The following is a 57671-nucleotide window of genomic DNA, read 5'->3' on the forward strand; positions in this document are numbered from 1 at the left end:
TTTTGCTTTCTCTAATTTTGCTTCACGGTTCGATTTCTCGATTTCCCATTCTGCGTCCTGTTGCTCTATTTTTTCAAAAAATGCTAATCTTAATTCCTCTTTTTCTTCAGCAATTTTAACTCCTAATTTTTTAAGATCTGCAAAGCGGGAAGTATGGCTTCTTATTTTTTTATCTGCAAAGTAGCCATTATTCACTCTTTTGATAATTGACGACCCTCTTGAATCCTGTTTATCATTTTCAACAAGTAGATTGGCATACATTAATGCTTTTTCTTTGTTTTCCAGCATGAAATAGGTTTCTGCCAAATTGTTTGTAACGATAAATCGGATATTTTCATTTACAGGAGAAGGCGGATATTTAACCAATAGACTTTCCAGATATTGCAAATGTGGGGCTAAAAGCTTTTCATCCAGACCTTTTTCAAGTGTTACTTTCTCCATTTGAGCCGTAATTTCGTTCTCAAACGCTAACAGCTGATTGTATTCAGAATGTCCTTTTGAGGTAACAAACTCAAATCTTTCTTTTGATTGATCGACATTATAGCCTAATCTATAATTTAGATAATTCTGAATTCTATTGACAGAGCTATAAATTACATGATCTATACCTAAGTCTTCTGCAGAATAATCATTATTTTTTTCGGCTTGCGCGCTTCTTTTATTACTTAATTCTATAGCAAGCTTCACATTACCTTTCTCGTATGAACCTCCCACTATATTTGATTCTATACTATTAAAATCCTGAGTAAATAAAATTTTATCACCACATTTAGCATCCACTTTTATTCTTACATCATAATTAGAATAAACCTGAAATTGCCAGCTATTTCTTTTTTTATCAAACGTACTATCTACTTTTGTTGCATTAAATTTAGGCAATGCAATAGTTAAGTAAATCTTTAGTTTTCCGTTTGCAGGATCTTTTATAAAACCATCTATATTAAAATAATTTTTCTTTAAAATAATTTCCTCCTGTATCAGCTCTTTATCCATTTGATAAAAAGTAGTTTGCGTTAAGACATTATCCAGAACAGGAAATTCAGAATATCTAATTGTGGAGATATAAAATTTCTTTTTTTTCGAGCTAATTTTTTCTTGTGCCTGAACTGAAGCAATTACAAGCAAAGCAACTAATAGTAGTGTTTTTTTCATAAGCAAAAAAAAAGCCATCAGAAAAAATCCTGATGGCTTTGGGTTTTTAATTTTCTTATTTTTTATTAAAAATTTGAATAGATTTATCAGACATATAAAAAATGTTTTGTGTTGCCGGATCAATTTCATAAACTGGTTTATTGTTATTGAAAATAATTTTATCAACTTCAACTCCGTCAAGTTTATTCACTTTAACTAATATTTTTTCTCCAGTATCTGCTTTAGCAAAAATATAAGAGTAATCTCTGTTTTGTTTCATTGCATTGAAACGAGAATTAAATTTAGCTGCTACAATTCCTAATGCCGCTGAAGCTCCTGCCATATTCTTAGCCTGATTCATTTTTGATTTATCTTCTTCTTTTATAACAGTAGATCTCATGTTTCCATTAGAATCACGATACGTCATTGTTAACTCAGAAGCCTGAAAAGCACTTACTCCTGCTCCAACTCCTAAACCAATACTTCCTGCAATTGCAGCACTTTTAAGTAAACGTCTTGTTCCTTCACCAGGTTGTGTATAAGTAAGGTGATATTTTACAGTTCCATCCATGTTTACTCCCATTACCTCAACAGGTCCTGAAAGAACAACTCCCCAAGGAAACAATTCGATACTGTTTAATTCCTTTTCTTTTTTGATGTTTACTTTAGCAAAAGGTTCTGGTTTGTCACTAATGCTTGGATCAAATTTGTATAATTTCTCATCATTATATACTAAGTAAGAATTTGTAGCTTCATCATAAGTAGGTAAAACCGGACGATCTTTATCAAATTGAATATTACGTTTCCAAAGTTTTACTCCTGTTTTATAATCTACCATGTTTCCGTAAGTTCCGGTTAGGTACATTACTTTTTCACCTACTTTCCCTAAATAGTAAATTGGATCTTCTTTATCATCAGAAATTTCAATGAATTTTTTCCAGATTTTTTCTCCGTCTTTGTTGATTAACATCATTTCGTTCTCGGCAACGTATAAGAAATCCTGTTCAATTGGGATTACTCTTTTCAATCCGTCTCCACGAGCATCTTTTTTCCATACTTTTTCTCCTGTATTTAAGTCGAAAAAGTTAAAACCACTATAATGGGCAATTAATAATTTTGTACCCCAATCTTCAAGATAAACAACACGTTTTGTTTTAATTGACTCTTTCCAAATACTTTTTCCTGTTTCTGTATTCAAAACGTTTAAATATTCTTTGGCAGCAAACAAACCTTTACTGTTTACTACAACAATGTTTTTATCGTTTTGAGTCAAAAAGAATCTTGAATATTCCTCTTCCGCTTTCCAGTTTAATTTTCCTGAGTTTCTGTCAAATGAATATAGTTTCCCGTACAATAAATAATAAATTACTGATCCGTGTACAGTCGCTTTATTTGTGTTTGCAGATTCTTTTAATGAAAAACTAAACAATGATTTTGCTTTATCTACAGTAGTATTCCATTTTAATTCTCCTGTTTTCATGTCTAATAAAGCGATTGCCATATCTCCATCTTTTTTCAAAGTAAGTAAATACTCATCTGTTTCAGGAATAAAATCAGATTGCATTACCCAGAAAGATTCTTTAGACGAATTATAAACTACTTTACCTGTATCAGTATTAATAATAATATATTTACTGTTGATATAAGCCTCTACATAAGGACTTCCGGCAACACTTGATAAATCTCTTTTATCCTTAAAAACTTTTCCAAAATCAGGATCACTTAATATATCTCCTGCTGAAGTAGCTCCAAAATCATCTTTAGTTAATGTCCAGACAACTTTTTTAGTTTCAGGATCTAAACCTTTTACAGTTCCACCTTCTTTAAAAACAACAATTCCTGTAATTTCGTTTTGTACTAAATCTTGTACGGTATTCTCTGTGTTAACTATCTCGTCATACTTCCTTTGGGAAATAGCCGAAACGCTAACTAATAAAAGTAAAATAATCGAAAATGTAATTTTCTTCATAGTCGTTTTCTTTAAAAAAATTAATAATTAAGCTGGGGATTTTTGTTATTGAATTAACTTATTAAAATAATATTATGAAAATTTTAATAAAATTCACTGCGCAAATATATAAAAATAGCATTCAGTTTATAGAAATATTTACTACTGAAATCTGATCTGAATCGCTTTGCTAAATACCTTTAAATGAAATATATAACCACCATTAAAAACATAAATAAAAACTTACTTTTAGTATTTAAAAAACTGGAAAAATCTTTAACTTAAAAATCAAATTAGTATTCTAAATCGTCAATACTATTATCTGAATCATGAATTTACTGCAAAAACTAATAGCTTTTTTGCGAAAAACTTAATGATACTTAAATTCACCAACAATCTTATTAAAAATTAAGACTACACGGACTTTTCTTATTAATTGTAAATTTTATTATTGTAGTTTTAGCCAAACTTTTAAAAGAAATTTATGAAAACAAAATTACTTATTGTAGCCTTATTTAGCATAGGCTTAGCTCAAAGTCAAAACCTTCTTCAAAACGGTAGTTTTGAACAGTTTACTTCAGATGTTCCTAATTCTTGGACTATTATTACAGGAACAACATTACAAGAAAGCACTACGTTTAATCACGGTGCTTCAAGTTTAGATGTTACTCCGGTAGGTATTTTTCCTTTTCAACTTCCTAACGCCATGTTTTCACAAGATTTCACGGTAACCGATTTAGATACCTACACTTTAAAATTTGATTATTTTATTCCGGGAACCAGCGCAACTAATTACATAAGCAATCTTACATTTGAACTTACAAAAAATAATTCAGCAGAAGCTGTTTTTGCACCGGCTCCTTATCCTACAACAGCAATTACTTATGGTGTTTGGAAAACAGTTGCTTATGATTTTAAAATATCAATATTCAATACACCTGCTAATAGTGCTAGTCTTAAGCTTTATTACACAGTTAGTATTGACCAGAATTTTTCTGATCATCATGTGTTTTTTGACAATGTCGTTATTGCTAAAAAAAGCACATTATCAACAGTTGATTTCACTAAAAAAAGTGCACCAATTGTATCGATATCTAAAAACGAAATAGTATTAAACAGCGAATACAAAAATTCATCTTACGTAATTTATTCTGTAGATGGTAAATCAGTAAAAAGAGGAAAAAACTCTTCTGAAAGTGTTGAAATCTCAGGATTAGCTACGGGAGTTTACTTTTTAAAATTAGAAGATGTAAGTACATCAGTTAAATTTGTAAAACAATAGTTTACAATTTTGCATTATAATATAAGCGGGGCCGAATATAATTCAGCCCCGCTTTTTAATTTAAGAATATCTCTTACGAAAATATTTCCTTTAAAACATCTAAAGATTTTGGCCTTTTAAATCCATCTAAATGAAAGCTGTAATAATCAATCAGGATTTTTAACAGAATTTGTCTTTCGGTCACATTAAAAACTTTATGAGCATTGTCAAATTTCAAATCAATCAGTTTTTTGAACAAATTTGTTTCATGTTCTGTAAGAGCGCTTAAGCCATGAAAAAGTGTAAAAACACCATCATTCATTTCAAAATAAGGCAAATCAATTTCTGAAACATCCGGATAAAAACCCAGATATTTTGTAATTTCTAAAAGTAAAATCAGATGAAAATTAGAAATTTCGTCATGATGATCGAGCCATGTTAAAGCAGTTTCTAAAAAAACAAAAAGAGATTCGTTCTTTTCTTCTTCCTGAATTGAATAATGAAGCATTTCTGATAAAAACATTACCATTGTGCTTTTTATAATATCAGTATGAATACTTTGAAACGGAACTGCAATTTTTATTTCTTTAAAATTCTCTAAAGTGCCTTTGTTTTTATGAACCGCTTCAATTTCAAGAATTGATAAGGGCTGAAAATATGCAATTTTCTGACTTGCTTTCCTGCTCGAAAAAGCATCTCGCACAAAATAAGATTTCAAGCCGTTTGAAAGTGTAAAACATTTCACAATCAAACTTTTTTCCTGAAATTTTAAGGATGATATTACTATTGCTTTGGTTTTGACTAACAATTTTAGATTTTAGATTTTAGATTTTAGATTTTTCGCAAACTAAAATCTGATTGTTATATATTTAGTTTAAAGTACTGAAAACTGAAACTGAGATCGTGACTAAAAACTAACGAATAATCATCACTTTTTTAACCTTGGTTTCACTTCCGTCCTGAGCTGAGATAAAAACCATATAAACTCCTGACGCAACTTTATATCGACCAAAAGCGGTGGTATCCCATTCTATTGTTCCGCCTTCTGAAGTTGTTTCATAAACTAAATTACCTTCTATATCTGTAATTTTAATATTAGCCTTATCAATCAATCCGGCAACTTTTACAGTTCCTGAATAATTGGGACGAACAGGATTTGGATAGATATAAGCGTTATTTAAATTTTCATTAGCATCGGTTGCAATTCCGTTAAACGAAACCATTCCTTTATTTGTTGCGATAAAAACCTGCCCCGTTGTACTATTGATTTTGATATCGTTGATAACATTACTGGGCAAAGGCGAATTATTGATCGTAAAATGATATTTAGTTTCCTGGCCATTTGGTGACACCATAAAAACTCCCGCATCAACAGTACCAATCCATTTATTATTAGCTCCGTCTACTACAATTGTAGTTATAAATTGCTCGTATAACAATTCCTGAGCTAAATTATCCTCCAATATTATAATTGGATTTGCTTTTAGCTGTGTTTCACTTTGAAAACTTCCCACATTCGACAAAACTCTTAAACCTTTCATTGTCCCAATCCATAATTGGTTTTTATTATCAACCGCAACGGATCTCACATTGCCAACGGGTAAATTTCCCGTGTCAGCACCAACAGTTATTTTTTTATAGGTATTTGTACTTTCATTAAAACCAATCACTCCATTTCTATCCGTTGCCATCCATTTTGTGTTGTTTTTATCAATCGCAATATCCGCATAACTAACAGCTTCGGCGTCATCAAGAATTGTTGTCATAGAATAACTTTGCCATTGTCCGTTTGATTTCAAAACCTTCAAACCTTTTTTTACCCTGCTGTTGGTTACCCAAAGACTTCCAGATTTATCAAAAGCAGTTCCGTTAACACGAACGTCAATATAATCCGGACCAACAAAAGATATCGATTCTAAACCACTATTTTTTTCATTATACAAAGTTGTTGGTACATCTTGTTCGAACTTTAATAAACCTGAAAAAAAAGAACTCGCATAAACTAATTTTTCATTATTAGGATTCACAATAATGTTAGTAATTGATTTTGCTCCCAAAACATTTTCATACGGAATATTGAGCCAACCTGAAGTACTGTATTTACTAATGCCAAAACTATCCAGTGGATATGGATTATAAAAAATATCATAATCTCCATAAACTGCCCATAGGGAATTGGGAGTAACATCTATAGAAAAAATATTATTACCTATTGGTCCTCCAGGAGTATTGTTCTCAAAAGCTGAAGGGTTTGACAAACCAGATGAAAACAATCCCTTATCTTTTGTACCTATATATATGACATCACCAATGGCAGTTGCACAGGTGAAAGTTATCGTATTATTTAAAACCTGGGTGTTTGTTATCTGACGACTTAAAACCATTTGATTATTATACACAAATACGGCGGTTGGCGTTGTGACAAACAATTTACCATTTGCGGCACGCATATCTATGGATGCTTGCGGAAGCTGTAAAAAACCAAAAAATGTATTTGAATTATAACGGTGAATATTTCCTCCGGTATTTATTGCAATAAGCTCCGTATCTAGAGTTTCTATACTGGACCAAGCTCCTGAATTCACTAAAACCCATTGGTTAAAATCAATTAAATTTGCATTTGTGCTGTTTGCTTTTCTGATTCCGCTTGAAGTGGCGGCGAAAATAAATCCGTTAAAATAGGCAGTTTGTTTTACACTAATTTCTGATCCGTTATCGCCAATAAAATAAGTGTCTCCAAATTGAGATGTCGCTAAATTGAATTGCACAATTCCGAAATCACATGAAACATAAACCAGACCGTTATGTTCCATAAAGTGATTGATTCTTTTAAGATTCGCAGGCAATTGTTTATTGATAATATCCACCACTTTCAAAATACTGCCATCCGTTTCGTTGACTACGGTCATTAAACCGTTTTCATAACCAATTATAGTTTTCTTAAATCCTTCGCTATGATATACAGCCGAAATAGTCTGTCCGGAAAGTCCGTCAACGGTAGTGGTAGTTTTAAGAATATTTGTGGCTGCATTTTTTGAGAACAAAGCATTCTCTGAAGCTGTAAAAACTGTGGTCGAAGATTGAGAAATATCTTTTATTTCGTTAAACGAAAAATAACCCTGCCAGGACAATTTATTCTGAGCGAAACTAAATTGAACTAACATTAAAAATAAAATATACAGAAAACTTCTCTTCATTATTTGATATATTCAGATAGACAAATATACTACAAACGAGGTTATTTGAATTTTGTTCTTAGAAATAAAAAAATGCCTTCAATCATCTTAAAAAAAGACAAATGAAGGCATCCTAAAATTGTAATTAAATTTAAACTACACCCTGAGCAAGCATAGCATCGGCAACTTTAACAAATCCGGCAATGTTAGCTCCTTTTACGTAGTTTACATAACCATCTTCTCCGGCACCGTATTTTTTACATTGGTTGTGAATTCCAACCATAATATCTTTCAGTCTTAAATCAACTTCTTCGCTTGTCCAGTTTAAACGAATTGAGTTTTGTGTCATCTCTAAACCAGATGCAGCAACTCCACCTGCATTTGCAGCTTTTCCTGGGGCAAAAAGTACTTTATTATCTAAAAACAATTTAATGGCATCAAGGGTTGAAGGCATATTTGCAGCTTCAGTAACACATAAAACGCCATTATTAATTAGTTTTTGAGCATCTTCTCCGGTCAATTCGTTTTGAGTTGCACATGGAATAGCGATATCAACTTTTACTTCCCAAGGGCTTTTTCCTTTATGGAAAATAGCATTTGGATATTTTTTAGTATAAAGTTCCGCTCTGTTATCTCCGGTTGCTCTCATTTCAACCATATGTTCAATTTTTTCGCCAGATATACCTTCTTCATCATAAATATAACCATCAGGACCAGAAATAGTAACTACTTTTCCGCCTAATTCATTTATTTTAAGAGCTACTCCCCAAGCTACATTTCCAAATCCTGAAATAGCAACTCTTTTACCTTTTATTTCATGTCCTATAGTACGAAGCATTTGATCTGTAAAGTATACAACACCATAACCTGTAGCTTCCGGTCTTATTAATGAACCTCCATAAGCAAGACCTTTTCCTGTCAATACTCCTGTAAATTCATTTCTGATTCTTTTATACTGACCAAATAAATAACCAATTTCTCTTGCACCCACACCAATATCTCCTGCAGGAACATCAAGGTCAGGACCAATATGACGGCATAATTCTGTCATAAAGGATTGGCAGAAACGCATGATTTCTCCATCAGATTTACCTTCAGGATCAAAATCAGAACCTCCTTTTCCACCACCCATTGGCAATGTTGTTAAACTGTTTTTGAAAACCTGCTCGAAAGCCAAAAATTTTAGAACAGATAAATTTACGGTATGATGAAATCTGATTCCACCTTTGTATGGTCCAATTGCCGAATTCATTTGAATTCTAAAACCTCTGTTAACGATTATCTCTCCTTCATCATTCACCCACGGAACTCTAAAAATTATAGATCTTTCCGGTTCAGCTATTCTTAGAAGTAGATTTTTTCCATCGTATTTTTTTCTTTCAGCGATAAATGGAATTACCGTTTCTGCAAATTCTCTAACGGCTTGAAGAAATTCTGGCTCGTTTGGATTTTTTGACTCCACAAGAGCCATAAATTCATTTATTTTTTGTTCCATTTTTAAATAAATTATTCAATAATAGGTTATAAACTCTGATCATTTAAACAAGAAAATGCGTTTTAAGAAAACGTTTTCGTAATGACACGCAAAGGTAAAACAAAACTATCATGGTTTGTGATTTTTTTTCGTTTTTGAGACAAAATTGTGTAATTTTCAAACAATCTTAAAAATACAATTTAACACTTCTTCTTTTGTATCAAACATCTTACTTAAAGTTAAGAAATTAAGTGTTTTGTTACTAATTTTTTAATAGATGTATTTAATATTTTGATTAAACCATGTTTTTTATATATTTGCCTAGATTTGTAAGCCCAAAAACATGTTTAAACCTATAATACTCACGTTATTTGCCTTTTTTGGCATCTCTAATATTGCTATAGCCCAAAGTGATTTGGCGCAAGAAGTAGGAATAATATTCGGTCCCACAACTTTTCAATCTGATTATGGCGAAAGAAATAACTTTGACACCAATGTTGGAAACAATGGATTTGGTATTGGAATTGTTCATTTTATAAACTTTTCTGCCAATAATAACAGAGAAAGTTTTTTTACAGAACATTTTAAAGTCAGATCTGAATTGTCTTTCAATCACACCAAATTAGAACATTTTGGCGAATGGGTTGAAAACGAAAAAAGAAAAAATCTGGTACAACATCTTAGAGCCATGCACGGCACTTCGACTTTAGTAAACCTTGGGGCGCAATTAGAATTTTCTCCTTTCATGAAGATTCATGATTTCGAAAACACTATAGGAGGTTTTAGCCCCTATTTAAGTTTAGGTTTTCAGGTAAGTTATTACAATACTAAAGTTAGTTCAAGATTAGGTCAATTAGGATTACCTTTAACTACTTATCCAAAATACCTAACTCCTTCAGACGGCCGCCAATTTGGTTTTTCAAGCGAAAACGGAGTAGTTTTATCAGCAACATTAGGCGTTGGAGTACATTACAAATTAACTACAATGAGCGATTTAATGTTTGAAGTACGTTACCAGGGATATAATTCTGACTGGGTTGACGGTTTAAATCCAAACAAAGATATTTATAAAGAAAACAAATCAAACGATTCACAAGTTTGGTTTAACGCAGGATACATTTATTATTTAGAATTCTAAATTTAATAAATAAAATAAAAAAATCCCAAATTCCACAATAATTGGAATTTGGGATTTTTTTATTTTTAGGATTAATCTAAGCTAAAGCTTGTTCGATATCCGCGATTAAATCTTCGGCATCTTCGATACCAACACTTAATCGAACTAAATCATCTGTAATACCCACTTCTGCCCTTTTATCTGCCGGAATAGAAGCGTGCGTCATCAAAGCAGGGTGATTGGCTAATGATTCAACGCCTCCCAAAGATTCTGCAAGTGTAAAAACTTTAAGTTTCTCTAAAAATGCGATAGAATCCTCTTTTTTACCTGATTTAAAAGTAAAAGAAACCATTCCGCCAAAAGCTTTCATTTGTTTTTTAGCAATTTCATGAAACGGATGACTTTTTAAACCAGGGTAATAAACCGTATTTATTTTAGGATGATTACTCAAATATTCGACCACTTTTTCTCCATTTTCACAATGTCTCTGAACTCTTAACGATAGTGTTTTTATTCCTCTTAAAACCAAGAAACTATCCATTGGTCCAAGTGTAGCTCCGGTTGCGAATTGTTGAAAGTGCAATTGCTCACCTAAAGCTTCATCTTTTACAATTAAAGCTCCGGCAATAACATCCGAATGTCCGCCTAAATATTTTGTAGCAGAATGCATTACAATATCAGCTCCTAAATCAAGAGGTTTTTGTAAATATGGAGTCGCAAAAGTATTATCTACAGCAAATAGAATTTTATGCTCTTTCGTGATCTTTGCAACTTCCTGGATATCTGCTAATTTCATTAACGGATTTGTTGGCGTTTCAACCCAAATTAGCTTTGTGTTTTCATTGATTAATGATTTCAATTTCCCGATATCAGTCATATCAACAAAATGAAATTTAATGCCTGAATCTTTATAAATTCTGGAGAACATTCTATAAGTTCCACCGTATAAATCATCCATTGCAATTATTTCATCTCCCGCTTTAAATGATCTTAAAACACAATCTGTAGCCGCTAAACCAGATGAAAAAGCTAATCCGCGAGTACCATTTTCAATACTTGCCAAAGCATTTTCTAAAGCCGTACGAGTTGGGTTCGATGCTCTGCTATATTCATAATCCGCCAAAGGTTTTCCCGGACTTGTTTGTATAAAAGTTGAAGTTTGATATACCGGAGGCATAACAGCTCCTGTACTTGGATCATGATGCTGACCTCCATGTATTACTTTAGTATTGAATTTCATATAATTACAAATTTTAAATGCTTAAATGTGCTGCAAATTTACCGTTTAATTTATTTTAATCCCGAAACAAGTTCTTACCTTTATAATAAATTAACACTTTTTGACATGAAACATTCTATTTTTTTAGCCTTTTTAGTTCTAACTTTTGCAAGTTGCAGCAAAGAGCTTTCATTTGACAATGAGACATTTGAAAAAGAATCTTCTATTCCCTGCGAAAAAGATTGCCCTAAAATCACTATCGCTATTCCTATCGCAAAAAATATTGATATCGTAAAAGACAGCATCAACAAAAAAGTATTTTCTGTTATAAAAGAGATTGTTTACTTTGAAGAAAATCCATCAAAAGCAAAAGATTATAAAACTTTAGCCGAATCTTTTATAGCATCTTATGAAGAAATGCACAAAAAATTTCCCACTGAAACTTTTGGCTGGGAAGCTAAAGTAAAAGGAAACGTTGAGTATGAATCTGATCAGATTATCAATATAAAAATCGATCATTATACTTTTACAGGTGGCGCTCACGGATATCAGGGTTTCCGTTCTTTATTGTTTCATCCAAAAACCGGCAAAACAATTTTCACAGATGACATCTTCAAAAACGAAAAAGAGTTTAAAGCTTTCGCCGAAAAAGAATTCAGAAAAAAATATAAAATTCCTGAAAAATCAAATATCAATGCAACAGGTTTAATGTTTGAAAACGACAAATTTCAATTGCCACAAAATATTTTTTATACAACCGAAGGGTTGCTGTTATATTATAACTCATACGAAGCTGCTTCGTATGCTGATGGATCTAAAGAAATTTTGTTTCCGTATTCTAAAATCAAAAAATATTTAAAATATCAATAGACAATTCTCCTTAAATTAACCTCCTAATGACACGAGTTTTTTCTTACATTTGTGCTTAAATATAATTATTTAATGTATGTTAACCTTTAACCATTCAGGACTATTAGTTCCTGATAACAAAATCAATTCAACAATTCAACAGTTAGAAAATGAGTTCGTACTAAAAATTCCTTCTATAAAAAGAAAGGAAATTTTTGAAGCTTATGTTAAATATAATGAGGATTTCAAAAAAGTATGTAATTTAGACAAACTACATCAATGGATTAACGGATCATATGTAACGAAAAAGAACAATCCGGGAGATATTGATTTAGTTACGTTTTTAGATTACAACATTGTTTCTCGATTAGGCTCAAAATTAGACGATTTTAAATATCCTAATTCAGAAATCATTTATGGCGTTGATGCTTACATTATTGAAGTTTATCCTGAAAATCACATTAATAATTTTAGATATGTAAGTGATAAGGCATACTGGCTGGATCGATTTACAAAAACAAGGAGAATTAGAGGAAATAGGTTATCAAAAGGCTTTCTGGAAATACAATTTTAATTTACAACAAATGAAAGATAACAAGTTATATCATATTTTAGACTTAATAGAAGAAATAGATAAAGTTGACAAAATGCTTGTCTTACATAAAAACTCGGATTCTAATTTAATGTCAAGCCAGTATAAAAATCAAAAATTAAAACTAAGTAATTATTTGGTTAAGGAACTTTTGACCAATAGCGATAACAGAACGGAAGTCATGTACATCATTAAACTTTTTATAGAAAAATTCTACAATAACGAAATGAGCCATTTGCAATTTGAGGAAAATGATAACTTAAAAAAAATTGAAGACGTATTTATTGAAAATTACGCTTAGTAAATATACCATCAAAACTGGAGGCAATTCAAAAAATTAAATTCAAAAAAACCTTTGTGTTAAACGCACTGCTGTGAGCCAATACAGAAACCTTTGTCCCTTTGTTACTCTGAGTCTTTGAACCTTATTTAGCCCCTTCCTGAAAATCATACTTCATCTTTCTCAAAATCCGCAACGCTTCCTTAAACGATAAATAGATATTTCCAAAAGGTTTCAAAAGTAATTTAGCGTCAATTAGTTTCTGTTTGGCATCATCAAAACCATTGAGATAACAAATCATAAAAGTCGAAGGAAGATTTTCCAGATCTTTTAATTCACGATCTGATAAAGCAATTCCTTTTTGCAGTTTTTGAAGCAATGCAGTATTTGCATTATAAATATGGTATAACATTTTTCTATTGAATTCCGGAGGCTGAAAAAGCATTTGACGTTCAATTTTGTAATAGCCATTATCAAAAAAACGGATCGTTTGTTGCTCTAAAGGATAATAACTTGTTTTATCGTTTAAACCAAGCGGAACATATTCGGTTATAGTAAAACTATCATCATCAAAAACAATAGTTACCACATCCTGAGCCGAATAAAAAAGCTTGATTTGTTCATTGATCAACTCAATATCTACACGTGATAAAAAGGTTTTATCACGCGATTTATGCGGAACTCCCGCCCAGCAAATCACGAACAATTCTTTAAAAACATGATATTTAGGCGACATATCTTTGTGCCTGAAATTCATAAAATCGATTACGCCATCAAGCGTATACTGAATACTGTTTCGGGAACTATTTTCAATACCTATTACGGTTTCAGTATTTTGGTAGTTTTTTTCAATTTCCCCTTCAACAGGAACCGAATTACTTCCACGCCGAATAAAGACACTATTGGCAGGAGTGGTGTGAATTCCTTTTTTGAAATACGATATTTTGCTTTTGGGTTTGATCGTAACCAATCCTACAACTTTATCTTTTGGAAGATTTGGAAACGGTACATTTTCATATTGAATCTTAGGCGGATTTTCCAAAAAAGCATTGACAAGATTTTGAATTCTACTATCATCAAAAAAATCATCGCCTACAATTTCATTATCCTGATCTTCAACTCCCACCACGATATACGAATTATTGGTTGGGTTTGAATTTGATAAGGCACAAATGTGTTTTAAAAACTTTCCTTTGCCTTCACGTGAATGGAGGTTCAACTGCCTTTTTTTATCATAAAAACTGCTCTCATCATTATGAGCGAGTAAATTTTTTATTAAAAGGCGCTTGTTAATCATTCTTTTTAGATTGTTAGACTGGCTTAGATTTTTAAACTTCTTAGATTTTCGGATAATAAACTTCAAATTCTAAGAAGTCTAAGTTAGTCTAAAAATCTAAATTAATCTCTTTTTACGATCGTCGATGACGCCTGCGCCGTGCTCATCACCATTAAATCGGCAATGTTGACGTGATAGGGTCTTGAAACCACAAAATGAATAATATCTGCAATGTCTTCTGCCTGCAACGGATCAAATCCTTTGTAAACATTTGAAGCTCTGTCGGCATCACCTTTAAAACGAACTTCGCTAAATTCTGTAGCCACCATTCCGGGATGAATTGCTCCCACTCGAATTCCGAATGGATTCAAATCAATTCGCATTCCGGCTGTAATTGCATCAACAGCATGTTTTGTTCCGCAGTAAACATTTCCGTTCGGATAAACTTCTTTAGCTGCTGTTGAACCAATATTGATAATATGTCCTGATTTTCTTTCCGTCATTTTTGGAATTATCGCTTTCGAAACATACAAAAGTCCTTTTACGTTAATATCAATCATTGCATCCCAATCGTCTAAATCTCCGGTTTGAATTGGATCTAAACCATGAGCATTTCCGGCATTATTGATTAAAACATCAATTGTAGAAAATTCGGCAGGAAGAGAATCAATACTTTGGATAACATCATTTTTATCTCGAACATCAAAAGACAGCGAATACACTTCGGTAAAAGCCGAAAGCTCTTTTTCAATTTCTTCTAAACGGTCTTTTCGTCTTCCGCAAAGGATAACTTTATAGTTGTTTTTAGCCATTAATTGCGCGGTTGCTTTTCCAATTCCGCTTGTGGCTCCAGTAATTAAAACTGTTTTTTTCATTTTTATTTTTTGTTTTTTTGCCAAAAATTAAAGGATTAAAATGACTTTTTCAATCTGTGCGAATCCTTTAATCTCTGGCAACTATTTTTTTATCTGAATACTAAAAACTGAAAGCTGCGACTTTTCTAAGCCACATCGTCGCCCATACTTTCTGTCCAGATGGCAAACCAGTCTTCTTTATCCATTTCTAGTTCAACCGCTTTCATTAAAGATTGAATTCTGGCAACGTTCACCGTTCCTGCGATTGGAATTACTCCGGATGGGTGTTTTAAAATCCAGGCAAGCAAAATTGTATCAGATCCGAAACCGTATTTTTTAACCAAATGCGAAAGCAGTTTTTTCAAACGGCGTGTCTGTTTTGTGTCTTCTCTAAAAACAGTCCCAAGCGGATTCCATGACAACGGACAAATACCGTGTGTTTGCATGTAATCAAAACTTCCGTCAACCATGGGTTCAAAATTTGTTGCCGAAAACTGTACCTGATTGTAACTCACTTCTGTTTTCTGACGAATTAACTCCGTTTGAGAACTGGTGAAATTCGAAAGTCCGAAGTCAATAATTTTACCTTCTGTTTTTAATTTCTGAACGGCTTCTGCAATTTCATCGGCTTGCATTAAAGGACTTGGTCTGTGCAATAAAAAAACATCGACATAGTCAGTTTTCAGTTTTTTTAATGATTCTTCAACTGACCAAATTATATAATCTTTAGAATAATCGTAATGTTTAATTGTGTTTTTACGACCTTCAGCAATTAACTGAATTCCGCATTTTGTGATTAATTGTAATTTTTCGCGTGAAATTTTGCTGGCATGAAATGCTTTTCCAAAATCAGCTTCTGTGGTATAAGATCCGTAAATATCTGCGTGATCAAAAGTGGTAATTTTGTTTTCGATACAAATTTGTATCATGTTTTCCATTTCTTTTGGCGTAAGGTTTTTATCCCAGACACCCCAATTCATAGTACCCGAAATTATGGGCGATAATGTTGTTTTACTCATGGTTGTATTGCGTTATTTTTGGTAATAAATATGCTTTTCTGAAGCATAATCACCAAAGTTCTTAAAAATATAAAAATAGATTCACAATTAGTCCTTAAAATTAGGTCATTGGTCGAAGTTTTAACCATTCTTTAACATCTTACTTATCAAAAAATATTCAATTTGCACTCTCAAAAGTAAGGCATAAAAATCAACGTTTTAAAAAGGTTTTAAAAATATTTATATGGAAGAAAATACAACGACTTTAGACATTAGAGCGATAAATGAAAAAATTGAAAGAGAAAGTGCTTTTATAGACCTTCTTACAATGGAAATGAACAAAGTTATTGTGGGCCAGAAACATATGGTCGAGCGTTTACTAATTGGACTTTTAGGACAAGGGCATATTTTGCTTGAAGGTGTTCCCGGATTAGCCAAAACTTTAGCGATAAATACGTTGTCGCAAGCGGTTCAGGGTTCATTCAGCCGTATCCAGTTTACTCCAGACTTATTACCTGCCGATGTTGTTGGAACGATGATTTACAATATCAAAGCAAACGAATTCTCGATCAAAAAAGGCCCCATCTTCGCTAATTTCGTCCTTGCGGATGAGATTAACCGTGCTCCGGCAAAAGTACAGTCAGCACTTTTGGAGGCGATGCAGGAAAAACAAGTAACAATTGGCGACACTACTTTTAAACTTGATCGTCCGTTTTTAGTATTGGCAACTCAAAATCCTGTTGAGCAAGAAGGAACTTACCAACTTCCTGAAGCGCAAGTCGATCGTTTTATGCTTAAAACCGTAATTGATTATCCAAAAATTGATGAAGAGCGTTTTGTAATTCGTCAAAACTTAAAAGGATCTTACGAAAAAGTAAATGCCGTAGTTTCTGTAGAGCAAATTTTACGCGCTCAGGAAGCTGTTCGTGAAGTTTACATGGACGAAAAAATCGAAAAATATATCTTAGATATCATATTTGCTACTCGTTATCCGGAGAAGTACAAACTTGCCGACTTAAAACCTCTTATTAGTTTTGGCGCATCACCACGTGGAAGTATTAATTTAGCTGTTGCAGCAAAATGTTACGCTTTTATCAAACGTCGTGGATATGTAATTCCTGAAGATGTTCGTGCCGTTGTACATGATGTTTTACGTCACAGAGTTGGGATAACATATGAGGCTGAAGCCGAAAACATTACTTCTGTAGACATTATCAACAAAATCGTAAACGAGATTGAAGTACCTTAAAAATTTGTTTAATGTTTCAAGTTTCAGGTTGTTGTAAAGCAGACTTGAAACTTGAAACTTTTAAACTTTAAACAAATCAAATGGATACAAAAGAGCTTTTAAAAAAAGTACGGAAAATAGAAATCAAAACCAAAAGACTGAGCAATCATATCTTTTCAGGTGAATACCATTCTTCATTTAAAGGGCGCGGGATGACTTTTAGTGAAGTACGTCAATACCAATATGGCGATGATATTCGTAACATTGACTGGAATGTAACGGCACGCTACAATGAAGCCCACGTAAAAGTTTTTGAAGAAGAGCGCGAATTGACCATGATGTTAATGGTTGATATTTCGGGTTCAGAAGGTTTTGGTTCAAAAAGTCAATTCAAAAAAGACATCGTCACCGAAATTGCGGCAACGATGGCTTTTTCGGCTACACAAAATAATGATAAAATTGGTTTAATATTATTCTCTGACAATGTAGAGTTGTATATTCCACCAAAAAAAGGGCGTTCACACGTTTTAAGAATCATTCGTGAATTAATCGAATTTCAACCAAAAAGCCAGAAAACAGATGTTGGAGCTGCTTTAAAGTTTCTTTCAGGAACACAAAAGAAGAAAGCAATTGTTTTTGTAATTTCCGATTTCATGTCTGAAAATTATGAGCAAACGTTAAAAATTGCTTCTAAAAAACATGATATTACAGGCGTTAGAGTTTATGATATTCGTGAAGAAAAAATCCCTAATTTAGGAATGGTAACCATGCTTGACGCCGAAACCGGAAAAATCCAATTGGTTGATACGGGTTCAAAAGCGGTCCGCATGAATTACGAAAAACATTATAATGAAAGAGTCAGTTATTTCAAGGAAATTTTTAGTAAATCCGGAGCAGGCGTTGTAAACACAAGAGTTGACGAAAATTACGTAACCAAATTATTGGGCTATTTCAAGTCAAGATAATTTTTAGATCGTTAGACTTCTTAGATTGTTAGAATATTAGATTTTAAAAATAAATATATCAAATAATAAAATCCGTTTAAATCAGCGTCATCTGCGTGCCATAACTAAGCATTCATTTTAGAATAAAATCTGAAATTAAAAAAATCAAATGAAATTAAAGTTTTACATCTTTTTATTTTTACTTTCCTCTGCTGTTTTCGCACAACAAAAACAGGTAGAGACGAGCATTGATACTACAAAAAATAAAATTGGAGCCGAATTTAAGCTTACACTTAAAACGGTTGTCAGCTCAAAATCGAAAGTTGTTTTTCCTAAACTGAAAACTATTGGACCTTTAGAAGTAATTCAGTCTTATCCAATTGATACGGTCAAAAAAAATGACACATACGAACTGATCAAAAAATATGGTTTAACACAATTTGATTCCGGAAAATACGTAATTCCAAGTGTTCAGATTCTGATTGACAAAAAACCTTATTTCTCAGATTCTATTCGTGTTGAAGTTGCAAGTGTAAAAGTCGATACTTTACAACAAAAAATGTACGATATCAAAGACATTACGGCTGCTGATAACGGCATTGGTGATTGGTGGAAATACATTTTGGCTTTAGTACTTATAGTTGGAATTGGTGCTTTTGTATATTGGTTCATTAAAAAACGTCAGCAGAAGAAAATTGAAGAAGAAGTTTATAAAACTCCTATCGAAAAAGCCACGAGTTTATTAAATAATCTGGAGCAAAAAGAACTTTGGCAAAAAGGTGAAATCAAAGAATATTACAGTGAGCTGACAGACATTGCCCGTAATTATATTGAAGAAGCAATTCATATTCCAGCGATGGAAAGCACAACATCTGAATTAATTCTGGCGATTAGAGATGCTTCCACTAAGAAAAAAATGGCATTAACTCCTGAAACAGTTGAAAATTTAGAACGCGTTTTACGTCAGGCCGATTTAGTGAAATTTGCAAAATCTAAACCTTTAGAATTTGAAATTACCGAGGATCGAAATAAAATTCAAAAAGTAATTTTAACATTAGATAACGCAATTCCAACTGAAGTTCCGGATGAAGAAGATCAGTTATTGAACGAAGCGCAAAAACAAAAACAGATAAAACTGCAACTATTAAAAAAACGAAACAAACGTATTGCTACAGCCATAGGAACCGTTTTGTTTTTAATAATCGCTACAACCGGATTTTTTATCGCTACTAAAGGTTTCAAATATGTTAAGGATAACGTATTAGGAAATGCTTCAAAAGAATTATTAGAAGGCGAATGGGTAAAAAGTGAATACGGAAATCCCGGCGTTGTAATTGAAACTCCACAGGTTTTAAAACGTATGGATACTCAAAAAGTACTTCCTAAAGAAACAATGGCTTTAATCAAAGAAATGCAGCTTTTCACATACGGAAGTATGGTAGATAATTTCTTTGTAACCGTTTCGACTAGTAAATTCAAAAACCCTACAGATATTGATTTAGCAAAAGCTTTAGAAGGTTCTTTAAAAGTTATTGAATCTCAGGGCGGACAAAATATCATTGTAAAACAAGAAGATTTCCAAACGAATCAAGGTATTCAGGGAGTCAAAGGATATGGAACAATGACCATTTTAAACCCAATTAATAAAACAAGTACAAAGGCGTATTATGAACTTTTACTGTTTAAACAAGATCAGGGATTACAACAAATTTTGATTGTACACGAAGAAGGCGACACATACGCCAACGATATTACGACTAGAATTTTAAATTCTGTTGAACTTAGAAAAGCGAGCAACTAATGAATAAAATAACTTTTTTAAATCCGGAATTTTTTTGGTTGTTTCTGTTAATTCCAATTGCAATAGCTTGGTTTTTCTGGAAACGCAACCAGCAATCGGCTACTTTAAAAATGAGTTCGACTCAGGGTTTTAAAAACAGCGAATCGTTGTTAACGAAATTAAAACCTGCTTTATACGTTTTTAGAATTTTAGGATTAAGTTCTTTAATTATAGCTTTAGCAAGACCAAGAACGGTTGATATTAGCAGTCAGACTAAAACAACTAAAGGAATTGATATTGTTTTAGCAATTGACGTTTCCGGAAGTATGCTGGCAAAAGATTTAAAGCCAAACCGTATGGAAGCTTTAAAAAGAGTAGCTGCAGATTTTGTTGGAGAAAGACCTAATGACAGAGTTGGACTGGTTTTATACGCTTCTGAAGCTTATACAAAAACACCGGTTACAAGTGATAAAGCCATTATTCTTGAAGCGATAAAAGGAATTAAATACGATACCACTTTGCAAGACGGAACCGGAATAGGAATGGGACTTGCAACCGCCGTAAATCGTTTAAAAGACAGTAAAGCAAAAAGCAGGGTTATTATTTTAATGACAGATGGTGTTAATAATGCGGGATTTATTGAACCGGAAACAGCATCAGACATTGCAAAACAATACGGAATAAAAGTTTATACAATTGGTATTGGAACAAACGGAATGGCTGCATCGCCATATGCATATGCACCAAACGGGGGATTTTTATTCAAAATGCAAAAAGTTGAAATCGACGAAAGATTAATGAAAAGTATTGCCCGTAAAACCGACGGAACTTATTTTAGAGCAACCAGTAACGATAAACTAGCCGAAATATACAAATCGATCAATAAATTAGAAACTACTGAAATCCAGGAATTAAAATTCTATGATTACGACGAAAAATACAGAGGTTTTGTTTTACTCGCAGCCTTTTTATTATTGCTGGAGATTGGTTTAAGAAATACAGTTTACAGAAGCTTTATATAATATTTTAGTCGCAGTCACGGTTTACAGTTTACAGCTGAAAACTACGACTGAAAACTGCGACTGAAAACTAGAACTAAAAATGGAATTAGACGAAAAAAAATATTTATACCTTTTATTATTACTCCCAATTGTGGTGTGTATTTTCCTTTTCAATATGTATTGGAAAAGAAAAAAACAACGTGAATTTGGTGACTTGGAAATGGTAAAAAGACTGAGCCCGGAAAGATCTGTTTTTAAACCGGTATTAAAATTATGCGTAATCCTTTTAGCACTTGCCTGCTTGATTATCGGATTAGTAAATCCGAAAATGGGGACAAAAATGGAAACGGTGAAACGCGAAGGAATCGACATTGTTTTTGCGGTCGACGTTTCTAAAAGTATGCTTGCCGAAGATGTCGCACCAAGTCGTTTAGAGAAAAGCAAACAATTGGTTTCACAAATCATCAACAATTTAGGAAGTGACAGAATAGGAATTGTGGCATATGCCGGAAGTGCTTTCCCGGTTTTACCCATTACATCAGATTATAGTGTTGCCAAAATGTTCCTGCAAAGCATGACTCCGGATATGGTTTCATCACAAGGAACATCACTTGATGAAGCGATCAAATTATCCTCGACTTATTTCGATGAAAAAAGCAAAACCAGCAAGTTATTGATTTTAATTTCTGATGGAGAAGATCATTCTGAAGGAGCTTCGGCAGCAGCGGAAGAAGCCAATAAATTAGGAATGAAAATCATCACTATTGGTGTTGGAACAGAAAAAGGAGGTACAATTCCGTTAAAAGAAAATGGCGTAGTCAAAAACTACCAGAAAGATCAAAACGGGCAAACTGTTATTACAAAACTAAATCAGGAAGGATTAAAAGCAATTGCAAAAGCAACGAAAGGCGGCTATGTATATGGCGGAAATACTAAGGAAGTTTTAGAATATGTAAAAAATGCTTTAAACAACATTCAAAAAACAGAATTTGAAGCGACTCAAATGGCGGATTTTCAATCGCAATATCAATGGTTCATCGGCTTTGCCTTCTTATTATTGTTTATTGACATTTTCCTTTTAGAAAGAAAAACAAACTGGATAAAAGAGTTGAATTTATTTAACGAAAAGAAATAATAAAGTTAGCCAGTAATTACTCGAATTTACACGAATAAAACTATTTAAACTTTATTCGTAAAACTAACGCAAAGAATTAATTAGTGATAATTGGTGAAATTCGTGGCAAACTAAAAACCATAAAAAATTAGAATGAAAAATTTACTTCTTTATATTTTACTAACATTTTCTTTAGCGGTTACAGCTCAGGAGAAAGACAAGACATTGCCTGATGCCAATGAGGAATATAAGCAGAATAAATTTGTTGACGCTGAAGCCAATTACAGAATTTCAGAGTCAAAATTTTCAAAACGTGCAACGGCTCCATATAATTTAGGAAATACAATTTACAGACAAAATCAGGTTTCTGAAGCTAAATTCGCCTACGCGAAAGCTATAAAAAATGCTAAAACCCGACCTGAAAAACACAAAGCTTTCCATAATTTAGGAAATGTCTTAATGAAAGAGAAAGATTATACACAAGCGGTTGAAGCATATAAAGAGGCATTACGCAACGATCCTACTGATGATGAAACACGTTATAATTATGCTTATGCAAAACAAAAGCTAAAAGAAAATCCTCCTAAAAACGATAAAAACAAAGACAAGAATAAGGATAAGGACAAAGACAAGGATAAAAACAAAGATAAGGACAAGGACAAGGATAAAAATAAAGACAAGGATAAGGACAAAGACAAAAAGGACGACAAAGGCGATAAAGACAAGGATAAAAAAGATGGTAAAGATGATCCTAAAAAAGATGATAAGTCTGATAACAAAGGAGAACCAAAACCACAGCCCGGCGGAATTTCTAAAGAACGAGTTCAGAATTTATTAGATGCTGTAAACAACGAGGAAAAGAAAGTTCAGGATAAAGTGAACGCTCAAAAAGTAAAAGGCAATCCTAGAAAAACAGAAAAAGACTGGTAGGATTTTGGGTTAATCGTTTATTTGTTAATTTGCTTATTCGATCATACTGTAACGCTAAACAGTTAAACAAATAAACGATTAAACAATAAAGAATCGATTAAACAGTTAAAACAAACAACGATTAAACATTTAAATGAGAAGATATTTAATTCTATTACTATTCACTTTTCAAGGGCTTATGGCTCAAGTTCAATTTGAAGCCAGAGTAAGCAAAAATACGCTTGGACTAAACGAAAGATTTCGTATTGACTTCATTATGAATGTTGATGGAGACAATTTTGACCAACCTTCATTTGACGGATTTAGAATTGTAGGCGGACCAAGTCAGCAAGTAAGTCAGTCGTGGGTAAACGGAAGAAGCTCTTTTCAAAAAATATATTCTTATATTTTACAACCCAACCAAAAAGGAACCGCTTACATCAAGCAAGCTGCTATTGAGTATAATGGGCAAATCTACAAAACACAACCTATAAAAATTACAGTTACAAATGCTGTGGCGCAGGAAAGAGATCCTAATGCGCAACAAGGTCAGGGTCAACAAAGCGGTGGAAATGAAACATTGCATCTAATTGCAGAAATTTCCAAAACAAATCCGTACTTGAATGAACCAATTACTGTGGTTTACAAATTATATTTCAACAATATAAACGTTACCGGTTTTAAGGAATTGGCTAAACCAAAATACAATGATTTCTGGAATCAGAATATTGACATCAAACAATTATCAATTGCAGAAGGAACTTTTCAAGGACAAAGATGTTATTTTGTTGTTCTGAAAAAAACCATCTTATATCCTCAAAAATCAGGAAGACTAACAATTGAACCTCTTTCATTAGATATTGGCGTACAATTGCCTTCAAATCGTCGTGATATGTACGGTCAAATGATTTTAACAGATGATAACAGAGTTGTTTCGGCCGGAGCTAAAACGATTAACGTACGACCTCTTCCGGAAGCATCCAAACCAGAAGGTTTTGGCGGCGCTGTGGGTAAATTTAATTTTACTGTTACGCCATCAAAAACAACATTGAAGAGCGGAGAAAGTCTTGACTTAATTGTAAGTACTTCAGGAAACGGAAACATGAAATTGTTTACTTTACCAAAACCTGTTGTGCCTAATGCCTTAGAAATGTACGATCCTGTTCATGACGAACAAGTGACAACATCGCTTTCAGGAATGTCCGGAAAAATTACTGATAAGTATTCTATCGTACCTCAATACAAAGGAAAATATACCATAAAAGCAATGCAGTTTTCTTATTTTGATTTGAATTCCGGTTCTTACAAAACGATTACTTCGCCAGAAATTATGGTCGATGTTTTAGACGGTCCTGTTCAGGCTGAAGCTAACACAGCAGCAAACGCTTCCAAAAATGTAATTGCAAAAACAGAACAATTCAAATATATTAAACTAAAAACAACTTTAGTTTCAACAGCCAAAGATGATTTTTACGGTTCTAATTTGTATTATATTTTATTATTTGCGCCTTTCATAATTTTACCAATTATTGTTTTGGGTAAGAAAAGAAAAGAAGCAATTGACGGTGACGTTACCGGAAACCGAATTAAAATGAATAATAAATTAGCTAAGAAATATTTATCTGAAGCTAAAAAACAACTGAATAACAAAGAAGCTTTTTATATTGCGCTGGAAAAAGCGATGCACAATTTCCTAAAAGCAAAATTGCATATCGAAACCTCAGAAATGAGCAAAGACAATATTCGTGAATTGCTGTTGTCAAGAAATGCAAATCCGGAATCTGTTCAGAATTTTATTAATCTTACTGAAAACTGTGAGTTTGCCCGTTATGCCCCGGCATCAAGCGCTTCGATTCAGCAGGATTTCGATAAAGCTGTTTTGATTATTTCAGAACTTGAAAAGCAAATTGTTTAAATTTAATTTACCGCAAAGTTCGCTAAGAGATATTGATTTAAATTGTGATAAGTTTAAGGTCGCAAAGTTAAATTACTAAGTTTAAAATCAAACCCGACAGGTTTTTAAAACCTGTTGGGTTTAACAAAAATAAAATGAAAAATATAGTATATCTTTTTTTATTAATCACACAGGTTTTCTTTGCTCAAAACGGCTTTGAAAAAGGAAATTCATTGTACCAAAAAGGACAATATCAGCAAGCTGTTGATGTTTATGAAAGCGTAATTAAAGAAGACAAGCAACAATCGGCAGAGTTGTATTTTAACCTGGCAAATTCTTATTATAAATTGAATAAAGTAGCACCTTCAATTTATAATTATGAAAAAGCTTTGGTTTTAAAACCTAACGATCCTGAGACTTTAAACAATTTAAAATTTGCAAAAAAACTGACTATTGACGAAATTAAGGAAATTCCGAAAGTAGGTTTTGCAAAACTAATTCAAAGTTTTACGGGAATATTTAATTATAATATGTGGGCAAAAATTTCAATTGCGATCGCATTTTTGTTTTTATTGAGTTTTATTGGCTATTATTTCTCACAGCTTACACTTTCAAAAAGATTGTATTTCATAGGAATGTTTGTTCTTTTAGTTGCTTTACTACTGAGTGTTTCGGCAGGAATAGCAGAGAAGAACCATTTCGATAATGATCGTCCTGCAATTGTTTTTGCTGAATTAAGTGAAGTTCGCAGCGAACCGCAAAAAGCCGGCACAGCAATTTTTCTATTACACGAAGGCGCAAAAGTCTACGTTACTGAAACTGTAGGTCAATGGAAAAAAGTGGAACTAACGGATGGAACTGAAGGCTGGATTGATGCTTCGACTATTAAGGAAGTGAAATGATGTTTTTTGAACCATATAAGTTCATTTAATGCTAACGCTTACTCTGTAGTTAAAACTATGAATAAGTGATATAAGTCAAACCTTTGCGATAAAGAATTAAAATCTCGCTAGAACTTTGCGAACTTAAAACAAGCACAATCTAAATCAATTCCTTAGCGAACTTTGCGGTAAAAACAAATCTAACTAAAACTTTGCGAACTTAAAATAAGCGCAAAATAACTCAATATTCCTTAGCGAACTTTGCGGTAAAAAAACACCTAGTTTTATATTTTCTTATATCACTTATATGGTGAAAAAGAAAAAAATTAAAACCTAAAAATCTTCTCCGGAGTTACACAATAATCCAGTTTCACATCTGATTCAAAGACATCATCGATTTGATTTTCGGCTTCAAAAAAAGAAAGTCCAATTTTTATCGTTCCCGGTTTGCATTGGGCCAGAAATTTATCGTAAAATCCTTTTCCGTAACCTACTCGATTTCCCACATTATCAAAAGCTAAAAGCGGTACAAAAACCACCTCAATAGTTTCTGCTGGAACCGGCAAACCATTTACAGGTTCGGGAATATTATATTCGTTTTTTTTGATTTTGGTATTATCCGTTAATAAAAAATGTGACATTCCGCGAGTTTCAAAATCACTTTTAGAAATTACAATTTCCTTGTCTTTCCCGGAAAGCAAATGCAAAACATATTCCGTATTTACCTCTTTTTGTTCTTCGATTGGAAGAAAAACATGATAATAGGATTTATCCCAAATAGGCAATTGAATTAGATTATTGGCTATAGCCAAACTCTTTTCCTCAACATCATCAGCAGAAAGTTCCTTGCGCAGATTTTTATAGTGTAATCGTAATTCTTTTTTATTCGTCGGCATCTCCTGGGTTATTTTTAGACATATGATAAATCGCATCGCCTTCATAAACAATTGGCGAATGATTCGCGTTGATGACAAATCCGTCGTGTGGCGCTTTTACTTTTTGTTCAAATTTACCAAACGGATCCGTAATGATCGCGAGAATGGAACCTTTAGTTACATATTTACCAACTAAATTATAATCATGAAGCAAACCGGAACATTTAGCACGCAGCCAAACCGAATATTTGATATAAATTGAAGGATCATGCGCTTTTTCAACCACTTGTTTCGGATCAAGCATATCTAAATAATGCAGTAAACGCTTCACTCCCATTACACCTTCATTGGCAATTACATTATTGATATCTAATGATTTTCCTCCTTCAAAAAGCAGCATTTTTATATTTGCTTTCTCACAAGTATTTCTGAAAGACCCACTAATATTTTTAGAATATAAAGTAAACGGCGCATTAAAAACATCCGCCAGCATTTTCAATTCGGGATTGTTTTCGGTAATTCTGATTTGCGGAGCGTTAAATCGGCTTGCTCCTCCGGCATGAAAATCAACAGCATAATCTATTATTGGCAACACTTCGGCAACAATATGATAGGCAAAACGACTTGCCAAAGAACCTTTTTTACTTCCCGGAAAAACACGATTTAGATCTCTTCCGTCAGGAAATTCACGGGATTTATTGACAAAACCGTACATATTGATAATAGGAATACAAATAATAGTTCCTTTTAAAGGGCGATTAATTTTCTTGCTGATAATCTGGCGTACCACTTCAACGCCGTTAATTTCATCACCGTGAATTCCTGCTGAGAATAAAACTACCGGACCTTCAAGTTTTGACCGTCGCACAATAACCGGAATATTAAGCTTTGTAGTCGTGTGTAACCTGGCAATTTCAACGTTAATTGTTTTGTTTTCTCCGGGCAAAATCGATTCGCCAAAAATAACTAAGGGTTTACTATTTTTCATGTAGAATTATAAAATCTAAATATAGAAATTATTCTTTTGATTTCGTAAATTTGGAACTAAATCCATGTTAAGCTTTTTTCTAAATCCGAATGATTTTTGAAAATGCTTTTCAGCTACTTCACAAACAAAACAGAATGCAAAAATCGTCCTTAGATCTTCAAATCCTCAGCTTGCCGGACAATCCCGGTGTGTATCAATATTATGATAAAGATGGAAAGATCTTATACGTAGGAAAAGCCAAAAATTTAAAAAAAAGGGTTTCTTCTTATTTCAATAAAATTCATGACACCAGGAAAACAAATGTTCTGGTAAAGAAAATTGTAACGATAAAACACATCGTAGTTCCTACTGAAACGGATGCACTTTTATTAGAGAACAATTTAATCAAAACTTTACAGCCGCGATATAATGTATTGCTCCGTGATGACAAAAGTTATCCGTGGCTTTGTATCAAAAAAGAACCTTTTTCGAGAATATTTTCCACCCGAAGAATGGTCAAAGACGGCTCTGAATATTTTGGACCTTACACCAGTTTCAAAACTGTACATACAATTTTAGAGTTAATCAAAGAATTGTATCCGTTACGAACGTGTAATTATGATTTAAGTAAATCAAATATCGATTCCGGCAAATTCAAAGTTTGCCTTGAATATCATATCGGTAATTGTAAAGGACCTTGCGAAGGGATTGTTCCGCTGGAAGAATACCAACGACAAGTTGATGCAATTCGCGAAATCCTGAAAGGGAATTTTAAAGAAAGCATGAAAGATTTCAAGCGATTGATGAACCAATATGCACAGGATTTACGTTTTGAAGAAGCACAGAAAATCAAAGAAAAAATTGAAGTTCTCGAAAATTACCAGTCAAGATCAACGATTGTAAATCCTAAAATTACCAATATTGATGTCTTTTCGATTGTATCTGATGAAAGTGCGGCTTATGTGAACTTTCTTCAAATTTCGCACGGATCTATTATTCGCTCGCATACTTTAGAAATGAAGAAAAAGCTGGACGAAAGTGATGAGGAATTACTGGAACTTGCGATTGTAGAAATGCGCGAACGCTTTAATTTATTATCAAAAGAAGTAATTGTTCCGTTTGAAATTGATTTGGGCGAAAACATCAAAACAACCGTTCCACAGCTTGGAGATAAAAAACAGATTTTAGATTTATCGATTCGAAATGCCAAGTTTTACCGAATTGAACAACTCAAACAATTGCAAATTGTAGATCCTGACCGACACACCAATCGGATCATGGCTCAAATGCAAAAGGATTTGCGTTTACCATCTGAACCACGTCATATTGAATGTTTTGATAACTCGAATATTCAGGGAACAAATCCCGTTGCGGCCTGCGTAGTTTTTAAAGACGGAAAAGCGAGCAAAAAAGATTACCGTCATTTTAATGTAAAAACCGTAGAAGGTCCTGACGATTTTGCTTCTATGACCGAAATTGTCTATCGCCGTTACAAAAGATTATTAGACGAAAATCAACCTTTGCCACAATTAATTATTATTGATGGTGGAAAAGGACAACTTTCTGCTGCATTAAAAAGTATAGACGCACTGGAATTACGTGGAAAAATTGCGATTATCGGCATAGCAAAGCGTCTTGAAGAATTATTTTATCCCGGAGATTCTATCCCATTATATTTGGATAAAAAATCTGAAACTTTAAAAGTAATTCAGCAATTACGAAATGAAGCGCACAGATTTGGAATCACATTTCATCGTGACAAACGAAGTAAAGCTGCGCTAAATTCCTCAGTAGAAAGCATTCCCGGAATAGGCGAAAAAACAATGCTTACATTAATACAACATTTCAAAAGTGTTAAAAGATTGAAATTGGCAACCGAAAAAGAAATATCTGATGTAATTGGTGTATCAAAAGCCAAAAAAATTGTCGACTTTTACAAAACCAACTAGTTATTTTTTATGCGCCAAAAACAACTGTCCATTTCAAATACTCAGTCAAAACTTTTTTTTTCTACTATAAAAAAAGTAGCTTCTAAAGGCACTCTTTTTTTTCAGGAAAAGATATCGTTTTTTCGCTCGCAGTTTTCCATTCCGATAACTATCGGAACTAAGTGCGTACAGTTGTTTGTTTTCACGCTTTTATTTTTCAGTTCACAAAAATCATTTTCACAGGAAACCTCCGAAAAAGAAAAACAAGCCGAAGCCCGAAGACCTAAAATAGGTTTGGTTTTATCCGGCGGAGGCGCAAAAGGATTTGCACATATTGGCGTTTTAAAAGTCCTTGAAGAAGCCGGAATCAAAATTGATTACATTGGCGGAACCAGTATGGGATCAATCATTGGTGGACTTTATGCTTCAGGTTACAACGCGTCTCAAATTGATTCGATTTTTAAAAGAACCAATTTTGACGAACTCATCAATGACTACATTCCGCGTTCATCAAAAAACTTTTATGGCAAAAAAAATGATGAATTATATGCGATCGTTTTACCATTCAGCAATTTCAAAGTCGGAATTCCCGAAGCACTTTCAAAAGGAATGTACAACTATAATTTATTGAGTAGCCTTACAAGGAACGTGCGTCATGTACGTGACTTTAATAAACTACCAACACCTTTTTTATGTATTGGAACCAATATTGAAACCGGCGAGGAAGTTTTATTAAATAAAGGCAATCTGGTTCAGGCGATGATGGCGAGCGCAGCATTTCCGTCCTTATTTACGCCAGTAGAAATTGATGGAAATTTATTGGTTGATGGTGGCGTTGTCAACAATTATCCTATAAAAGAAGTTCGTAATCTTGGTGCTGATATTATTATTGGGGTTGATGTTCAGGATGATTTAATGAAACGTAAAAACCTGAAAAACGCAACCAGAATATTAGTTCAAATCACCAATTTGCAGTCGATTGATAAAATGAAAGACAAAATAAAAGATACGGATGTTTATATCAAACCGGACATTCGTGATTATGGCGTAATTTCATTTGACAAGGGAGAACAAATCATCAGAAAAGGAGAAGAAGCCGCTTTTGCCGTTTACGAAAAAATCAAAACATTAGTTAACGAAGATAATTTTTATAAAAAGCCAAAATTAAAAATTGTAACAGATACCATTGAAATAGACCAAATTAACAGCGAAAAATTAGAGAATTTTACAAGGGAATACATTCGGGGAAAACTTCGTTTTAAGCCCGGAAGCACTATTACTTATGATGATCTGAAAACCGGAATCAACAACCTGAACGCAACTCAAAACTTTAGTACAATATCTTATTGTTTACAACCGGACGGCAAAAAAGACGACCTTGATTTAGTATTAAAAGAAAATCCGACGCAAACCTATTTAAAACTGGGTTTACATTACGACGGACTTTATAAAAGCGGAATTCTATTAAATCTGACTCATAAAAAAACATTCCTTAAAAATGATATCACATCATTAGACGTTATATTGGGTGATAATTTTAGATATGATTTTAATTATTACGTTGAAAACGGATTTAATATCAGCTTTGGATTTCGTTCCAGATTAAATCAATTTAACCGTAATGTAACTACGAGTATCAGCAATTTTATTCCGGAAAATCAAAACGTAAATTTGATCAATGTTGATTTTATGGATGTTACCAATCAGGCATATTTTCAAACCATTTTTGTCCAAAAGTTTTTGATGGGCGGAGGTTTTGAATATAAATACCTGAAAATAAATTCGCCAACACTTTCTAATAATGAAAACATTATCGAAAAAAGTAATTATTTCAGTCTTTTCGGTTATTTAAAATATGATTCGTTTGACAATAAAAGTTTCCCACATTCCGGATTGTATTTTTCCGGAGATTTACAAACCTATATGGCGTCATCCGATTATACGAAACAATTCAAACCTTTTTCAATTGCAAAAGCTGAGATTGCTTTTGCCCGAACTTTATTCAGGAAAGCGACCATTAAAATTAGCGCTGATGCCGGATTTAATATTGGAAGCGATAGTGTTCCGTTTTTTGATTTTATACTGGGAGGTTTTGGCTATAGCCGAATCAGCAATTTCAATTATTTCTACGGATATGATTTTCTAAGCATTGCCGGAAACAGTTTTATAAAATCGGCGATTACTTTAGATTATGAACTTTTCAAAAAGAACCACGTTAACTTTACAGCAAACTTTGCCAATTTAGGAGATGATATTTTCACCACTGTTGACTGGATTTCAATGCCTAAATATTCTGGATATGCCGTTGGATATGGTTTAGAAACTATAATTGGTCCCATCGAAATCAAACAATCGTGGTCGCCGGAAACTTCAAAAAGTTATACCTGGTTTAGTATTGGGTTTCAATTTTAATGAAAATTTGCATTGATAAATTTCTCAGTAATTTTATACTAAAAAAATATTTCGTGATTTTTTAACGTTAATAATTGATATAATATATAATTTAAATCAATAATAATTACGACATTTGTTATAATGAAAACAAAATGGACAGGTTTATTAGAGTATCTTCAATTCCTTATCAAGAGAAATCCTGAATAAAACTACCGAATTGAGATAATTAGTCAATTATAACATTGATCTGATTGTCTGTTCCCACAATTCAAATTTTTCGAATTATCTAATTTACAAATTATCTAATTGAAAAGCCATGCCATTATATCACAAACTTGGAGATTTTCCTCAAAAAAGACATACCCAATTCGAAAAACCTAATGGAGGTTTCTATTACGAACAATTATTTGGTACCGAAGGTTTTCACGGACATTCGTCACTTTCTTATCATGTTCACAGACCAACTCAGGTCAAGGAAATTTTAAACTCCTATTCGGTTGAACCGAAAATTGCAATTGGAAAAAACATAAAATCATTACTTTTTAAAGGTTTCGAATTAAAACTTGAAAATGATTTCCTGGACAGCCGTAAAGCAATGTTAATCAATAAAGATTGCGTTATTGGACTCGCAGCTCCAAAAGAATCTCTTACCAAATATTTCTATAAAAATGCCGATGCCGATGAAATGCTTTTCATCCATAAAGGAAAAGGAAAATTAAGAACCATGTTAGGAAATATTCCTTTTGAATATGGCGATTACTTAATTATTCCAAGAGGCATTATATATCAAATAGAATTCGAAACCGAAGAAAATAGACTTTTTTATGTCGAATCACATTCTCCTTTTTATACGCCAAAACGTTATAAAAACCAATCTGGTCAGCATTTAGAACATTCTCCATTTTGCGAACGTGATTTTATTTTACCAAACGAATTGGAAACTCACGACGAAAAGGGGGATTTTTTAATTAAAATCAAAAAGGAAGGCATGATTCACGAAGTGGTTTACGCTACACATCCTTTTGACGTTGTGGGTTGGGACGGTTACAATTTCCCATACGGATTCTCGATTCACAATTTTGAACCTATAACCGGACGCGTTCACCAACCGCCACCGGTTCATCAAACCTTTGAAACGGCAACTTTTGTTGTTTGTTCCTTCTGCCCGAGACTTTACGATTACCATCCAAAGGCAGTTCCGGCACCATACAATCACAGCAATATAGATTCTGATGAAGTTTTGTATTATGTTGATGGCGATTTTATGAGCCGTAATAATATTGAACAGGGTCATATTACTTTACACCCAAAAGGAATTCCGCATGGTCCTGCGCCTGGTGCAATGGAACGCAGCATTGGTCATAAAGAAACTGGTGAATTAGCCGTAATGGTAGATACTTTCCGCCCACTTATGGTTACGGAAGAAGCTATGGGATTAGACGATGGGCAATACTACAAGTCTTGGACGGAATCCCCCTAGCCCCCGAAGTAGGAATTAATTCCTGACGCGATTATAAGCAATACATTAAAAATAATAGTTAACTAAAATCCTATTTACCCCTAATAGGAATTCCCCCTTCGGGGGTTAGGGGGATTATTATGAAAGAAGTAAAATCAGTAGAATACGGTTTAGAAAAAATCTTCGAAGGAGCACAGGATTTCCTTCCGTTATTAGGAACCGATTATGTAGAATTCTACGTAGGGAATGCAAAACAATCTGCGCATTATTACAAAACAGCTTTCGGATATCAGTCATTAGCTTATGCAGGATTAGAAACCGGAGTTAGGGATAAAGCATCGTATGTTTTGAAACAAGACAAAATCAGAATTGTTTTAACAACGCCATTAACACAAGATTCTCCAATTCATGCGCATCTTCAAAAACATGGCGACGGAGTAAAAGTCGCCGCTCTTTGGGTTGAAGACGCCAGAAGTGCCTACGAAGAAACTATTAAGCGCGGTGCACGATCGTTTATGGAACCAACTGTAGAATCAGATGAATTTGGAGAAGTAGTTCGTTCAGGAATTTACACTTACGGAGAAACAGTACATATTTTTGTAGAAAGAAAAAACTATAACGGTGTTTTCCTTCCAGGTTACAAAGAATGGAAATCAGATTATAATCCTGAACCAACGGGATTGAAATATATCGATCACATGGTTGGAAATGTGGGCTGGAACGAAATGAACACCTGGGTAAAATTTTATGAAGATGTTATGGGATTTGTAAATTTCCTGTCTTTTGACGACAAACAAATCAATACTGAATATTCGGCTTTGATGAGTAAAGTAATGTCAAATGGAAACGGAAGAATTAAATTCCCAATCAACGAACCCGCCGAAGGAAAGAAAAAATCACAAATCGAAGAATATCTGGATTTTTACGGCGGACCCGGAATTCAGCATATTGCCATTGCAACCGATGACATTATTAAAACTGTTTCTGACTTAAAATCCAGAGGAGTTGAATTTTTATCTGCTCCGCCTCACACCTATTACCAGGCAATTCCTGAAAGATTAGGAGTTCATATGGATATGATGAAAGAAGATTTAAACGAAATTGAAAAATTAGCCATCATGGTCGATGCCGATGAAGATGGTTATTTATTGCAAATATTTACCAAACCAGTTCAGGACAGACCTACTTTATTTTTCGAAATTATTCAAAGAATGGGAGCAAAAGGATTTGGTGCAGGGAACTTTAAAGCCCTTTTTGAGTCAATTGAAAGAGAACAAGAATTGAGAGGTACATTGTAAAACTGCATTATTTTTGCATTATATTAACATATTCTCGATAAAAGCATGCTTTTAATGCAAATGATATGTTAAACTTGCCTTTTGCTATTTGTTTTTTGAACTTTCTATCTATCTTTGCACTCGCAAATCAAGAAGGGGTGGTTTCCTTCTGAATTGATATAAATTTCATAATTTATAGTTTTTTGGTTAGTTAATAGCATAAAAACTCAGTCATTCCTTGACTGAGTTTTTTTGTTTTGGTACATTTGGAATAGAATTTGCATTTCTTTATCTTTATAATGAAATGTAAATATTGTACTATGAAAAAGTTAATCCTCATCATATTAATTCTCACGACACTCAGTTTCGATACTTTTAAAGAAGACGCTTTCGATATTGGGGAATACTTCAAATTCCGAATTCATTACGGAATTGTAAATGCAGGTTATGCAACACTTGAAATAAAAGACGCCACCATAAACAATAAAAAAGTGTTTCATGCCGTGGGTAAAGGTTATACAACCGGAATGTCAAAATTTTTCTTTAAAGTCGAAGATTTATACGAAAGTTATTTTGACAAACAAACCGGAGAACCGTATCGTTATGTTCGAAAAATTGACGAAGGCGGTTACACAAAAAATCAGGAAGGCTTTTTTAATCAAAGCGAAAACAGGGTCTTAGTAAAAGATTACAAACGTAAAACCGAAAAGACGATCGTTTTAACCAATAATGTTCAGGACATTATTTCTTCTTTTTACTACTTGAGAAATCATCCTAATATTGACAAACTAAAATCTGGCGATGCCATTACAATCGACATGTTTTTTGATGAAGAAATCACAAAATTTAAGTTAAAATATATAGGCCGTCAGGATATTACAACTAAATTTGGAACCGTTTCTACAATGGTTTTTAAACCATTGGTACAAACCGGTCGCGTATTTAAAGAAAAAGAAAGTGTAACACTCTGGATCACAGATGACGACAATAAAGTTCCGGTTAGAATAAAAGCGGATCTTGCAGTAGGATCACTCAAAGCAGATCTCGACGAATATAAAGGATTAAAAAATCCATTTAAAGTAAAAAAATAATGAACCTTACTGATCATTCAGAATCAATTTTAAAAGAAATTGACCTTAAATTCCAAGCTATAAATCAAAAAACTGATGTTCAGTTAGAAGGATTACTTTGGTCAAAACCAATTACTTATTGGGATTATATTCAAACCGACGCTCTTTTAAGTTTACAAACGCAGCGTACTACTCTTCCTGACGAAATGGTTTTTATAATGTATCATCAGGTAAATGAATTAATTTTTAAAATGATTTTATGGGAAATTGATCAGATTGCCAACACACAAAATATTCAGGTAGATTTTTTTAGTGAAAGATTATCAAGAATCACGCGTTATTTTGATATGCTGACCAATTCGTTCAGTATTATGGAAAACGGAATGGAGGTTGATCAATACATGAAATTCAGAAATACCTTAACTCCTGCAAGTGGTTTTCAAAGCGCACAATACAGATTAATAGAATTTGCTTCAACAGATGTAATTAATCTGACGGATCGCAGATATAAAGAAAACTTCGACGAAAATACTGACTTAGAAACCAGCTTTGAACATTTATACTGGCAAGCTGCCGGAAAAGATTATCATACAGGAGAGAAATCATATCTGCTTCGGGAATTCGAAAACAAGTATAAAGATCAATTTTTAAGACAAATAACTACGTTTAAAAATAAAAATATCTGGCAAAAATTCACCCAATTACCGGTCGAAGATCAGCAGAATCAAGACTTAATTCAGGCAATGCGCCACTATGATAAAACGGTGAATATCACGTGGGTTATGCAACATTTAAATACTGCAAGAAAATACATTTTAGAAAGCGGAAAAGGCAATGGAGAAGCTACAGGAGGAAGTGACTGGCAAAAATATATGCATCCAAAATACCAAAGACGCATCTTTTTTCCTAAATTGTGGACCGAAGATGAATTGTCTAATTGGGGAAATGAAACAACCACTTAATTTCCTAAAAAATTTTAAAGTTTGAAAAAAGCATTCGTACTTATAATCTTAGCATTCTCAATATTTTCATGTAATAAAACTGCTGAAAAAGTTGAAATTAAAATCACTAAACCAAAAACTAAAAAAGTAGAATTTGGATTTAATTATGCGGATTTTAATGTTCTTCAGGACACCATAAAAAAAGGAGACTCTTTTGGATCAATTATCCAAAGCCAAAATATTGGGGACAAAAAAGTATATGACATCGTTGAACAAATAAAAGATTCTTTTAATGTAAGAACGATTCGGTACAATAAACCTTATACTATTCTTCGATCAAAAAATAAAACAAATAAATTACAGGTTTTTATTTACCAGCCGGACGCACTGACTTATTATGTTATTGATTTTCGCGACAGTATCTCAAAAGCTTATAAAAAAATAAAACCCGTTACGCTTAAACGCAAAATTATTGGCGGAGTTCTAAAAAGTTCATTGTCTGAAACTTTAGGAAACGAAAGTGTTGAAGCGGCACTTGCCAGCAGAATTACTAAAGTCTTTTCATGGTCAATTGACTTCTTCAAACTAAAAAAAGGAGATCGCTACGGATTAATTTTCACGGAACGTTTCATTAACGGAAAAACCTATGACGGTGTTGAAGATCTTGAAGCTGCATTTTTTGAATACAAAGGTAAAATCGTTTATGCATTTCCGTTTGAGAAAGATACGATGTCAGGAAAAATAGAATATTATGATGATGAAGGAAAAACACTGAAAAACTTTTTCTTAAAAACGCCAATCAAATTCAGCCGAATCACTTCTCGATTTACCGCCAACAGATTTCATCCTGTTCAGCATACCTGGAAAGCCCACAAAGGAACAGATTATGCTGCGCCAACCGGAACGCCAATTTCCACAACAGCATCAGGAGTTGTAGAAGCAACAGGATATACGGCAGGAAACGGGAACTTTGTAAAAGTAAAACACAACGGAACCTACTCTACTCAATATTTACACATGTCCAGAATTTTAGTTCGTCGCGGACAACGTGTTACACAAGGTCAGACTATTGGATTAGTAGGAAGTACAGGACTTGCAACCGGACCTCACGTTTGCTACCGTTTCTGGAAAAACGGAATTCAGGTTGACGCTCTAAGACTTAATTTGCCAACCGGAGAATCTTTGACCGGCAACGACAAGACTCGTTTCATGAATCAAATGGAACCTTTAAAAAGAGAATTGGATAGTATTGGGAATTTGTAACCAATATTTCATCAGAAATAAATATTCAATAAAAAGAAACAGACCATGAAAAATGACCGAATCAAAGCGATTTACAATGAAACATTTTCAGGTTTAAAACTATTTTACAGAGACACGAATCTTTCTGACCAATTAATTTCAAATTATAAAATAGGGCAAATAATACAGGAAAGGGGTTTTACTGATATGAGTTCCATTGGCGGCGGACTTTCGAGCAATTTCAGGTATTTAATTGCAAGTGCTCATGCAAAAGACATATCAAAATTCAATCCTGATTCAGTAAAAAACGGTCACTTTCTTTTAGGTTCTATTGCTTATTTTAAGGTTTTGGATATTCAGAAAATCGAAAACAAAACACAAGTTTTTCTTTTAAACATTCCAGACAATTCCATTTCACTTCTTAAAAATTCAACTTCAAACTTAGAAGAAGAAATAATAGAAAAAGCAAGAAAGAAATTCAAAGATAAAATTCATTCAGCCTTAATTCCGGAATTACAAACAGAAGACTGGAAACTAAGAACAAAATCCCCTCTTGGAATGCACGAAAATGGAGAACTATTTTTTGATGATTCTAAAATTAAAATCGAAGAACTAAAAGAAATAGAAATTGACATTACCAAGAAAACTATTAAGGTTGATAAAAAACCGTGGTGGAAGATTTGGTAAATTACTGACAAAACTTTTTTCTAAACTCAGAAGGATTCATTCCTTTGTGTTTTCTGAAAACTTTATTCAAATGACTTTCGTCTGAAAAATTAAGTTCATCTGCAATTTCATTAATCCGCATATCGCTATTTAAAAGTCTAGCCTCAATTAATCTTAATTTATAATTGGAAATATATTCTTGTAATGTTTCGCCGGTTTGTTTCTTAAAATATTTACCGAGATAATTTAGCGAAATATTAAAATGCTCACTTATTCTATCTGATTTCAAATCCTTTGGATTAAAAATATTTTCCTGAATGTAATGCAATATTTCCAATACCATTTCACCGGTTGTTTCCTTAATATTCTTTGGCAGCTTTAAGGCGATATTCCTTGCTACAACCGTAATTATCGTGTTGACAATTTGCTCTGTTATCTTTTGATGATAAATTTGCTTGTTTTCCTGCTCCTTTATTATAGAATCAATCAGCGATGCAATTAAGGGTTTGTCCATTTTATTTTTCAATATACATCCCGGACGATGGCTTGCATTTTGCAAAATATATTCCATATGCAAAATAGTTTCCATCTGTTTGTTCTTAGAATTTTCTTTAATATAATATTCACTAAATCGAAGAAAAAAGAATTTCGTAGGAGTTAAAATCTCAAACGAATGAGCATCTTGCGGTGTAACAAGAAAAAGATTCCCTTTTTGATATTCAAATTTATTATCGTTAATTATTTGAATTCCTGTTCCGCACACAACATATATCAATTCAAAGAAATTATTCTTTCTTGTTGTTCGGGGAAATTCTTTTAATTCCTGAACATCAACTTCAAAAGGAAGATATAGGTTTTTATCTGTCATAACGCTAAAATACAATTTTAGTGCTAATAAGTACAATTTTACAGTATGACTAACCCTCTAATTTTGTATCAGATAACAAATTAAAAAACTATAAAAATGAAAATTCTTTTAATTGGTGCAACCGGTGAAATTGGAAAAATAATACATCCGGAATTGGGTAAAAATCACGAAATAATTTCCGCAGGAAGAAATAGCGGCGATTTCAAAATAGATTTATCGGATACAAATTCGATCGAAAATTTATTCAAAGAAATTAAAGATATCGATGCTTGCATATGTGTTGCCGGAGATTGTTATACGGGAGACTTACTTTCGCTTGACGAGGAAAAATTAAATATTGGAATTAAAAACAAATTACTTGGACAAGTTAATCTGGTTTTAACCGGACAAAAATATTTAAACAATAACGGATCATTTACGCTGACATCTGGAAAAATGGCCGATAAACCTGTAAAAAACAATATTGGAAAAGCGATTGTAAACGGCGCAATTCACAGTTTTGTTCTTGCAGCTTCTCTGGAATTACAAAGAGGAATCAGGATAAATGCAGTAAGTCCGGGGAAAGTTTCAGATATTCCAGTCAATGATTTGATACATGCCTACACAAAAAGTCTTCAGGAATCTGTTAATGGAGAAATTATCAAAGTAAATTATTAAACTTATAAACATGAAAAAACTAAAAACTCTTTTGATTTTATTACTGATTACAAATTATGGTTTCGCACAAAAGTCAGACAACAAACCACGATTCGAAATAGCCGGAACATGGACTTTGGTTGCTGTTGAAAATAATAATGCTGACGGAACAAAAACCTTCCCGTACGGAACAAATGCAAAAGGCATATTGTTTTTTGATTCGAAAGGAAATTATGCTATTCAGATTTATAAGAATGAAAGACAAAAAATAGCTTCCGGAGATAAAAACAACTGCACTGCCGAAGAAAACATTTCAATTGTACAAGGAAGCAATTCGCATTTTGGCTCATACAAAATTGACGAGATAAACAAAACACTTACTTTTAAAATACAAACCGCATCATTTCCTAATTGGGAAAACACAGAACAAAAAAGATACTATACCTTTAATAACAATCAAATAAAATATGTTGTAACTAATACAACACAAGGCGGAAATAAAGTTACAGCTGAAGTTGTGTGGAAAAAACTATAATAAGACAACAAAAAATCGTTTTCGTAACTATTTGTTATATAATTGTGAAGCTTAAAACTATTAAAAGTAATTTCAGTATTTTTGTTTTTTATAACCACTTTCTCAAATTAAACAAAAAATGGCTTTAAACACAACAAACCCAACCGGGACTGAAGCGTGGAAAAATCTGCAAAACCACTATAATGCAATTCACGAAACTACCATACAAGAATTATTTCAACAAGATAATGCACGTGTTGAAAAATTCAATTTACAATGGAATGACTTTTTAGTTGATTATTCTAAAAACAATATCACTCAGGAAACTGTTTCTCTTTTACTGGAATTAGCCAATTCAATTGGATTAAAAGAGGCGATTTCTCAATATTTTGGTGGAGAAATAATCAACCAAACTGAAAACCGTGCTGTTTTACACACTGCATTACGTGCTCCGGAATCGGCAGTAATAAAAGTTGACGGAGAAAATGTGATTCCTGAAGTCTATGAAGTAAAAAACAAAATCAAAAAATTCAGTCATGAAGTAATTTCCGGAGAACGAAAAGGTTTTACAGGAAAAGCATTTACTGATATTGTAAATATTGGTATTGGAGGTTCTGACCTTGGTCCGGTTATGGCAGTTGAAGCTTTACAATTTTATAAAAATCACTTAAATGTTCATTTTGTTTCGAATGTTGATGGCGATCATGTTAATGAAGTTATCAAAAAACTAGATCCTGAAACAACACTCTTTTTAATTGTTTCTAAAACTTTTACTACTCAGGAAACTTTATCAAATTCTGAAACTATTAAAGAATGGTTTTTAAAATCGGCTTCGCAAGAAGATATTGCAAAACATTTTGTTGCCGTTTCTACTAATATCCAAAAAGTAACAGAATTTGGGATTAACCCTGACAATGTTTTCCCAATGTGGGATTGGGTTGGAGGTAGATTCTCATTATGGAGTGCTGTTGGATTAAGCATTAGTTTAGCAATTGGTTTTGATAATTACAATGATTTATTAAAAGGGGCGAATGAAATGGACGAACATTTCAAATCAGCTGAATTTAATGAAAATATTCCGGTAATTCTAGCTTTACTAAGTGTCTGGTATAATAATTTCTTTGGAGCCGAGAGCGAAGCATTAATTCCATACACACAATATTTACAAAAACTTGCTCCTTATTTGCAACAAGCAACTATGGAAAGCAACGGAAAAAGTGTTGGCCGCGACGGAAAACCTGTTAACTATCAAACCGGAACTATTATCTGGGGAGAACCTGGAACAAACTCACAACACGCCTTTTTTCAATTGATTCATCAGGGAACAAAACTGATTCCGACTGATTTTATCGGATTTGTAAAACCATTATACGGTAACCAAGATCATCATAATAAATTGATGTCCAACTTTTTTGCCCAAACTGAAGCTTTATTAAATGGAAAAACTGCCGAACAAGTTCAGGCTGAATTTGACAACCAAGGACTTCAGGCAGATAAAGCATCTTACTTATTACCATTTAAAGTTTTTACAGGGAATAAACCAACAAATACTATTTTAGTTCAAAAACTTACCCCAAAAAGTTTAGGATCACTTATTGCTTTATATGAGCACAAGATTTTTGTTCAGGGTGTGATCTGGAATATTTTTAGTTTTGATCAATGGGGAGTAGAATTAGGCAAACAATTAGCCAATTCTATTTTAGATGAAATTAACACTAAAAAAGTTAATAGTCATGACAGTTCGACTACATTTTTATTAAATCATTTTTTAAAGAATAAATAAAAAAGCTTTTTTAGAAAAAACACCAAAAACTATAACGCCTTAATTTGATATAAATTAAGGCGTTTTTTACGTATAAATACTACAACAAATTAAGATAAAATTATCATTATTGAAAGTTTAAAGCTACAATACAAAGAACATTAATACATTTTTAACAAAATACAAGTGCAAAAACTCATTAAAACACCGTTTAACTTAATATAAATATCTAAAATATCATTAATTCGCAATCATATAGACAAAAGTTAACGTCCTTAACGTTTTGATAACACTATCTGATTTAAATGTTATAATTTTGCCAAAAACAATAAACTAATAACAAATGAAGACAATGAAAAATTGGTTGCTTACTGGACTTTTGTTCATGATAGTTTCAACCGCATTTTCTCAAGGAAAAATTACTGGTATGATTACCGACGGTACAGGTTCTTTACCAGGAGCAAACGTAGTGATCAAAGGATCTGCGACTGCTACTTCTACAGATTTTGATGGTAAATTTACTCTCAACACAACAACAAGTACAGGGGAAATCGTTATTTCTTTTTTAGGTTACGATAACTTGACGTTAAAATTTTCAGTTACAAATGGCGGAACAACTAACTTAGGAACAATCGTTTTGGCTTCAAATTCAAATGAATTGAGCGAGATAGTTGTAAAAAGTAGTATTGTTGACGTTGCAAAGGACAGAAAAACTCCTGTAGCGGTTTCTACAATTAAAGCTGCTGAAATTCAGGAAAAATTAGGAACTCAGGAATTTCCGGAGATCTTAAGAAACACTCCTTCAGTATACGCTACTAAATCAGGTGGTGGTTTTGGAGATTCAAGAATCAACATTCGTGGTTTTGATCAAAAAAACATTGCAGTTATGGTTAACGGTATGCCTATCAATGATATGGAAGGTGGAACTGTTTACTGGAGTAACTGGGCTGGATTATCAGATGTTACAACTGCTATGCAGGTTCAAAGAGGTTTAGGTTCATCAAAACTTGCTGTAGCATCAGTTGGTGGAACAATCAACATTATCACTAAATCTTCAGACAAAAAAGAAGGTGGATCATTCTCTTCTGGTTTCGGAAATGGAAGAAATTTCAAAATCCAGGGTTCATACAATACCGGGAAATTAGACAACGGTCTTTCTGCATCTATCTTGTTATCTCAAACAATGGGAGACGGATATATCAACGGAACTCAATTTGAAGGTTCTAACTACTATGTAGCTTTAGGATACTCTACAAAAAATGACAAACATGACTTCCAGTTTACAGTAACAGGTGCTCCACAATGGCACAACCAAAGATCTACTGTTTCTACAATTGCTACTTACCAACAATATGGTTCACTTAGTGATCCAAATACAAGATACAATCCAGACGCTGGATATTTAAATGGTGAAGCATATAACATCAGAAAAAACTACTACCATAAACCTATTGCTTCTATCAACTGGGATTATAAAATCAATGAAACTACAAAACTTTCTTCTGTATTATACGCTTCAATGGGTCGTGGTGCAGGTGCAAGTGCAACTGGTGGAATTAGAGGAAAAAGTTACAGTGATGTCTTAGCTTTTAGAACTGCTGACGGATTAGTAGATTACGATAAAATCGTAGCTTATAACTCAGGTACACCAGTTTTAATTAATGGTTTTACAGGTTTACAAACAAGAGCTCAAGTTGGAGGTGTTTACCAAAATACTTCTTCTACAGGTTCTAATGCAGCAGCGGGAGCAAGTACAGGAACTTCCGGTATTTCTCAAACTTCTTCTATCAACTCACATGACTGGTATGGAGCTGTAATTAATTTGAATAAAAAATTATCAAACACTTTGACTTTAGATTTTGGTGTTGACGGAAGAACTTATACAGGTTACCACTACACAGTAGTAAACGATTTATTAGGTGGTGGTGAATATTTTGACACTACAATGAAAAGTGATCCGGCAAGACACATTACAGCTACTTACCCAACGGATGTTCAATGGAACGTTTTTCAGAAAAAAGATTACGAAAAAATATCTTTTAACAGTACAGGAAAAGTACAATGGTTAGGTGCATTTACTCAATTAGAGTACTCTAAAGACAACTTAACTGCATTTGTACAAGGATCTGTATCTCAACAAGGATACAAGAGAGAAGACAATTTTGTTTACTTACCAACTGATCCTTTAGCTTCTACAGATTACGAAAAAATCTTAGGTGGTAACGTAAAAGGTGGAGCAAACTACAACATTAGCGAAAAAAGCAATGTATATGTAAATGCAGGATACTACTCTAAACAACCTTTCTTTAACTCAGTTTACCCTAACAACAGATCTACAGTAAACCCTAATCTTACTAATGAAAAAATCATTGGTTTTGAAGCTGGTTACGGATTCCGTTCTAAGTATTTTAATGGTACAGTGAATGTTTACAACACAAACTGGAATGACAGATACCTAAAAGGTAATGCACTACCAACTTCTGCAACTATTCTTGCAAACACAACTTACACAGAATACTTAGGTCTGAATGAAGTTCACTCTGGAATTGAATTTGAAGGAAACTCAAACATTACAGAAAAATTAAAAGTTAATGCTATGTTCTCATACGGAATTTGGGAATACAAAGGAAATGCTACTGTAAATGCTTACTACCAAGCAGATAATACACCAGTTCCGGGATTCTCAGGAACTCCAGTATACATGGACAAAGTAAAAGTAGGTGATGCTGCTCAAATGACTGCATCTTTAGGAGCTTCTTACGAAGTGGTAACAAGAGTAACAGTTGATGCTAATTATAACTTTAATGATAAATTATACGCTGGACTTTCTCCTGTTAACTTTACTTCTGCAGACAATAAAGGAGCATTAGAATTACCTTCTTACGGATTAATGGATGCTGGTTTTTCATACAAAATGTTAACTGGTAAAAACAAAGACAAATCTGTAAACTTCAGACTTAACGTAAACAATCTTTTTGATAAAGTTTATATCGCTGAGTCCAGAACTAATATTTTTGCAGATGATAATCTTCCAGTTTCAGGAACACAAGCTCCTGGTGCAAACGGAACTTACGCATCTAAAGGATTACTTTATGATGGTGTTGCTACTAGCAATCAGGTATTCTTCGGTTTCGGAAGAACTTGGAACTTTACATTACGTTATGATTTCTAATATTTAGAATCTAAATAAATACCAAAAACGGCATTGACTTTTAGTCCAATGCCGTTTTTTTTATGCCTTTTTTGCTATATTTGTTTTAACAAAAAATAAAATTTATGTACTATTTTCTACAAAAATTCCATTCCGGATGGGCTTATTTAGCGCTTTTGCTTTTATTAATTGCAGTTGTAAATGCTATAATTGGCTTGACTTCAAAAAAAGAGTTTACTGCTAAAGATCGCAAAATTGCATTGTTTGCTTTAATTGGAACTCATACCCAATTATTGATCGGAATAATCCTTTACTTTGTTTCTCCTCTTGGAAAAGCAGCATTTGGACAAATGTCTAATGCAGAATTAAGATTAACTTCTTTAGAACATCCCTTAATCAATCTTATAGCGATTATCTTAATTACTATTGGATGGTCAAAACATAAAAAATTAATTAATAGCGAAGCTAAATTTAAAACTTTTGCTATTTATTACGGATTAGGATTATTGCTTATTTTAAGTAGAATTCCATGGAACTTATGGTTCTAAAAACCAACTAAAGCCCTAAAATAATAGGGCTTTTTTTATCTCGGCATATTATTTGTACAAACTCCCCAAGTCTGAAAAAAAATAACCCATGAGAAGTAAAAAAAATATTATACTTACAACACTTTCATTAACTTTTTTAAGCTGTTTTACTTACATTATAAGTCAAACAAAACCAGGAACAGAAACCAAAATAATTCAGGATACAGTAAAAACAGGAAGACCAGATATACTTGCAATCCCAACTGACTCCGTTTTTACTGACAAAGGTCTAAAATTAAAAGCTTATAAAAAAAACGCTCACGCCTCGTATTACGCTGACCGGTTTAACGGAAAAAAAACCGCAAGCGGAGCAAGATTCAATAATAGTAAATATACTGCAGCGCACAAAAAGCTCCCATTTGGAACAAGAATAAAAGTTACAAATGAAGCTAACGGAAAATTTGTAATAGTAAAAGTCACAGACCGTGGTCCGTTTGTAAAAACAAGAGAACTCGATTTGTCTAAAAGAGCTTTTATGGAAATCACCAAAAACAAAGGTGCCGGTGCTATGAAAGTTACAATTGAAACTATAGTAGAATAAAAAAAGTCCCGTTTTTCACGGGACTTTTTTTTAAACAAATTTTCTAATACTCATAATTACACCTGTATGAAGTCCTTCATGATAATTATTAAACTCCAGTGCTCCGTTTATATCTTTAATTGTATTTCCTAAACTGGTTGTGTATTCATGAAAATTTACAAATATATGATCATCAAAATCTTTTTGTGTTTGATGCAAAGTCGCAGAGAGTAAGGTTTTAATTTCATCAACTTCAGTCTGGCTTACATCACCTTCCGGTTTTGCTCCTTTTGAATATTTTAATATAAACTCTTTAGAAACAATTGTTGGTAAACCCGACAATTTATAAACCAGGGCTTGCTGAACAGCAACACAATGTGCCGCGTTCCAGATGATATTATTATTAAAACCCTGCGGGATTTTATTCAATTGTACTAATGAATAATATCTAAAAATCTCAAGAGAACTTCTCTAATGGTTTTCTGTGTTTCAAAAACTGAATTCATACGTGTATTTTTTTATAAAATTAGGCAATTTTCTATTTCAAATGGATTTTCTTTGTATTCAAATAAATCAGCAATCATGAACAAAATATATTACTTAGCAACTTGCGATACGTGTCGAAAAATTATTAAAAGTTTACCGAAAGACAACAATTTGGTTTTTCACGATATCAAACAAAATCCGATTACGGAAACTGAACTTGAAGAAATGTATCAACTTGCAGGAAGTTACGAAGCTTTATTTAGTAAAAAAGCGCAATTGTATAAGTCGATGGATTTAAAAAACCAATCTTTGACTGAAGCCGATTACAAAAAATATATTTTAGAACATTATACTTTTTTAAGCCGTCCGGTTTTTATTATTGATGATAAAATTTATATCGGAAACAGCCAACCCGTTACATTACAGGTTTCTAAAGCTTTAGCCAAATAACGTAAAGTTCTAAGAATTTCGTTTGCGTTAGGGATGGGAGCGGAAATCCTTTTTTTGAGCTTTTTCTGCTCAAAAAAAGATTGGGAGCGGATAGCCCGACCGGAGGGAACGCCCAAATTAAAATTTGGATCTTAAAAAGGATAGCTACGAATTACACGAATTTTATTTTTATTTTTTACAATTTAAATTCTGAAATCTTTTTGAATTAGCTTGGAAATAATTTAGTGAAAATTTGTGCAATTTGTGGCAAAAAAGCTTTACACAAAGCTGACTTTAACAGATTAGCGATTTAAAACCGAAGACTGCAAAGTTTTATTTATCTTTGCGCCTTTATACTCAATTATATGATACAATCGATGACAGGGTTTGGCAAAGCTTCTTTGCAATTGCCGACAAAAAAAATTACCGTTGAAGTAAAATCCTTAAACAGTAAAGGTTTAGATTTAAACGTAAGAATGCCGTCGCTTTATCGCGAAATGGAGTTAGGTTTAAGAACTCAGATCTCTACTAAACTTGAAAGAGGAAAAATTGATTTTGGAATTTACATTGAAAGTACTTCTGAACAAACTTCGACGAAAGTAAATGTTCCTGTTGTAAAAAACTACATTGCGCAATTAAGAGAGGTATATCCCGCTGCTGATGAAACTGAATTAATGAAAATGGCAGTTCGTATGCCTGATACATTAAAAACGGAGCGTGAGGAAATCGATGAAAACGATTGGGACCAAATTAAGGTTATCATTGAAGAAGCATTACAAAATATCCTGACTTTTAGAAAAGATGAAGGTGAATCTCTGGAAAAAGAATTCAATTTAAGAATTGGAAATATTCGCCAATATATGAACGATGCTTTGGCACTGGATCCGGAACGTGTTCAGGCAATTAAGGATCGTTTGCAAACTGCAATATCTGAATTGAAAGTGAATGTTGATGAAAATCGTTTCGAACAGGAATTGATTTATTATTTAGAGAAACTGGATATTACAGAAGAAAAAGTTCGTTTGACAAATCATTTAGATTATTTCTTAGAAACCATAAAAGGTACCGAAGCTAATGGTCGTAAATTAGGTTTTATTACTCAGGAAATGGGTCGCGAGATCAATACAATGGGTTCAAAATCAAATCATGCTCAAATGCAGAAACTGGTTGTGATGATGAAGGATGAATTAGAGAAGATTAAGGAACAGGTTTTGAATGTATTGTAAAGCTGTAGGCTTTAAGCCATAAGCTATAAGCAGAAAAACAGTGAATAAAAGCTTAAAGCGTACAGCCTAAAGCTTAAAGCATAAATAAAAGCCTAAAGCATAAAGAATGAATAAAGGAAAATTAATTGTTTTCTCAGCTCCTTCGGGATCGGGAAAAACAACTATAGTAAGACATTTACTTGGGAAAGAGGATTTAAATTTAGAATTTTCAATCTCAGCGGCTTCCCGCGACCCACGCGGAGAAGAAGTTCACGGAACAGATTATTATTTTATCTCGTTACCAGAATTTAAAAAGCATATTAAAGCCGAAAATTTCCTGGAATGGGAAGAAGTTTATCGCGATAACTTTTACGGTACTTTAAAATCTGAAATTGATCGTATCTGGGCTTTAGGAAAAAATGTCATCTTTGACATTGACGTTGCGGGCGGATTGCGTATTAAACATAAATTTCCGGAACAAACTTTAGCTGTTTTTGTTAAACCACCAAGCGTTGATGAACTGAAACGCAGACTTAAAGAACGTTCTACCGAAAGTGACGACAAAATCAATATGCGAATTGCAAAAGCTTCGGTTGAATTAGCAACTGCACCTCAATTTGACACGATTATAAAAAATTACGACCTTGATACTGCTAAAGAAGAAGCGTATCAATTGGTAAAAGCTTTTGTTAATAAAGATTAGAAACGTCAGAAATCAATACTATTTCACAAAAACAACCGTTAGCTTTGATGTATAACATCAATTAATATTTGTATTATGATTAATTTATTTGAAGTAAAAAGAAATGAGAATTACCTGAGCGTTATTATTCTTGTAATTAGATTATCGGTTGCAATTTTGATGATTATTCATGGCTTGTCTAAGTTAAATATGCTCTTGAAGGGAGGAGATATTCAATTTCCGGATCCGTTAGGAGTTGGAAAAACAGCCTCTTTAACTCTTGCAGTTTTTGCCGAAATAATATGTTCATTCCTTTTATTCATTGGTTTGGCAACGAGATTAGCTACTTTACCTTTAATAGTTACCATGCTTATCGCTGTATTTGTAATTCATGGAGCTGATCCTATAGACGTTAAAGAAATAGCAATTCTATATTTATTGTTTTATTTATTATTGCTTGTAACGGGAAGCGGAAAATTCTCTGTTGATTATTTAATTTCTAAAAAAAGCCGTTTTTAAGCTTATTTAATAGTACAGAACAACTTTTTATGAAAATAGGCCTTTATTTCGGAACGTACAATCCCATTCATGTTGGTCATTTAATTATTGCCAATCATATGGCTGAGTTTGCGGACTTAGATCAGATCTGGATGGTGGTTACGCCACATAATCCGTTAAAGAAAAAATCTACTTTGCTGGACGATCATCAACGTTTGCAAATGGTTTTTCTGGCCACAGAAGATTATCCCAAGATTAAACCTTCGGATATTGAATTTAAATTACCTCAGCCTAATTATACGGTAAATACTTTGGTTCATTTGCAGGAGAAATATCCAACTCATGATTTTTCATTAATTATGGGAGAAGACAATTTGAAAACCCTCCATAAATGGAAAAACTACGAAGTGATTCTGGATCATTATGATATTTATGTGTATCCCAGAATTTCTGAAGAAGAAGAAAACATCGAATTGAAATCGCATCCAAAAGTGCACATGATTGATGCGCCAATTGTAGAGATTTCTTCTACTTTTATCCGAAACAGCATTAAAGAAGGAAAAAATATTCAGCCATTATTGCCACCAAAAGTTTGGGAATATATTGATCACAATAATTTTTATAAGAAATAAAGCGTAGTCTTTGTCAATTTGCCCGAAGAGAAATCACACACGTAATTCTCAAAGATTGAATGATTTGATTGCGGAGTTTCTAGTGTGATTTCTCCTTCGTCGAAATGACAAAAAAAACGAAAAGCCTGAATTTTTAATTCAGGCTTTTCGTTTTTTAAACATTAAATCGATTATTATAATCTAGCTCCATCGGAGCGTAATATTTATAGCAATTACAAACGATCTGATTTAAAGCTCCATCGGAGCGATATTATCTGTGCAATTTAAAACAATCTTAATATGCTATAAATATTTCATCCCTCCGGGATTTAACAATCTAAATTTTTATTATGCTTCAATATTAACATCACTTTTAACTCGCGATCTAATATCACTTAAAGACTGATCAACTAAAAGTTTTCCATCTCTGAAAACTTCTTTCAATTCGCCTTGTTTTTCTTCTTCCCATGTAACATTATCGGTTAAATGATATACACCATCAACTAAATCAATTTTCATTAATCCTTTAGCCGATTTTTTAGTTCCGTCATCTGTAATTGGATCTTTAAAAATGGCTCTTCCTTCTCCATCCACTTCTCCGTAAGTTGCTTTCATCGCAAAACCAAAAGTATCTCTGGTATTGTATTGGTATGTAAATGATCCAATACCAAGAACTACATTGGTAGAGGCAAAACCTTTTGATTTTAACCTTTCGCAAATTTGGATAGATCTCGCAACGGTAATACTATCGCCGTAAATAGCACCAATTTGCGGTATAAGCTCTTTATATCCTTTTGCGTTAGTTGTCCCTCCAAAAACATCCCAAAGCAACTCAATTACTCCTTTTTTCTCTTCTTCGGTTTTTCCTTCAGGATTTCCGCAGATAATATCAACCGGATCTCCACTATCAGGACGAATTACAACTTTACCTTCTCTTGCAACAATATCTTCTTTTAAACGTGGCAAATAATCGGTTAAAACTTTCCATAAATCCCAGGTATCAGAAACGATAGAAACAATTCCTTTTGGATAAACCTCGGTCACTAATCTTTTGAAAGTTTCACATTCTCCTTCGGTAGTTCCCATACACATTACAGAATGCTCTGTTGCTGCAACTGAACCAGCGATTAATTCCTGATCAGAATTAGCGTTGTAATAATCTTCGAAGAAATCAATTACGGGAATGGTATCAGATCCTGTAAAACTTAATAAATGTCCGGCTGCAGAAGTTATTGCTGCTTCAATTCCGCCCATTCCTCTCATAGAGAAATCGTGCGCCTGCCAATCTACAAATTCCGGAACTGATGATGTTTCATCAGCATATTTGTCTAATACTTTTCGATATTCCCTGGCAATTGTAGCCGAGTTACAGGGCAGCCAAACTACGGCAGAAAGTAATGTTTCGAAATAATTGGTCAACCAGAAAAATTCCGGAAGTGTATTGTACATCGTAAACATTGGCACTCTCAAAGGAACGCTTGCTCCTTCCGGCAAGGCTTTAAAAACCATTGGGATATATCCTAAATCGTGTAAATCTTCGATATGTTTTGTGCCAACCTGGTTTTCACCTAAATAATTATTGATTCTGCGGGCGTATTTTTTAACGACTTCTTCTTTTGGTTTTTTGAAAAAATCAGCATCAAAATCCTGAATGATATATTTTTTGATGAAATATTGTAATCCAAAAAATACTACTTCATCAATTCCTTCAATTCTTGATTTTCTGGGTGTCCAGTTAGAATATACTAATGTGGTTTTGTCCGGGTATTGTCTTCTGTGGTCAACTTTGTAACCGTCTGTTAATAGTAGTGGGTTCATATATTTTAGTTATTTAAATTCTCGTAATTTTTAGGTTTCACAGATATTCACAAAGTTATCACAGAGACTCACAAAGTTCTAATTTTTCTTTGTTTAGTTTAGTGTTTTTTCTTCGCGTGTCTCTGTGTAATAATTCTTGTTCCTCAATGATATTTTCAAACTATTTATTTCTTCCTTTTTCGTTGGGATAAAATGTCTGGACTACATCGCTTTGCCAAAATGCTTTAGTTGCTACATCAATACAACTTAATTTTCCATAAAAACCTGCACCTGTATCAATATTCCAGACATTACAGCCTTGCATTGGGACATCAATATTGTAATGAAGTGTTGGTGTATGACCAATGTAAATTTCGTTATACAGCAATAATCGTTTAGGATACGATACTGAATCTTTCCCGATTCTTGTATCCATTGTCAAAGCCATTTCCCAAAGTGTTCTGTCCCAACTATAATTACTTGCATAATGTTCTTTTTCCGGACCATGCATGGATGAAAAACCGGCGTGAATAAACAAATTATTATTTTCATCAACAAAATAATCTTTCATATTGGCAAAAAATTCAAGGTGCTTTTCTTTCGATACAATATTCTGATAACTTTCAATCGTTGATTTTCCTCCATGTAAAAACCAAATATCATTTACTACATCATTCATCAGCCATTCGTGACACCATACATCATGATTTCCTCTTATAAAAATGCAATCTTGTTTTTGAGATAACTCAATCAAAAAACCAACAACTTGTGCTGATTCTCCCCAACCATCAACATAATCTCCCAGAAAAATAAGTCTGTCATTTTCTTTAACCTCAACTTTTTCTAATAATTGAATTAAAGCTTTTAAACCGCCGTGAATATCTCCAAAAACTAAAGTTCGTTTCATGATTAGAATATCTAATTAAACTTAGCACTGAGCTTTTGATCTAATGTGATCAGAAAATCTTTTCCGAATTTATCATTTTCTAACTCTTCATATAGAAATGAAGGCAGAATTTTATCGCAATTTTGCTTTTGACTTAAAATCGCCATACACAAAGCGGCAACGGTATCTGTATCACCGCCATAATCGATGCTTGTTTTCAGACAATCTTTCATTGATGTAGCTTCCGAAACAATCTTAATGACGGCTTGTGTTGTTGGATAACCGTGCATATCAATTGGTGAAGTGATTTTATAAATTTCGTTTTCCTTCAGCGTTTCATTCAAAAATGATATTAAAGTTGCGCCATCGCCTAAATTATATTTAAAATAGTGAACGGCTAAAGCAATGCGCTTTGCACAACTAATTCCTTCAATTGTATTGTGAGATGTTTTCGCCTGAATTTCGCAGAACGCTTTTATATGTTCAATATCTTTTAGATAACCAATAGAATAGGCTCGCATCGCCGAACCGTTTCCGTTACTTCCGTTATTGATTATTTTAATAAAATCAGCTCCATTTGAACCCGCGTCCAAAGCATTGTAAACTCTGTCTGAATATCCTCTTCTTTTATCTCTGTGAAATACTTCGACAAATTTATCTGCGACTTTAATTTCGTTCCAATTATCATCTTCTAATAACAATTCTGAAATTGCAATTGCCATTTGAGTATCATCTGTATATCTTTTATAGATTTCAGTGTACATTCCGTGTTTATGATATTGCGTCAAATTATTATTTTGAGTAATAAAATCTAAATCGCGAAATTCAAATCCTGCGCCGTATGCATCGCCTATTGCTACTTCTAATATCATAACTTTATTTTTTATTATTAATCAGTATTATTCTTAAAATGAATAAATACGATTTTAATTAAGTGAATTGAATGTATTTAGGCGGAACTTCGTCTGTGAGCCAAACATTGTTTTCAGACAGATAAAATTTAAAACCATCTTTGAACATTTCGCCACTTTTAACGGTTAAAATCTGAGGAATTCCTCTTCTTCCTCCTACTTTTATTGCTGTTTCTTTATCTTTGGAAAGATGTACATGTTGACGGCTCATCTTTTGAAGTCCTTCTTTTTGGATGTTTTCCAAAAATTTCTCCACCGTTCCGTGATACAAAAACTCCGAAGGTTCAACTTCATTCAAATCCAATTCAACCGAAATCGAATGTCCCTGACTTGCTCTGATCTTCGTTTTATCTTCATTAAAAGCAAAACGTTTTTTATCGTTGTTTTCTACTACATAATCCAGAAGTGCTGCATCTAATTCATTTCCGTTTTTAGAACATTTTTCGATTAGTTCTTCTACAACAGCCCAACCGTTTTCGTCTAATTTTAAATTTATGGTTTCCGGTGAATGTCTGAGAACTAAACTCAGAAATTTGCTTATATTTTTTGCTGCTTTTTCATTCATGATTTTCAGAAATTTTTAGTTTCTTATTCAGTTCCTGATCCCTAAAAAGAAAAGGTCTTTCAGCAGGAATCATCAGTTTTTCTAATTCTTTATTCTGAACAAATTCATATTGTTCTTTTACAAATTCAGAAATATCTTCAATCAACACAATGTCCTCTTTTGCAAAAGACTTTATAAAATTTTCTCGCAAACCAATTTGAATCGCTCTTCGTTCTAACTTATTCCCATACGGATCATGATCGGGATCCCATTGTAATCTTACAGAAGATGTTTTTACGCCTTCTTTCCAATCTTCCTGACTCATTTCTAGCGAAGGACTGTAAGATGAATAAACCGCATTTTGTAAATAATTATCTAATGCCGAAATTTTAAGGTGAATCGCCAAAACAGTTTCCTGTCCTTCTTTTGTTCCCCAACCATTTCTGTACATCATCCACAGAAAATTTGGTTTGATCCACGTCATTCTGTCCATGCTAAATGCTCCTCCAAAATATTGTTTTTTTACAGCAAATTCGCCAATTTCTTTTCGATATGATTGATAAACTATAATTTCCTTCTCGTCATATTGAGCCATAATGTGATAGCCTGATTTTGGCCATTCTACAATTTGCTCATCGTATTTTTTTAATTCTATTTTCATTTTGTATTGTACACAATATCTTCATTGTGTTATTTTTAATTTTAATTATCTGAGTTGGATTATAAAATGCAAATCCCGGAGGGATGAAATATTTATAGAAATTCTAATTTATTTCAAATGAACCCCAGCGGGGTGACATTTTTTTGAATTCAAAATACAGACGATGTATCGCTCCGCTGGAGCTTTTGATAAATACATATCTATTTTGCTATAAATATTACGCTCCCATGGAGCTTATAATAATTAAATCTATCCGTATCTTTTTAAATTCTAAACAACAATCTAACTCATTTCTTTATATTTTTTTCTAATAAACCATTGTAGATTTTATAACTCTCGTCATCAAAGCAAACAAATATTACTTTATCTATCTTTGAAATTTTATCGAAATTTTTAACTAATCTTATTGCAATTTCAGCAGCTTTATCTTTTGGGAATCTATAAATTCCTGTGCTAATACCAGGAAAAGCAATTGTTTTAATCTCATTCTGAACAGCTAGTTCCAAACTATTTTGATAACAGTCTGACAACAATTTTGACTTTTCATCTTTATCTCCATTCCAAACCGGACCAACAGTATGAATCACATATTTTGCGGGTAAATTACCAGCCGTTGTAATCACAGCATCTCCAACTTTACAACCACCTTGCCTGTTTCGTATTTGAATGCATTCATCTAATATTGCTTTTCCACCTTTTCTATGGATGGCGCCATCAACTCCGCCTCCGCCAAGTAAAGAAGTATTCGCTGCATTTACAATTGCATCAACTTTGATTTCTGTTATGTCGGCTTTGAGGATTTCTATTTTCATAATCAATCTTATTTCAATTCATCCCTAACTTCCATCAAAGCAAAACCCAACAAATTAAGTCCGCGCCATTTTTCAGGATTTTCAATGTCTTTATGATCGCTTGCAAGTCCTATTCCCCAGATTGCATCGACCGGGCTTGCTTCTACTATAACGCGGTTTTTTGTGTTTATTAAAAATTCTTTTAGCTCAGTATTCTGATTGAATTTATGGTAATTTCCTTCTTTCACAATGTCAAATCTGGCGGCTAACCAGAGTGTTTCATTATAATTCTTTACTTCTCTTCCAAACTTTTTGGCTTCAGCCGGAGATTTAGCCTGAAGGATTTTCTCTAAAACTTTATCATCTTTAAACAATTCGGCTTTTTTTGCCATCATCCAGTGTTCGGCAGTTTTGTACACTACTTTATCCACCTCAAAAGAACTTAACCACCATTGACTAAAACATGTTTTAATTATTGTTCCGTCTGAACTTGGCTGATGTCCCCAGAAAAATAAAAATTTACTTTCCGGAGTTATATTTTGTATATTGTATTTCATTTTTGTTTTTATTGAAATAAAGAAGTCATCTGTTTAAAATCCTTTGAATCGGGAGAAAATGATCCGTAAATTTCATTAAATTCAGTTGTTAGATTTTCAAACTCATAATCAGTTTCTATCTGATCCATACAAGTAACAACTAAGTTTCTTTTTGCGTTTAAACTGTAAGCTGCGTCAAGCTTCAAAGCATAATTTAATAGATTATAATCTAAATCGCCTGTTCGCAATTGACCTTGAAATTCGTTATAAACACAGGTTTCTTCTTCGTTATTTTTTAATTTTAATTCCCTTTCATTACTCATCCAGCCATTTCCATGTCGGGTTGAATAACTTCTCGTTACATAATAAATGCTGATGTCGTCAATTTGCAGTGTTTTGCATATTTCATACGCATTTTTTGATGTTGTATTCGCATACGTTACATTCGGAAAAACACCATGATCCATATCGAGCAAAATTCCCTGGCTTCCTTCAAAAATCAGGTTCTCATACTTTTCTAAAAAACTGTAATCGCTGATATTCCATTTTATTTGATCAATGATTTCTAAGTAATCATCTACTTCCGCATCAATTTCACTTTCATTTAAAAAACCGTAGTAATAAGCGATTTTTTCCAGTTTTGCCAAAAGCATTTGTCTTGGTGCAATTAAATCAATTGCGTAAAGTTTGTATTGACCTTCATTACGTTTCATGGTCGCTCCTACGCCTTTTCCGCAAGTTCCGTGATCGAGATTTCTCACGTTGGTTCTGTTTTGCCAAACATCAAACGGAGTTGTTATTTTGGCTAACGGATGAATATGAAGTTCCGTATTTCCGCCTATTTTTTCCAG

General features: G+C 33.1%; 53 protein-coding genes (2 of these 53 cut by a window edge). 32 read left to right on the top strand and 21 right to left on the bottom strand.

Going from position 1 to position 57671, the window contains the following annotated elements; genetic code table 11:
* Both ACHRVX_RS06330 and ACHRVX_RS06335 read right to left on the bottom strand, forming a co-directional pair.
* A protein-coding gene (locus tag ACHRVX_RS06330; protein ID WP_395330384.1) for a hypothetical protein crosses the window boundary here: on the bottom strand, window positions 1-1152 show its 5' portion. It extends 768 nt beyond the left edge of the window; the window shows 1152 of its 1920 coding nt (coding positions 1-1152); it begins with the start codon at window positions 1150-1152; its stop codon lies off the left edge, out of view.
* A gap of 55 nt (window positions 1153-1207) precedes the next feature.
* Entirely contained in the window at window positions 1208-3100 is a 1893-nt protein-coding gene (locus ACHRVX_RS06335) for a PQQ-binding-like beta-propeller repeat protein (RefSeq protein WP_395330386.1), read from the bottom strand.
* A 463-nt stretch (window positions 3101-3563) separates the two neighbouring features.
* On the opposite strand from ACHRVX_RS06335, the gene ACHRVX_RS06340 reads away from it, so the two are divergent.
* Complete coding sequence (locus ACHRVX_RS06340) at window positions 3564-4361, top strand: T9SS type A sorting domain-containing protein (protein WP_395330388.1); 798 nt, start codon at window positions 3564-3566, stop codon at window positions 4359-4361.
* A gap of 73 nt (window positions 4362-4434) precedes the next feature.
* Here the strand turns inward: ACHRVX_RS06340 and recO are convergent, their stop codons facing one another.
* The 3 genes from recO to gdhA all read right to left on the bottom strand — a co-directional run bounded on the left by recO (window position 4435) and on the right by gdhA (window position 9011).
* Window positions 4435-5148 (bottom strand): DNA repair protein RecO, encoded by a 714-nt coding sequence (gene recO, locus ACHRVX_RS06345; protein ID WP_395330390.1) that lies wholly within the window; start codon window positions 5146-5148, stop codon window positions 4435-4437.
* 106 nt (window positions 5149-5254) lie between these two features.
* Window positions 5255-7537 carry a T9SS type A sorting domain-containing protein gene (locus ACHRVX_RS06350; RefSeq protein ID WP_395330392.1) on the bottom strand — a complete coding sequence of 761 codons (2283 nt, stop codon included), beginning with the start codon at window positions 7535-7537 and terminating at the stop codon, window positions 5255-5257.
* A gap of 130 nt (window positions 7538-7667) precedes the next feature.
* The gene (gdhA, locus tag ACHRVX_RS06355) at window positions 7668-9011 is read right to left on the bottom strand and encodes an NADP-specific glutamate dehydrogenase (protein WP_395330394.1); all 1344 of its coding nucleotides are present in this window, start codon (window positions 9009-9011) and stop codon (window positions 7668-7670) included.
* A gap of 322 nt (window positions 9012-9333) precedes the next feature.
* On the opposite strand from gdhA, the gene ACHRVX_RS06360 reads away from it, so the two are divergent.
* Window positions 9334-10128, top strand: coding sequence for a THC0290_0291 family protein (locus tag ACHRVX_RS06360; RefSeq protein ID WP_395330396.1), 795 nt, complete (start codon window positions 9334-9336; stop codon window positions 10126-10128).
* 76 nt (window positions 10129-10204) lie between these two features.
* On the opposite strand, the gene ACHRVX_RS06365 is transcribed toward ACHRVX_RS06360, so the two are convergent.
* Window positions 10205-11347, bottom strand: a complete 1143-nt coding sequence (locus ACHRVX_RS06365) for a cystathionine gamma-synthase (protein WP_395330398.1) — start codon at window positions 11345-11347, stop codon at window positions 10205-10207.
* A gap of 105 nt (window positions 11348-11452) precedes the next feature.
* On the opposite strand from ACHRVX_RS06365, the gene ACHRVX_RS06370 reads away from it, so the two are divergent.
* From ACHRVX_RS06370 to ACHRVX_RS06380, 3 genes are all read left to right on the top strand, one after another.
* Window positions 11453-12196: a PdaC/SigV domain-containing protein gene (locus ACHRVX_RS06370; protein ID WP_395330400.1), complete on the top strand. Its 744-nt coding sequence runs from the start codon at window positions 11453-11455 to the stop codon at window positions 12194-12196.
* 76 nt (window positions 12197-12272) lie between these two features.
* Window positions 12273-12749, top strand: a complete 477-nt coding sequence (locus ACHRVX_RS06375) for a DUF6932 family protein (protein ID WP_395330402.1) — start codon at window positions 12273-12275, stop codon at window positions 12747-12749.
* A gap of 10 nt (window positions 12750-12759) precedes the next feature.
* On the top strand, window positions 12760-13068 hold the full coding sequence (locus ACHRVX_RS06380; RefSeq protein WP_395330404.1) for a hypothetical protein: 309 nt from the start codon (window positions 12760-12762) through the stop codon (window positions 13066-13068).
* Between the two features lie 124 nt (window positions 13069-13192).
* Here ACHRVX_RS06380 and ACHRVX_RS06385 read toward each other — a convergent pair whose 3' ends face one another.
* The 3 genes from ACHRVX_RS06385 to ACHRVX_RS06395 all read right to left on the bottom strand — a co-directional run bounded on the left by ACHRVX_RS06385 (window position 13193) and on the right by ACHRVX_RS06395 (window position 16196).
* Window positions 13193-14344, bottom strand: coding sequence for an ATP-binding protein (locus tag ACHRVX_RS06385; RefSeq protein WP_395330406.1), 1152 nt, complete (start codon window positions 14342-14344; stop codon window positions 13193-13195).
* 101 nt (window positions 14345-14445) lie between these two features.
* A complete protein-coding gene (locus ACHRVX_RS06390; protein WP_395330408.1) occupies window positions 14446-15198 on the bottom strand; it encodes an SDR family NAD(P)-dependent oxidoreductase in 753 nt (250 codons plus the stop codon).
* Window positions 15199-15323: 125 nt separating this feature from the next.
* Window positions 15324-16196 (bottom strand): aldo/keto reductase family oxidoreductase, encoded by an 873-nt coding sequence (locus ACHRVX_RS06395; RefSeq protein ID WP_395330410.1) that lies wholly within the window; start codon window positions 16194-16196, stop codon window positions 15324-15326.
* 223 nt (window positions 16197-16419) lie between these two features.
* On the opposite strand from ACHRVX_RS06395, the gene ACHRVX_RS06400 reads away from it, so the two are divergent.
* From ACHRVX_RS06400 to ACHRVX_RS06435, 8 genes are all read left to right on the top strand, one after another.
* On the top strand, window positions 16420-17424 hold the full coding sequence (locus ACHRVX_RS06400; protein ID WP_072964260.1) for a MoxR family ATPase: 1005 nt from the start codon (window positions 16420-16422) through the stop codon (window positions 17422-17424).
* Window positions 17425-17504: 80 nt separating this feature from the next.
* Entirely contained in the window at window positions 17505-18368 is an 864-nt protein-coding gene (locus tag ACHRVX_RS06405) for a DUF58 domain-containing protein (protein ID WP_395330412.1), read from the top strand.
* 148 nt (window positions 18369-18516) lie between these two features.
* Window positions 18517-20148 carry a hypothetical protein gene (locus ACHRVX_RS06410; RefSeq protein ID WP_395330414.1) on the top strand — a complete coding sequence of 544 codons (1632 nt, stop codon included), beginning with the start codon at window positions 18517-18519 and terminating at the stop codon, window positions 20146-20148.
* On the top strand, window positions 20148-21149 hold the full coding sequence (locus ACHRVX_RS06415; RefSeq protein WP_395330416.1) for a VWA domain-containing protein: 1002 nt from the start codon (window positions 20148-20150) through the stop codon (window positions 21147-21149). The genes ACHRVX_RS06410 and ACHRVX_RS06415 overlap by 1 nt, the downstream gene beginning before the upstream one ends.
* Before the next feature lie 79 nt (window positions 21150-21228).
* Window positions 21229-22263 carry a VWA domain-containing protein gene (locus tag ACHRVX_RS06420; RefSeq protein ID WP_395330418.1) on the top strand — a complete coding sequence of 345 codons (1035 nt, stop codon included), beginning with the start codon at window positions 21229-21231 and terminating at the stop codon, window positions 22261-22263.
* Between the two features lie 132 nt (window positions 22264-22395).
* Entirely contained in the window at window positions 22396-23172 is a 777-nt protein-coding gene (locus ACHRVX_RS06425) for a tetratricopeptide repeat protein (protein WP_395330421.1), read from the top strand.
* Between the two features lie 133 nt (window positions 23173-23305).
* Window positions 23306-25066, top strand: a complete 1761-nt coding sequence (locus ACHRVX_RS06430; RefSeq protein ID WP_395330423.1) for a BatD family protein — start codon at window positions 23306-23308, stop codon at window positions 25064-25066.
* A gap of 134 nt (window positions 25067-25200) precedes the next feature.
* Window positions 25201-25947, top strand: a complete 747-nt coding sequence (locus tag ACHRVX_RS06435) for a tetratricopeptide repeat protein (protein ID WP_395330425.1) — start codon at window positions 25201-25203, stop codon at window positions 25945-25947.
* Between the two features lie 305 nt (window positions 25948-26252).
* Here ACHRVX_RS06435 and ACHRVX_RS06440 read toward each other — a convergent pair whose 3' ends face one another.
* On the bottom strand, window positions 26253-26822 hold the full coding sequence (locus tag ACHRVX_RS06440; protein ID WP_395330427.1) for a 5-formyltetrahydrofolate cyclo-ligase: 570 nt from the start codon (window positions 26820-26822) through the stop codon (window positions 26253-26255).
* Complete coding sequence (locus tag ACHRVX_RS06445; protein ID WP_395330429.1) at window positions 26809-27789, bottom strand: succinylglutamate desuccinylase/aspartoacylase family protein; 981 nt, start codon at window positions 27787-27789, stop codon at window positions 26809-26811. The genes ACHRVX_RS06440 and ACHRVX_RS06445 overlap by 14 nt, the downstream gene beginning before the upstream one ends.
* Window positions 27790-27923: 134 nt before the next feature.
* On the opposite strand from ACHRVX_RS06445, the gene uvrC reads away from it, so the two are divergent.
* The 8 genes from uvrC to ACHRVX_RS06485 all read left to right on the top strand — a co-directional run bounded on the left by uvrC (window position 27924) and on the right by ACHRVX_RS06485 (window position 38766).
* Window positions 27924-29717 carry an excinuclease ABC subunit UvrC gene (uvrC, locus tag ACHRVX_RS06450; protein ID WP_395331620.1) on the top strand — a complete coding sequence of 598 codons (1794 nt, stop codon included), beginning with the start codon at window positions 27924-27926 and terminating at the stop codon, window positions 29715-29717.
* 171 nt (window positions 29718-29888) lie between these two features.
* Complete coding sequence (locus ACHRVX_RS06455) at window positions 29889-32108, top strand: patatin-like phospholipase family protein (RefSeq protein ID WP_395330431.1); 2220 nt, start codon at window positions 29889-29891, stop codon at window positions 32106-32108.
* Between the two features lie 298 nt (window positions 32109-32406).
* Window positions 32407-33570 carry a homogentisate 1,2-dioxygenase gene (locus ACHRVX_RS06460; RefSeq protein ID WP_395330433.1) on the top strand — a complete coding sequence of 388 codons (1164 nt, stop codon included), beginning with the start codon at window positions 32407-32409 and terminating at the stop codon, window positions 33568-33570.
* A gap of 116 nt (window positions 33571-33686) precedes the next feature.
* A complete protein-coding gene (gene hppD / locus ACHRVX_RS06465; protein ID WP_395331622.1) occupies window positions 33687-34847 on the top strand; it encodes a 4-hydroxyphenylpyruvate dioxygenase in 1161 nt (386 codons plus the stop codon).
* Between the two features lie 299 nt (window positions 34848-35146).
* On the top strand, window positions 35147-35917 hold the full coding sequence (locus ACHRVX_RS06470; protein WP_395330435.1) for a DUF3108 domain-containing protein: 771 nt from the start codon (window positions 35147-35149) through the stop codon (window positions 35915-35917).
* On the top strand, window positions 35917-36858 hold the full coding sequence (locus ACHRVX_RS06475; RefSeq protein ID WP_395330437.1) for a tryptophan 2,3-dioxygenase family protein: 942 nt from the start codon (window positions 35917-35919) through the stop codon (window positions 36856-36858). The genes ACHRVX_RS06470 and ACHRVX_RS06475 overlap by 1 nt, the downstream gene beginning before the upstream one ends.
* A 21-nt stretch (window positions 36859-36879) precedes the next feature.
* Window positions 36880-38100 carry a peptidoglycan DD-metalloendopeptidase family protein gene (locus ACHRVX_RS06480; RefSeq protein ID WP_395330439.1) on the top strand — a complete coding sequence of 407 codons (1221 nt, stop codon included), beginning with the start codon at window positions 36880-36882 and terminating at the stop codon, window positions 38098-38100.
* Between the two features lie 45 nt (window positions 38101-38145).
* Window positions 38146-38766, top strand: a complete 621-nt coding sequence (locus tag ACHRVX_RS06485) for a hypothetical protein (protein ID WP_395330441.1) — start codon at window positions 38146-38148, stop codon at window positions 38764-38766.
* Window position 38767: 1 nt separating this feature from the next.
* Here the strand turns inward: ACHRVX_RS06485 and ACHRVX_RS06490 are convergent, their stop codons facing one another.
* A complete protein-coding gene (locus ACHRVX_RS06490; protein WP_395330443.1) occupies window positions 38768-39613 on the bottom strand; it encodes an AraC family transcriptional regulator in 846 nt (281 codons plus the stop codon).
* Between the two features lie 96 nt (window positions 39614-39709).
* On the opposite strand from ACHRVX_RS06490, the gene ACHRVX_RS06495 reads away from it, so the two are divergent.
* The 6 genes from ACHRVX_RS06495 (at window position 39710) to ACHRVX_RS06520 (ending at window position 46804) form a co-directional block, all read left to right on the top strand.
* Window positions 39710-40270 carry a short chain dehydrogenase gene (locus tag ACHRVX_RS06495; RefSeq protein WP_395330445.1) on the top strand — a complete coding sequence of 187 codons (561 nt, stop codon included), beginning with the start codon at window positions 39710-39712 and terminating at the stop codon, window positions 40268-40270.
* 10 nt (window positions 40271-40280) lie between these two features.
* The gene (locus tag ACHRVX_RS06500) at window positions 40281-40784 is read left to right on the top strand and encodes a lipocalin-like domain-containing protein (protein ID WP_395330447.1); all 504 of its coding nucleotides are present in this window, start codon (window positions 40281-40283) and stop codon (window positions 40782-40784) included.
* A gap of 118 nt (window positions 40785-40902) precedes the next feature.
* Window positions 40903-42546, top strand: coding sequence for a glucose-6-phosphate isomerase (gene pgi / locus ACHRVX_RS06505; protein WP_395330449.1), 1644 nt, complete (start codon window positions 40903-40905; stop codon window positions 42544-42546).
* Between the two features lie 322 nt (window positions 42547-42868).
* Window positions 42869-45697 carry a TonB-dependent receptor gene (locus ACHRVX_RS06510; RefSeq protein ID WP_395330451.1) on the top strand — a complete coding sequence of 943 codons (2829 nt, stop codon included), beginning with the start codon at window positions 42869-42871 and terminating at the stop codon, window positions 45695-45697.
* A gap of 104 nt (window positions 45698-45801) precedes the next feature.
* Complete coding sequence (locus tag ACHRVX_RS06515) at window positions 45802-46224, top strand: hypothetical protein (RefSeq protein WP_395330453.1); 423 nt, start codon at window positions 45802-45804, stop codon at window positions 46222-46224.
* Window positions 46225-46312: 88 nt separating this feature from the next.
* On the top strand, window positions 46313-46804 hold the full coding sequence (locus ACHRVX_RS06520) for a septal ring lytic transglycosylase RlpA family protein (RefSeq protein ID WP_395330455.1): 492 nt from the start codon (window positions 46313-46315) through the stop codon (window positions 46802-46804).
* Between the two features lie 30 nt (window positions 46805-46834).
* Here ACHRVX_RS06520 and ACHRVX_RS06525 read toward each other — a convergent pair whose 3' ends face one another.
* Window positions 46835-47212: a DinB family protein gene (locus ACHRVX_RS06525; protein ID WP_395330458.1), complete on the bottom strand. Its 378-nt coding sequence runs from the start codon at window positions 47210-47212 to the stop codon at window positions 46835-46837.
* Window positions 47213-47365: 153 nt separating this feature from the next.
* Here ACHRVX_RS06525 and ACHRVX_RS06530 point away from each other — a divergent pair, with 153 nt between their 5' ends.
* The 5 genes from ACHRVX_RS06530 to nadD all read left to right on the top strand — a co-directional run bounded on the left by ACHRVX_RS06530 (window position 47366) and on the right by nadD (window position 50715).
* Window positions 47366-47719: an arsenate reductase family protein gene (locus ACHRVX_RS06530; RefSeq protein WP_395330460.1), complete on the top strand. Its 354-nt coding sequence runs from the start codon at window positions 47366-47368 to the stop codon at window positions 47717-47719.
* A gap of 344 nt (window positions 47720-48063) precedes the next feature.
* On the top strand, window positions 48064-48924 hold the full coding sequence (locus ACHRVX_RS06535; RefSeq protein WP_395330462.1) for a YicC/YloC family endoribonuclease: 861 nt from the start codon (window positions 48064-48066) through the stop codon (window positions 48922-48924).
* A gap of 106 nt (window positions 48925-49030) precedes the next feature.
* Window positions 49031-49606: a guanylate kinase gene (gmk, locus tag ACHRVX_RS06540; protein WP_213303453.1), complete on the top strand. Its 576-nt coding sequence runs from the start codon at window positions 49031-49033 to the stop codon at window positions 49604-49606.
* Window positions 49607-49681: 75 nt separating this feature from the next.
* On the top strand, window positions 49682-50104 hold the full coding sequence (locus ACHRVX_RS06545) for a DoxX family protein (protein ID WP_395330464.1): 423 nt from the start codon (window positions 49682-49684) through the stop codon (window positions 50102-50104).
* Window positions 50105-50133: 29 nt separating this feature from the next.
* The gene (nadD, locus tag ACHRVX_RS06550; protein WP_213303447.1) at window positions 50134-50715 is read left to right on the top strand and encodes a nicotinate (nicotinamide) nucleotide adenylyltransferase; all 582 of its coding nucleotides are present in this window, start codon (window positions 50134-50136) and stop codon (window positions 50713-50715) included.
* A 327-nt stretch (window positions 50716-51042) separates the two neighbouring features.
* Here nadD and ACHRVX_RS06555 read toward each other — a convergent pair whose 3' ends face one another.
* From ACHRVX_RS06555 to ACHRVX_RS06590, 8 genes are all read right to left on the bottom strand, one after another.
* Window positions 51043-52512: a nicotinate phosphoribosyltransferase gene (locus ACHRVX_RS06555; protein WP_395330467.1), complete on the bottom strand. Its 1470-nt coding sequence runs from the start codon at window positions 52510-52512 to the stop codon at window positions 51043-51045.
* Between the two features lie 160 nt (window positions 52513-52672).
* Window positions 52673-53398, bottom strand: coding sequence for a metallophosphoesterase family protein (locus tag ACHRVX_RS06560; protein ID WP_395330468.1), 726 nt, complete (start codon window positions 53396-53398; stop codon window positions 52673-52675).
* A gap of 11 nt (window positions 53399-53409) precedes the next feature.
* Complete coding sequence (locus ACHRVX_RS06565; RefSeq protein ID WP_395330470.1) at window positions 53410-54249, bottom strand: ADP-ribosylglycohydrolase family protein; 840 nt, start codon at window positions 54247-54249, stop codon at window positions 53410-53412.
* A gap of 58 nt (window positions 54250-54307) precedes the next feature.
* Window positions 54308-54853 (bottom strand): RNA 2'-phosphotransferase, encoded by a 546-nt coding sequence (locus tag ACHRVX_RS06570; protein ID WP_395330472.1) that lies wholly within the window; start codon window positions 54851-54853, stop codon window positions 54308-54310.
* On the bottom strand, window positions 54846-55493 hold the full coding sequence (locus ACHRVX_RS06575; RefSeq protein WP_395330474.1) for a DUF4291 domain-containing protein: 648 nt from the start codon (window positions 55491-55493) through the stop codon (window positions 54846-54848). The genes ACHRVX_RS06570 and ACHRVX_RS06575 overlap by 8 nt, the downstream gene beginning before the upstream one ends.
* Before the next feature lie 287 nt (window positions 55494-55780).
* Window positions 55781-56305 (bottom strand): O-acetyl-ADP-ribose deacetylase, encoded by a 525-nt coding sequence (locus tag ACHRVX_RS06580; protein WP_395330477.1) that lies wholly within the window; start codon window positions 56303-56305, stop codon window positions 55781-55783.
* 8 nt (window positions 56306-56313) lie between these two features.
* Window positions 56314-56841 carry an NADAR family protein gene (locus ACHRVX_RS06585; protein ID WP_395330479.1) on the bottom strand — a complete coding sequence of 176 codons (528 nt, stop codon included), beginning with the start codon at window positions 56839-56841 and terminating at the stop codon, window positions 56314-56316.
* A gap of 8 nt (window positions 56842-56849) precedes the next feature.
* Window positions 56850-57671, bottom strand: the 3' portion of a protein-coding gene (locus tag ACHRVX_RS06590; protein WP_395330481.1) for an adenylosuccinate synthetase. The gene runs 261 nt beyond the window's last position; only the last 822 of its 1083 coding nucleotides appear in the window; the start codon falls outside the window, past its right edge; it ends in the stop codon at window positions 56850-56852.

This window comes from Flavobacterium sp. FlaQc-47, assembly GCF_044006475.1.
GTDB lineage: Bacteria > Bacteroidota > Bacteroidia > Flavobacteriales > Flavobacteriaceae > Flavobacterium.

Bases quoted from the DNA above. Each gene is read 5' to 3' on its own strand.
- ACHRVX_RS06335 (WP_395330386.1), bottom strand. From the start codon at position 3,100: ATGAAGAAAATTACATTTTCGATTATTTTACTTTTATTAGTTAGCGTT.
- ACHRVX_RS06340 (WP_395330388.1), top strand. From the start codon at position 3,564: ATGAAAACAAAATTACTTATTGTAGCCTTATTTAGCATAGGCTTAGCT.
- ACHRVX_RS06350 (WP_395330392.1), bottom strand. From the start codon at position 7,537: ATGAAGAGAAGTTTTCTGTATATTTTATTTTTAATGTTAGTTCAATTT.
- gdhA (WP_395330394.1), bottom strand. From the start codon at position 9,011: ATGGAACAAAAAATAAATGAATTTATGGCTCTTGTGGAGTCAAAAAAT.
- ACHRVX_RS06360 (WP_395330396.1), top strand. From the start codon at position 9,334: ATGTTTAAACCTATAATACTCACGTTATTTGCCTTTTTTGGCATCTCT.
- ACHRVX_RS06365 (WP_395330398.1), bottom strand. From the start codon at position 11,347: ATGAAATTCAATACTAAAGTAATACATGGAGGTCAGCATCATGATCCA.
- ACHRVX_RS06370 (WP_395330400.1), top strand. From the start codon at position 11,453: ATGAAACATTCTATTTTTTTAGCCTTTTTAGTTCTAACTTTTGCAAGT.
- ACHRVX_RS06375 (WP_395330402.1), top strand. From the start codon at position 12,273: ATGTTAACCTTTAACCATTCAGGACTATTAGTTCCTGATAACAAAATC.
- ACHRVX_RS06380 (WP_395330404.1), top strand. From the start codon at position 12,760: ATGAAAGATAACAAGTTATATCATATTTTAGACTTAATAGAAGAAATA.
- ACHRVX_RS06385 (WP_395330406.1), bottom strand. From the start codon at position 14,344: ATGATTAACAAGCGCCTTTTAATAAAAAATTTACTCGCTCATAATGAT.
- ACHRVX_RS06390 (WP_395330408.1), bottom strand. From the start codon at position 15,198: ATGAAAAAAACAGTTTTAATTACTGGAGCCACAAGCGGAATTGGAAAA.
- ACHRVX_RS06395 (WP_395330410.1), bottom strand. From the start codon at position 16,196: ATGAGTAAAACAACATTATCGCCCATAATTTCGGGTACTATGAATTGG.
- ACHRVX_RS06400 (WP_072964260.1), top strand. From the start codon at position 16,420: ATGGAAGAAAATACAACGACTTTAGACATTAGAGCGATAAATGAAAAA.
- ACHRVX_RS06405 (WP_395330412.1), top strand. From the start codon at position 17,505: ATGGATACAAAAGAGCTTTTAAAAAAAGTACGGAAAATAGAAATCAAA.
- ACHRVX_RS06410 (WP_395330414.1), top strand. From the start codon at position 18,517: ATGAAATTAAAGTTTTACATCTTTTTATTTTTACTTTCCTCTGCTGTT.
- ACHRVX_RS06415 (WP_395330416.1), top strand. From the start codon at position 20,148: ATGAATAAAATAACTTTTTTAAATCCGGAATTTTTTTGGTTGTTTCTG.
- ACHRVX_RS06420 (WP_395330418.1), top strand. From the start codon at position 21,229: ATGGAATTAGACGAAAAAAAATATTTATACCTTTTATTATTACTCCCA.
- ACHRVX_RS06425 (WP_395330421.1), top strand. From the start codon at position 22,396: ATGAAAAATTTACTTCTTTATATTTTACTAACATTTTCTTTAGCGGTT.
- ACHRVX_RS06430 (WP_395330423.1), top strand. From the start codon at position 23,306: ATGAGAAGATATTTAATTCTATTACTATTCACTTTTCAAGGGCTTATG.
- ACHRVX_RS06435 (WP_395330425.1), top strand. From the start codon at position 25,201: ATGAAAAATATAGTATATCTTTTTTTATTAATCACACAGGTTTTCTTT.
- ACHRVX_RS06440 (WP_395330427.1), bottom strand. From the start codon at position 26,822: ATGCCGACGAATAAAAAAGAATTACGATTACACTATAAAAATCTGCGC.
- ACHRVX_RS06445 (WP_395330429.1), bottom strand. From the start codon at position 27,789: ATGAAAAATAGTAAACCCTTAGTTATTTTTGGCGAATCGATTTTGCCC.
- uvrC (WP_395331620.1), top strand. From the start codon at position 27,924: ATGCAAAAATCGTCCTTAGATCTTCAAATCCTCAGCTTGCCGGACAAT.
- ACHRVX_RS06460 (WP_395330433.1), top strand. From the start codon at position 32,407: ATGCCATTATATCACAAACTTGGAGATTTTCCTCAAAAAAGACATACC.
- ACHRVX_RS06470 (WP_395330435.1), top strand. From the start codon at position 35,147: ATGAAAAAGTTAATCCTCATCATATTAATTCTCACGACACTCAGTTTC.
- ACHRVX_RS06475 (WP_395330437.1), top strand. From the start codon at position 35,917: ATGAACCTTACTGATCATTCAGAATCAATTTTAAAAGAAATTGACCTT.
- ACHRVX_RS06485 (WP_395330441.1), top strand. From the start codon at position 38,146: ATGAAAAATGACCGAATCAAAGCGATTTACAATGAAACATTTTCAGGT.
- ACHRVX_RS06490 (WP_395330443.1), bottom strand. From the start codon at position 39,613: ATGACAGATAAAAACCTATATCTTCCTTTTGAAGTTGATGTTCAGGAA.
- ACHRVX_RS06495 (WP_395330445.1), top strand. From the start codon at position 39,710: ATGAAAATTCTTTTAATTGGTGCAACCGGTGAAATTGGAAAAATAATA.
- ACHRVX_RS06500 (WP_395330447.1), top strand. From the start codon at position 40,281: ATGAAAAAACTAAAAACTCTTTTGATTTTATTACTGATTACAAATTAT.
- pgi (WP_395330449.1), top strand. From the start codon at position 40,903: ATGGCTTTAAACACAACAAACCCAACCGGGACTGAAGCGTGGAAAAAT.
- ACHRVX_RS06510 (WP_395330451.1), top strand. From the start codon at position 42,869: ATGAAGACAATGAAAAATTGGTTGCTTACTGGACTTTTGTTCATGATA.
- ACHRVX_RS06515 (WP_395330453.1), top strand. From the start codon at position 45,802: ATGTACTATTTTCTACAAAAATTCCATTCCGGATGGGCTTATTTAGCG.
- ACHRVX_RS06520 (WP_395330455.1), top strand. From the start codon at position 46,313: ATGAGAAGTAAAAAAAATATTATACTTACAACACTTTCATTAACTTTT.
- ACHRVX_RS06530 (WP_395330460.1), top strand. From the start codon at position 47,366: ATGAACAAAATATATTACTTAGCAACTTGCGATACGTGTCGAAAAATT.
- ACHRVX_RS06535 (WP_395330462.1), top strand. From the start codon at position 48,064: ATGATACAATCGATGACAGGGTTTGGCAAAGCTTCTTTGCAATTGCCG.
- gmk (WP_213303453.1), top strand. From the start codon at position 49,031: ATGAATAAAGGAAAATTAATTGTTTTCTCAGCTCCTTCGGGATCGGGA.
- ACHRVX_RS06545 (WP_395330464.1), top strand. From the start codon at position 49,682: ATGATTAATTTATTTGAAGTAAAAAGAAATGAGAATTACCTGAGCGTT.
- nadD (WP_213303447.1), top strand. From the start codon at position 50,134: ATGAAAATAGGCCTTTATTTCGGAACGTACAATCCCATTCATGTTGGT.
- ACHRVX_RS06555 (WP_395330467.1), bottom strand. From the start codon at position 52,512: ATGAACCCACTACTATTAACAGACGGTTACAAAGTTGACCACAGAAGA.
- ACHRVX_RS06560 (WP_395330468.1), bottom strand. From the start codon at position 53,398: ATGAAACGAACTTTAGTTTTTGGAGATATTCACGGCGGTTTAAAAGCT.
- ACHRVX_RS06565 (WP_395330470.1), bottom strand. From the start codon at position 54,249: ATGATATTAGAAGTAGCAATAGGCGATGCATACGGCGCAGGATTTGAA.
- ACHRVX_RS06570 (WP_395330472.1), bottom strand. From the start codon at position 54,853: ATGAATGAAAAAGCAGCAAAAAATATAAGCAAATTTCTGAGTTTAGTT.
- ACHRVX_RS06575 (WP_395330474.1), bottom strand. From the start codon at position 55,493: ATGAAAATAGAATTAAAAAAATACGATGAGCAAATTGTAGAATGGCCA.
- ACHRVX_RS06580 (WP_395330477.1), bottom strand. From the start codon at position 56,305: ATGAAAATAGAAATCCTCAAAGCCGACATAACAGAAATCAAAGTTGAT.
- ACHRVX_RS06585 (WP_395330479.1), bottom strand. From the start codon at position 56,841: ATGAAATACAATATACAAAATATAACTCCGGAAAGTAAATTTTTATTT.